Origin of the sequence: Phytohabitans aurantiacus (assembly GCF_027923225.1) — a bacterium.
GTDB lineage: Bacteria > Actinomycetota > Actinomycetes > Mycobacteriales > Micromonosporaceae > Phytohabitans > Phytohabitans aurantiacus.
On record NZ_BSDI01000044.1, the window covers coordinates 1 to 57,671 of the forward strand.

Consider the following 57,671-nt stretch of genomic DNA (forward strand, 5'->3'; position numbering starts at 1 on the left):
GGCGTGCGCGGCGCGCGGCGTGCGCGGCGCGCCGGGCGCGGGGCGCGCACGGCGCGGGGCGCGCGGGGCGCGGGGCGCGCACGGCGCGGGGCGCGCGGGGCGCGCGGCACGGCGCGGTGCGGGGCGGCGGGCGGGATCAGTCCGGGAGGAGGGGGACCGCCACGGGGTCGGGGCGGCCCAGCAGCGTGCCCCGGGTGACGGCTCGCGAGCCGAACCTGTCGCGTACGGCGTCGAGCGCGCCATCCAGCTCCGCACCGCTCCACCCGTCGAAGGGCAGCTCCAACTGCACCGTCCGCCCGTCGTCGAGGTTGCCCACCGCGACTCCGACCAGCGTCACCCCGCGCTGCGAGATCGCCGGCAGGCTCGCCGCGAGCAGCCCGCGCGCCGTCGCCAGTACCAGTGGCGTATGCGACGTGGGCCGGGGCAGGGTGTGCGACCGGGTGGCGCGGGTGAAGTCGGCGAATCGCAGCCGCAGGACGACGGTGCGCCCGACGCGGCTCGCCGCTCGCATGCGCCGGGTCACGCGGTCGACCAGCTCGGACAGTACCGCGTCGAGGTCTTCGGGCGTGCGCGGTCCGCGGCCGAGCGCGTGCTGGGCGCCCATCGAGCCGCGCCGGCGCCCGACCTGTACCGGCCGCGGGTCGCGCCCGACCGCCAGGGCGTACAGGTGCCGGCCGGCCCCTTGGCCGACCATGGAGATCAGCGCCGCCTCGCCGATGCGGGCCACGTGGCCGACCGTGACGATGCCGCGGGCGCGCAGCTTGCCGGAGGTGACCGGGCCGACGCCCCACAGCCGCTCGACGGGCAGCGGGTGCAGGAACGCCATCTCGCCGTCGGGCGGCACGCTGAGCAGCCCGTCGGGTTTGGCGACGCCGCTGGCCACCTTCGCCAGGAACTTCGTGCGCGCCACGCCCACGGTGATCGGCAGCCCGACGCGGGTGCGCACGTCGTCGCGCAGGCGCGCGGCGATGTCGAGGGGCGAGCCGCGTAGCCGCCGCAGGCCGCCCACGTCGAGAAACGCCTCGTCGATCGACAAGCCTTCGACAACCGGGGTGGTGTCGCGGAACACCTCGAAGACGGCCTTGCTCGCCGCCGAGTACGCGGACATGCGCGGCGGGACCACGACAGCCTCAGGGCACAGGCGGCGCGCGAGGTAGCCGCCCATCGCGGTGCGCACGCCGCGGGCCTTGGCCTCGTAGCTGGCCGCCAGCACGACGCCGCCCCCGACGATCACCGGCCGCCCGCGCAGGCCGGGGTCGTCGCGCTGCTCGACCGACGCGTAGAAGGCGTCCAGGTCGGCGTGCAGGATCGTGCCCTCCGCAGCCACTCAGGCATCGTCGCACAAATGTTCGAAAGAGTCAGCCCAAAGGCCGCTCCACCTGGGCGGCGAGCCGCTTCGGCGCCAGGAGGCAGTAGCTCTCGGTCAGCAGCTCGCCGACCTCTTCCCAGTCGACGCCGCCGTCGAGCACCATGCCGATGACGTCGTCGCCCCATCCGGGCCGGTAGAACGGGTGACCGCTCGACAGCAGGCCCTCGATCTCGTCGCCCGGAGACCGGAACGTCATCACGCACACCGGCTCGTCTGTAGCGGCCATCTGGTGGTCAGGGCCGGCGGTCAGCACGTGCGCGAACGTGCGCTTGCGGACGCGCCAGCGGATGCCCACCCACGCGGGCTCCTCGTAGGTCTCCGGCAGCCCGAGGCAGATCGGGCGGAGCCGGGCGAGCACCTCGGGCGGGACGTCACCAGGACCAGTCACGCGTGCGACGCTACGGCCACCCCCCGACACTCTTGTCAGACGATCAAATTCCAAGGGATATTGAGCTACCGCGGCGTCCGCCGCGCGTAAGACCGCTGCTCCCGCAGCCTCACCGTCCGCGGCCACACGACCCACCCGCACGTGGCAGCGAAAACCCTGATGCTGCTGCCTCCGAGCGCGTTTGAGGCGACAAAAACAGGGATTTTGGGTTCTACCAGACCCCTCTGGAAAAGATCATCTGGCTAGTATCGGGCTCGTGCTGGCACCAATCATCCGCCCCGCCATCGCCGAAGACGCCCCAGCGGTCGCCGACATCTGGCGCGAGGGCTGGCGCGACGGCCACCTCGGCCACGTTCCCGACGAGCTCGTCGCGGTGCGCACCCCGGAGACGTTCCAGACCCGCGCCGCCGAGCGGGTCGACGATACCTCGGTCGCGGTTGTCGACGGCGAGGTCGCGGGCTTCGTGATGGTGGTCGGCGACGAGGTCGAGCAGGTTTATGTCGCCTCCGCCAGCCGGGGCTCCGGGCTCGCCGCGGTGCTGCTCGCCGAGGCCGAGCGGCTCGTGGCCGCTGGCGGCCACCAGCGCGCCTGGCTCGCGGTCGCGCCCGGCAACGCCCGCGCGCGCCGCTTCTACGAGCGCTCCGGCTGGATCGACGAGGGCCCGTTCGAGTACAGGGCCAAGGTCGCCGGCGGCACCATCGCGGTGCCCTGCCAGCGGTACGTCAAGCCGCTCTGACCCGCGTCACGGCAGGCGGGCCGCGCCTCCGTAGCCGAGCGGGCGGGCCACGTTTTGCGCCTCGTCGGGCGACTCCGAGCGCCAGTCGGGCAGGAACACGACGCCCGGCTCGACCATCTCCATGCCGTCGAACCACGACTCGATCTCGGTGCGCTCCCGCACGTACACGTGCTCGTTGGCCTGGGCGTACGCCGCGACCAGCGTCGCGACCTGCGCGCGCAGCTCCTCGGGAGCGTGCTCGTCGGCGATGTGGGAGATGGCCAGGTAGCTGCCCGGCGCGAGCCGGTCGCGGTATGTGCGCACGAGCTCGGCCGGGTTGTCCTGCGGCCCGATGAACAGCAGCAGCCCCACCATGAGCAGCCCGACGGGCCGGGAGAAGTCGATCAGCTCGCGGGTCTCCGGTGCGTCGAGCACCGCCAAGGGGTCGCGCACGTCGGCCTGGATGATGGCGGTGTTGGGGTCGCCGGCGAGCAGGGTGCGGGCGTACTTGTACGCCACCGGCTCATAGTCCACATAGACCACTCGCGCGTCGGGCACCCGCTGCTGGGCGATCTCGTGCACGTTGCCGACGGTCGGGATGCCCGAACCGAGGTCGAGGAACTGGTCGATGCCCTGGTCCAACAGGTATCCGACGACGCGGCGCAGGAACGAGCGGTTGAGCTTCGCCACGTCGGGCACCCACGGCACCATGGCGCGCACCTGCTCCGCGAACGCCCGGTCGGCCTCGAAGTTGTGCGCCCCGCCCAGGAAGTAGTCATATGCCCGAGCGGCACTGGGGATGTCGAGCTGAAGTTCCTTGGGTCCGTACTCGGCCTCTGCGGTCACGCGCTCAATCTAACCGACCGTGGGGCGCGCCGAGGGACGCGCCCCACAATGGACTGGTTTAGAAGTTGGCCGTGTAGAGCAACCGGTTCGGCGAGCCTGAGCCGGGGCTCACGACCACGCCGGTGGTCGCGTTGTTGACGATCGCCGCGTGCACCTGGGCGGGTGTCGCCGAGGTGTTGTTCGCCAGGAACAGCGCCGCCGCCCCCGCCACGTGCGGGGTGGCCATCGAGGTGCCGCTGATGGTGTTGGTGGCGGTGTTGCTGGTGTTCCACGTCGACGGGATGTTGATGCCCGGCGCGAACACGTCGACGCACGTGCCGCGGTTGGCCCAGCTCGCCTTGCGGTCGCTGCTGTCGGTCGCCGATACCGTCAGTGCCTCGGCGACCCGTGCCGGCGACTGGGTGCAGGCGTCCAGCGCGAAGAGGCCCAGGAAGCCGTTGCCCGCCGCGATCGCGTAGCTGACGCCGCCCTCGGTGATCGACCGGCGTACCGCGTTGTCGAGCACGGTGTCCGCCCCGCCGCCGAGGCTCATGTTGGCGACGGCGGGCTTGACCGCGTTGGCGGTGACCCAGTCGATGCCGGCGACGACCTGCTCGGTGGTGCCGCTGCCCTCGCAGTCGAGCACCCGCACGGCGACCAGTTGCACGCCCTTCGCCACCCCGTACGCGGTGCCGCCGACGGTACCGGCGACATGCGTGCCGTGGCCGTGACAGTCGTCGGCGGCGCCGCCGTCGATGGCGTCGAAACCGCTCGTGGCCCGGCCGTTGAAGTCGTTGTGCGTGGTGCGGATGCCGGTGTCGATGATGTACGCGTGCACGTTCGAAGCCGTCGTGTTGTACGTGTACGCCGAGTTCACCGGCCGGTTCCGCTGATCGATGCGGTCCAGCCCGTACGACGGCGGGTTCGTCTGCGTGGCGCTCACCCGATGGATGACGTTGGGCTGCACGAACTTGACGGCCGGGTCGCCGGCGAGCGCCTTCGCCTGCGCCTCGGACATGGTCGCCGAGAAGCCACGCAACGCGTGCGAGAACGTCTTGCGTACCGTCGCCCGATGCTTGCCCGCGAGCGCCTTGGCCTGCGCGGGCACCGCCGCGCCGCCGTCCTTGAGCACCACGACGTAGCTGCCGGGCACCGCCTCCGCGCCCGGCGCGGCGAGGATCGTGCCGCCCGCCGGCGCGGCCTCGGCCGTCGCGGCCGGAGCCACCAGGATCGCCGCGCCCGCAAGGGCCGCGATTCTCACCATTGACGTTATTCGAGCCATCTGTCCCTCCCCAAACTGATGGCCGAGCCGCTCCTGTACTTATGGTCGTATGCGACTCGACCGAACAGACCAGCGTGTACCGGAAAGTAACAGCCCAGCCAGCTGCTGAAAAGGGGTCGTGTCAGAGGGGTGGTATACGTTGGCCGGGTCGAAAGGGGGGCGACATGACCCAGAAACGGGCACAGACGCAGACACTCGGCTCCGAGCGTGTGCTGGAGGAGTACAGGCGGGAGCTGACCGCCTACTGCTACCGGATGCTCGGCTCGGCGTTCGAAGCTGAAGACGCCGCTCAGGAGACTCTCGTCCGCGCCTGGAAGAGCCTCGACAAGTTCGAGGGCCGTGCGGCGCTGCGCTCCTGGCTGTACCGCATCGCGACCAACGTCTGCCTCGACATGCTCGGCAGCGCCCAGCGCCGCGCCCGCCCGATGGATATGGGCCCGGCGGGCTCGCAGGGCTCCCTGCCCGACGCACCGCTCGCCGAGACGGTCTGGGTCGGTCCGGCGCCCGACAGCCGCATGCTGCCCGAGTCCGCCGACCCCGCCGAGCTGGCCGTGGCCCGCGAGTCCATCCGCCTCGCGTTCGTGGCCGCGATGCAGCACCTGCCGCCGCGCCAGCGCGCGGTGCTGATCCTGCGCGAGGTGCTCGCCTGGTCGGCCAACGAGGTCGCCGAGCTGCTCGACACCAGCGTGCCCTCGGTCAACAGCGCGCTACAGCGGGCCCGCGCCACGATCTCCACGACCGACGTCAAGAGCGACACCCTCAAGCCGATGGACGACGAGCAGGCGGCGCTGCTCTCGCGCTACGTCGAGGCGTTCGAGCGATACGACATGGAGTCGCTGACCGCCCTTTTGCACCAGGACGCGACGCTGTCGATGCCGCCGCTGTCGCTCTGGTTCCGCGGCCACGCCGACATCAGCCACTGGATGCTCGGCCCCGGCAGCGCCTGCCGCGGCTCCCGCCTGGTGCCGACCGCGGCGAGCGGCCTGCCGGCGTTCGGGCAGTACAAGCCGGGCGGACCGGGCGGGTCATACGAGCCGTGGGCGCTGATCATGCTGGAGATCTCCGACGGGCGCATCCACGGTCTCAACTTCTACCTCGACACCGAGCACCTGTTCCCGCTCTTCGGCCTGCCCGCCAGCCTCGACTGACCCTTCTCGTGATCAGGGCGTCCCTGAAGTCGTTAGAGCGACTTGGGGGACGCCCCGATCACGGGCCGAGCACGTCGTTCAGGCCGGTCAGCGCGACCAGGTCCATCAAGCGGGGATGGGCGCTCAGCACGCGCAGGTCGCAGCCGAGCCGGCGCGCGGTCAGCCGCAGCCGTGCCAGGGCCTCGATCGTCACGGCGTCCGGCGCGCTGACCGCACCGACGTCGCAGAGCACCGTCTCCGCGCTCGTGTCGCGCACGAGCGCTGAGAGGCGCGCGCAGAGGGGCGGGATGTCCGCTCTGTCCACGACGGGCCCGATCGCGAAGACCGGCGGTGGTCGCTCCTGTGGTCCGGACACGTCGGCCTCCGTTCGCGATGGGTTCCAACGGTCAGACGCCTGATCGCGAAGGAACTCATCGGCGGCCGTCCCGGAAAATGTGAGCGGCCCGCCGATGAGTCCGCGGCCCCTCGGCGGTCTGACCCTCCGACGACAGCCGATCGAGAGGGACCGCCATGAACCAGGACGCCATCCGCAACGGGTTCGCCGGACCGGTGCACCTGCCGGGCGACCCGGGCTATGACACGCACCGCCAGCCCCTGTACCCGACGATCGACCCGCGGCCCGCCGCCGTCGTCGAAGCGAGCGGTCCCGCGGACGTCCGCGCCGCCGTGGTCGCGGCCCGGCGGCACGACCTGCCGCTGGCCGTGCAGGCGACCGGCCACGGCACGCACGTCGCCGCCGACGGCGCGCTGTTGCTCAAGACCTCCGGCATGGCGTCGGTGCTCGTCGACCCGGACCGCGGCGTCGCGCGGGTCGGTCCCGGCGCGCGGTGGGGCGCGGTCCTGGAAGCGGCCGCACCGTTCGGGCTGGCGCCGCTGTCCGGCTCGTCGCCGTCGGTCGGCGTCACCGGGTACACGTTGGGAGGCGGCCTGGGTTGGCTGGCGCGCCGGTACGGCTTCGCGGCCGACAGCGTGCTGCGCGCCGACGTGGTGACCGCCGACGGCCGGCTGCGCACGGTGAGCGCCGACCGCGACCCCGAGCTGTTCTGGGCGCTGCGCGGCGGCGGCGGAAACTTCGGCATCGTCACGTCGCTGGAGTTTCGCCTGTACCCGGTCGACCGCGTGCTCGCGGGCTTCGCCTACTTCCCCGCCGATCGGGCCGCCGAGACCCTCGCCTGGTATCGCGACTGGGCCGCCACCGCGCCCGACGAGCTGAGCACGGCCGCGCTGCTGCGCCGGATGCCGGACACCGACGACGTTCCCGCGGCGGTACGCGGCAAGCGCGTGGTGATGATAAAGGCCATGTACGCGGGCGATCCCGACCGCGGGCGGTGCCTGCTCAATCCACTGTGGTCGGTCGCTGGGCCGGCACTTGTCGACGAGCTGCGCCCGGTGCGGTACGCCGACGCCGCCATGGGCGGCACCCCCGCCCGGTACCTGGACATGTTCCGCGCACTGCCCGACGCGGCGCTCGAAGCCCTCGCCGGCGCGCACGCCGCGCCCGACTCGCCAATCTCCACTGTGGAGATTCGCCAGTGGGGCGGTGCGATGGCGAACGCCGGGCCGGACGCCGGACCGGCGGGTCACCGCGAGGCACGGTTTTCCGTGATCGTCGACGCGGTCGTGCCGGAGCTCGCGTCGGCGCTGCGCCCGCACGGCATGGGCGCCACGTTCCTGAACGTCCTCGCCGACCCCACCCGCACCGCCACCGCCTACACGGCCGAGAACCACCGGCGCCTGCGCGAGGCGAAGGCCGCCTACGACCCCGAAAACGTCTTCCGCGCGGGTCACAACATCCGCCCCTCCTCCGTGATCAGGGCGTCCCTCAAGTCGTCATAGCGACTTGAGGGACGCCCTGATCACGCGGTGCTGCCCGCGCGGGGCGCGCGCCGGTCCGGCTAGCACGCGTTCGACAGTGGACGGGATGGGACGCATCGACTTCCGTCACCTGACCAGTGCCAGGCGAACGGCGGCGTCGCTAGCCTCGCGAAATGAGGCTCGGAGTCGCCGCCTTCGCCGTCGTTGGTCTGATCGCCGCCGCCCTGCCGGTGTCACCCGCCGGTGCCGCGCCCGGCGACGCCACGCTCGTCCCGTTACAGGTCACCGGTCCGGCCAATCAGCGCCTTAACCTCGTAGTTCTCGGAGACGGATACACCGAGGCCGAGCTTCCAAAGTTCCGAGCCGATGTCGACCGGCACCTCAATGTGCTCTGGAGCATTGAACCGTTCCGCGGTTACCGCAATTACTTCAACGTCTACGTGATCGAGATCGAGTCGGGCGAGTCCGGCATCCGCTGCGACCCCGACGACGACCCGCCGAACCCCGACCGGATCACCCCGCTCGGCCTGCACTACGCCGACGGGTGCACCAACCCGCTCGCGCGCGGCATCACGTTCCAGAACTACGGGACGCAGGCCCTGGGCCGGTACCTGCAGCAGCTCGTCGCGCCCCTCGGCGTCACCGCCGCCAACCGGCAGGTGCTCGCGCTCGCCAACACCGACACGTACGGCGGCATCGGCGGCACCAACGCCACCACCTCGGGCGGCGCGCCACAGGGGCCGCTGATCACCCCGCACGAGCTGGGCCACTCGCTCGGGCAGCTCCAGGACGAGTACCCGTACAGCAACCGCCCCGACCCCGGCGGCCCGTATTGCACCACCAATTGCACCGAGCCTGCCTCGCGGCATCACACGCTTCTCACCGAGCAGCAGATGCGCGACCAGCAGGCGAAGTGGTGGCGCTGGCTCGGCGAGGAGAGCGAATCCGGCGGCACGATCGGCCGGTACGAGAGCGGCCTCTACACCAGCTCGGGCGTCTGGCGTCCCAGCGAGCACTCGATCATGCGCTGGATCGGCTTCCCGTTCGACCAGGTCGGCCGCGAGATCATGACGCAGCGGATCTCGGGCCGCCGCGACACCAACGCGATGGCCCTGTCGAGCACGCCCACCGACCAGCCCGCCGGCGCCACCGACGTGCTGTGGGTCGAGACGCAACACCCGACGTACCACCAGCTCGACGTCGCGTGGTCCCTCAACGGATCCACTCTGGACACGCACAACAGCCGCAACCTCGACCTCGCCGCGGCGGGCGCGCGACCCGGCGACACCGTGACCGTCACGGTCACCGACCCGACCCCGTTCGTCCGCGACCCCGCCATCCGCAACGGCCCCGCCCTGACCCAGCGCCGCACGTGGACGATAGGCGCGCCGTCCTCCGGGCCGCCGGTAACCCCCGGCTTCACCGGCAGCACACCCACCAACCGCGCCGTCGGGGGCCAGGACATCGTGTACGTCGAGACCACGCACCCCCGGGATCGGGTACTGGACGTCGAGTGGCGGTTGGACGGCCGGGTACTGCCGAACCCGCACAACAGCCGCAACCTCGATCTGGCCGCACTCGATCTCACACCCGGTTCCCACGAGCTGACCGCCACCGTCTCCGGTGTAGACAGTCGCACCTGGACAGTCGACAACGTGGCCGCCGCGGCACCCGCGACCCTGTCCGATCCACTGACGACACTGCCCGGCGACCCGACCCACCGCGTCTACTTCGAACAGTTCACGATGGGCCTCGACCCGACCGACGACCGGCCCGGATTCTCGGTCGGCGAGTTCCGCCTCGACCGCGACGGCTGGTTCAACTACTTCGGCTGGCCCGACGCCCCGCCCGGCACCCCGTTCCGGTTCACGCCGACCGGTACGACGATAAAGTCGCTGGTGTACGGCAACCTGGGCTCCGGCGGCCTCTCCAAGGCCGTATTCGAACCCACCGAGCCCGGCTACGGCACCCACACCGTCGAGCACCGCGCCACCGACGCGGCCGGCAACATCGGCACCGCCGCCTCGTTCCGCGCCACCGTGCTGCCCGGCTCCACCCCCGCCTGCACCAGGCGCGTCACCGGCGTCCACCGCGGCAACCTCACCGTGCGGTCCGGCGTCACCTGCCTCGACAACGCCCGCGTCACCGGCCACGTCGCGGTACGCCCCGGCGCGTCCCTGGTCGTGTCGGGCGGCTCGATCACCGGCGGCCTCACCACCGACCGCGCCGCGACCGTCCAGGTCTTCGGCACCACCCTGACCGGTCTCGCCTCCATCACCGGCACCACGGCGGACGTGACCGTGGCGGGCGCGACATTCAACGGCGCTGTGAACGTGAGCGGCAACCGCACCGGCACCCGCCCCGTCATCCTCGCCGGCAACGTCGTCCGCGGCATGCTCGCCTGCACCGCCAACAACGCCGTACAAGACTACGGCGCCCCCAACACACCCCGCCCCCCATGCACCCCCACCCCTTAACCCCTCCCCCTCTCCCCTTCCCGCCCCCGCCGCACTCTCCGCCCGCCACGGCGGTCTCCCCGCCCGCCACGCCGGTCTCCCCACCCGCCCCCGCACTCTCCGCCCGCCACGGCGGTCTCTCCGCCGATCAAGGGCAAACGCACGTGGTTCGATCTCTTTCTCGCGTGCATTCGGCCTTGATCCATGCACATGGCCTTGATCGGCGCCGCCGACGAGCCCCCCTGCCTGCGACGCGGAAACCCTCCCAGCGCCCCTCGAACACGGCGATCTTGCAGTTGTCATGTCCCAAACCGGGCAATCCGGCATGACAACTGCAAGATCGCGGTGCGGGAGTGCGCCGGGCCTCCGTCATGGAGTGGTTAGGATTTTGGACTCATGGAGTACGCCGCACCCGCTTTGATCAATCGGGCCGCCGTGGATGACAGCGACGCGCCGCTGCTCACCTACTGTGACGACGCGACCGGGGAGCGGGTCGAGCTTTCGGCGCACGCGCTGGCCGGCTGGGCGGCGCGCACGGCTCGGCTGCTGCACGAGGGCTGCGGTCTGGGCACGGGTAGCCGGGCGGCGGTGCTGCTACCGCCGCACTGGCAGACCGCCGCCGTGCTCCTGGGCGCCTGGTCTGCTGGGGTGTCGGTGTCGTTCCGGCTGTGGGCGACCGCGGGCCTGCCGGTGCTGGAGCCGCGGGCAAACGAGCCGATCGACGTCACGTTCGTCGCGCCGGACCGGGTCGACAACTGGCTGGACGACGTACCGGACGCGCCGCACCGGTTCGTCGCCGGGCTGGCCGCCGACCGCGAGCCACCCGCCGGGTACCGGAACTTCGTCGCCGAGGTCGGGCGATACCCGGAGGCCCCGACGGGGTACGCGCCGATCGGGCAGGGCGACGCCGCGACCAACGACGGCACCAGCTACCGCGACTGGGGCCGGCTCGCGCGGGAACTCGCGGAGGGCTACGACCTGCGAGCCGGTGATCGGCTACTGGTCGACGCCGCCGCGCACGAGCACCCGGTGAAGTGGCTGCTGACTCCCCTCGCCGCTGGCGCCTCGGTGGTGCTGTGCGCCCGTCTCGACCCGGCGACCGCCGTCGCGCGCGCCGAGGCCGAGCGCGCCAACCGGATCCTCTAGCGTGGCCGCACGGTACGCCGCGGTCGACGTGCACTATCCGGCCACCGGTGCGGACGCCGCGATGGTCGTCGCCGCCGACGCCGCGTTCGCCTCCATTGTGGACGAGTTCACCGCACACCTGCCGGACGTCCCGCCGTACCAACCGGGCGCCTTCTTCCTGCGCGAGCTGCCCGCGCTGCGCGCCGTGTTCGCGCGGGCCGGCGCCGTCGACCTGGTGGTGGTCGACGGCTATGTCGATCTGGACCCGGACGGCCGGCCCGGACTGGGCGCGCACCTGCACCGCGAGGTCGGCGTGCCCGTCGTGGGCGTGGCGAAGACCGCGTTTCACAGCGCCACGCACGCGATCGCGGTGCGGCGCGGCGGCACTCGCCCGCTGTACGTCACGGCCGCCGGCCTCGCGCTCGACGACGCGGCGGCGATGGTAGCGGCGATGGCCGGCCCGCACCGCCTCCCAGACGCCCTGCGCCGCGTCGACAAGCTGGCCCGCGCCCGGCCCTCCCCGTGATCAGGGCGTCCCTCAAGGCGTTAGGGCTACTTGAGGGACGCCCTGATCACGTTTACGGGGCCGAATAGGCCGGTTTGGCGTTGGCCGGGGTAGACGAAGTGAGTGGGGCTGACCTGGTCGAGGTACGGAGCGAGGGTGCCGTAGACGACCACCTCCAGCTCGTTGTCGCCCGCTCGGACCGCGCCGGCGAACCGGTACGGCCCGCAGAAGCGCGCGCCCAGCGGCTCCCCGTTGAGCGCCACCTCGGCCGTGCCGCGCACCCGCCCCAAGTCCACAGTGGCCGGGCCAGCGGAATCCACAGTGAACCGTTGCCGATAGCGCACGCCGCCACTGAATCCCGCCAACCCCTGCTCTTCCCAGTCTCCCAAGCCGATCAGCCCGTCGTCCACATCGAACACCACCGGTCCGGCGAGCGCCGCCCCGTGCGAGTACCCGGGCCGGGTGGTTACGCGGACTACGCAGGTGCGCGGTCCGGAGGGCGCGGCGCCGAGGTCGACGGCCAGCGCTCCCTCGCCGCGCGCCACCTCAGCGCCGTCGACCGAGACGTCCGCCTCTCCGTGTACGCCCAGCCGCATGGCCGTAGCGCCCGGTGGAATCGGAAACGAGAACCACTGCACCGCCTCGGCAGGCACGGCGAGCACGGTCGGCACGACCACGTCACCGGCTGCCGCTCCGCTCAGCCATGCCGTCTCGGGCAGCGGGTGCGGCCGGCGCCACAGGTGCAGGGCCGCCGGGTCGCCGTACTGCCGCCGGCGCACCAGCGTCTCGACCCGCACCCCGTCGCGTTCAGCGGTCCAGTGGCGGCCGGAGAACGCGACTCCGTCGACCAGTACCGCGCCCGCGCCGGACTCCTCGGTGAACTCGACGGCCACTTCGTTGCGGCCGGGACTCAACAAGTCGCCCAGGTCGTAGCGGCGCACGCGGGGTGTGGCCTGTTCGGCGTACGGCTCGAAGCCGCCCTGCCGGCCAACCTCCGCGCCGTTGAGCCGGATAACGAGCGCCTCGCGCGCCGCCACCTGGAGCCGCCCCGCCGTCCCTGCCGCCTCCGCCTCCGCCCGCAGTGTCACCGTCGTCCGCAGTGTCACCGTCGATCCCGGCCGCGGTGGACCACCCGCGTACATCCACTCTGGACGCTCGAAGGCGGTGGCGTCGCGCACGACAGCGATGTACGCGCGGAGGTCGAGATCCTCGTCAGGGGCGAGGTCGAGCGCCAGCGCGTGCCGCCCGGGCGCGAGCCGCACCGGTGCCAGGCCAAGGTATCCGCGGTCGTCGAACGCGAGCGCCGCCCCGCCGAGGGTGCCGGACTTGGCCGCCGCCGCGCCGACCGCGAGCCAGCCGTCGACGGGTTCGTCGAGGATCAGATCGCAGCGCACCCGCACCGGCTCGCCCGCCCGCGCCGCTCCCAGCGCGAGGAACTCCTCTGGCACGTGCCCCTTCGGGCCGAGCACCTCACGATGGATCGGGTCCTTGTGGATGCCGCGCGACGTGGAGTAGACAAGCACTTCCTCGCCGGCCGTCCGCATGAGCTCGCCTCGCGGCTCCGGCGCGGTGCCGGCGTCCGGCGAGGCGGAACCGCGCAGTGCGTGCGGGCCGAAGGTGGCGTGCGCCTCGCCCCACTCGGCGTCGCCGTCGAGCCGGTGCCGCACCGTCCACCGCTCCACTGTCCCGGCCGCACCGAAGTCGCCCCACGTATCGTCCATCGTAGACACCAGCGCCGATGTCCACAGCGGAGCGAGCTCCACAGTGGAGCGCTCAGACCCGGAGGCCGCATCGGCAGGCGCCAGCGTGCCCAAGACCGGCGCCGCGGAAAGGGCCGTCGCAGAAGCGGGCGCCGCGGACCCAGACGCAGCGGTCACACGGAAAGGCGCGGCAAGCGCGGAGGACAGCCGCGACGAGACCGGCTGCGCTGGCAGGTGTGCCGGTGGGAAGGCGATCAGGGCGGCTGGGCCGTGGTCGAAGGGGACGCGCACCTCGACCGTGCCGTCGACGACGGTGCACGGCAGGGCTCGCACGTCTCCGGTGAACGGGTCCGCCAGCACGGCGTGGGGTGGCACGTCCCTGACCCGCACGGTCACACTCTCGTGATAGCGGGCCGGGTCGAAGTCGTAGCGGGCGTCGAGCCAGCCCAGCGAGATGCCGCGCTCGTCGGGGCGACCCACGGACACGTCGCTCGCCCGGCTCGCGGCCGCGGTGATGAAGACGACGCGCGTGCCGTCGACGTCGCGCACCAATGACGGTACCGGCGCCGCCACGGGCGGTGCGGGCAGCAACGGGCCGACGGCGGCCGCGTCGTCGACAAGATGTGCCCTGCCGGCGGCGAAATGCGCGAGCAACCCCGCATGATCAGGGCGTCCCTCACGCTGTTCTAACAACTTGAGGGACGCCCTGATCACGCGAGGAGTGGGTGCGGTGCCCACCGCGATCAGGGTGCCGCCGGACGTGACGAACTCGTCGAGGCGTGCCGCGACGCGCTCGTCGATAACGGTGCACGCGGGCAGGATCACGGCGCGGTACGCCTCGTCGGCCACCTGTAAGCGGCCGTCGACCACGTCCGCGCGGGCCACGGAGTCGTCGTCGATGACGTCGGCTTCGCGGCAGAGGCGGTCGAGCGCGCCCGGCACCGTGTGGAACCACGTCAAGTCGCCCACCAGGTCCCGGTAGACCCGCTGGGCGCGCAGGGCGTCGTCGCTCACGTGGCCGTCGAGGCGGGTGCCGGCCTGCACGGTGGCGGTGGGCAGCAGCACGGCGATGTCGCAGGCGTGCCGGCCGAGCGAGAGGGCGGCGCACAGGCGGGTGACGGTGTCGGCGAAGAGGCGGTGGTGGTGCCAGTACGGCTGGCGCCAGTCGGTGGACGGCGGCGCCCACTCCCACCATCCGGCCTTGGTCGTGTAGTAGACGGCGTGCGGGTTGTAGAGGGTGGCGCCGGCGCGCAGCCACGGCAGCAGCCAGTCGAGCGTCTCTTCGAGCGTGCCACCCCAGCCGCTGGAGTGGAACGCCTCGATCCACGTGCGCGGATGTCCGTACAGATGGGACAGTGACGAGTGGACGCGCGCGTCGCCGTGATGGTCGGAGCCGGGTGCGCTGAACCAGCGGTGCGTGCGCGGATAGTCGGCGTAGAGCTGGACGCCCGCGACGGGATCGCCGGCGCGGGCCGGGTCCTGCTGGTCGCAGCCGGCAAGCAGGCCGTACCGCGTGTGCCAGTCGGCGAGCGGCCGGAAGAACGCCTCCTCGGCGAGCTCCGCTCGGGTGAGCTGGTAGTCGCGCCGGATCAGCGGATCGGAGTCGGTCCACAGTAGAGCCGGGTCCAGCTCGTAGCCTCGACGCGAGGCAAACTCCGACGCGAACGCCGCCGACCACGTGGGCAACGCGGGCAGCTCGTCCTGGAACGAGCCCGCGATGGCGCCACCGAGATGGTGGCCGAGGCGGCGGGCGAACTCGCCGTGCACCCGGTCCAGCAGCGTGGCGCAGGCTACTGTGGACAGATAGTCGAAGCCGCGGGTGCGCACCGATCCGTCCGGCGCGAGCCACTGGCCGGCGTACTCGGGATGCCCCTCGACGAGGCGCGCCTGGATGTCGGCGCCGGAGAAGCCGAGCTGGTCGTAGAACCACAGGCGGGCGCCGAGCCCGGCCGCGTCGTCGCACACGCCGTCGAGCAGCTCCCACCACTCGTCCGAGAAGAACGGCGGGTCGTCGGCGTCGGAGCCGAACATGGGGCCGGTCGGTGCCAGGTTGAGCACGACCAGGTTGTGCACGCCGCCGGCCACGAAGCGCTCCAGCTGCCAGCGCAGCCGCCGCCGGTCCAGCTTTGCGCCGCTCCACCACCAGATCGCGACCGGTGAGAACTCGCGCGGCGGCTCGCGCAGCACCGCGGCGAGCCGGGGTGGCAGGTTCACCCCTTGAGCCCGCTCGCGAAGCCCTTGATGACGTACCGCTGCAGCAGGAGGAAAACCAGCAGGATCGGGATCGCCCCGAGCACCAGGCCGGCGAAGACGAGCCCGTAGTCCGACACGTACTGCCCGACGAACGCGAAGATGCGCACCGGGATCGTCTCGTGGTCGGAGCCGCCGAGGTACAGCAACGGGGTGAAGAAGTCGTTCCAGATGAAGACCGCGTTGAGGATCAGCACGGTGCCGGTGATCGGGCGCAGCAACGGGAACACGATCCGGGTGTACGCCTGGAAGTGCGACGCGCCATCGACGAGCGCCGCGGTGGCGTAGTCGGCGGGCAGCGCCCGGATGAAGCCGGTGTAGAGGAAGATGGTGAACGGCAGCTGGATGCCCGTGTAAAACAGGATCATCGACTGGTAGGTGCCGATCAGCTCCAGCTTGGAGAAGAGATTGTAGAGCGGGATCATACCGAGCTGGAAGGGCAGCACGATGCCGAGCAGAAACAGGATGTAGAGCCCGTATCCGAGGCGGGTGGCGCGGCGTGCCAGGAAGTACGCGCCACAGGAGCCGATCGCGATGAGCAGCACCAGGCTCGCCACGGTGATGATCGTGCTGCTCAACAGCGCCGACCCGAGTGACGCCTCGGACCACGCCTCGGTGTAGTTGTCCACTGTGGGCGGGTTGGGCAGGCCGAGCGGAGAGCTGGCGATCTGGCCGGCGTCCTTCATCGACAGCACGATGAGGGCGTACACGGGGAACAGGAACGCCACGCCGGCCGCCACCATCAGCAGCTCCAGCGCGAACGTGCGCGGGCGGTACCGGTTCACGCCTGGTCCTCCCGGGCACGCAGGTAACGGATCTGGACGAGCGACACGGCCGCCACGAAGAGCGCCAGCACGAGCGCCACGGCGGTGCTGTACCCGTACCGCCCGAAGACGAACGCCTCCTTGTAGAGCACTGTGGACAGTGTCTCGGTGGCGTATCCGGGACCACCGGCGGTGGCCGCGAACACCTGGTCGAAGAGCTTGAGCCCGCCGATCGTGGAGAGCATCACGTTGATGGTGGTGGCGGGTGCGAGCAGCGGCCAGGTGACGTACCGGAACCGCTTGACCGGCCCGGCGCCGTCGATCGTGGCCGCCTCGCGCACGTCTTTGCTGATCCCCTCCAGGCCCGCCAGGAAGATCACCATCGAGTACCCGGCGTACTGCCACACCACCATCGCCGCGACCGACCACAGCGCGATCGACGGGTCGCCGAGCCAGTCCTGCCGCAGCGAGCCGAGCCCGACCGCGCCGAGCACCCCGTTGAGTCCGGCGTTCGGTGCGGGGTTGTAGACGTACTTCCACAGGAACGCCACCATGACCGGGCTGACCACGACCGGTGCGAAGAAGATGGCGCGCAGCAGCATCCGGCTCTTGATGCGGGCGTGTACGCCGAGCGCGAGCAGCAACCCGACCCCGTTCTGCACCACCACGATCGCGACGGTGAGCAGCAGCGTGTTGCGCAGCGAGCCGAGCGCCCGGTCGTCGTGCAGGAGGCTGTCGAAGTTGCGCAGCCCGACGAACGACCAGCCACCCAGCCCGCTCCAGTCGGTGAACGCGTACAGCACGCCGGACGCGCTCGGGTACAGCACGATGGCGCCGTAGCAGAGCAGCGCGGGCGCTACGAACAGCCAGGGCGGGCCGAGCCGGTTGCGCGGCCGGCGCCGCTTGGCCGGGCGCTCCTGCGGTGGTGTCGGGCTGGCTTCCAGTACCTGTGTGCTCATGAGCTCTTGCGGTACACCTCGTCCATCTTCTTGAGCCCGTCGTCAATCGTGATCTTCTTGGCGAGCAGGTCCTGGATAACCGTGAAGTGCGTCGGCTGTACCTCAGCGTTGGGCCAGCGCGACCCGACCGGCGCGACCCGACCGGAGTCGATCAGCGGCAGGAACGACTGCAGCGCGGGGTCGACCTTGGAGCTCGCGTCGCGCTTGAGCGGGATCGCGGCGACCACCTCGCACCAGGTGTTGATGTTTTCCTGCTTGCCGAGGAACTCGATGAACTTCAAGGCGGCGTCCTTGTTTTTGCTCTTGGCGTGCACGCCGACCCCGACGTTGGCCGCGCTCCACGTGTATACCCGCTCCGCGGTGTCGGCGCTCGGGAACGGGAACATGTCGATGTCGTCCTTGTTGGTCGCCGCGTCGCGGAACGCCGGCAGCAGCGGCGCCACCTGTACGGCCATCGCCGCCTGCCCGGTGCCGACCATCGCGGTCGACTGCTCCAGGGTGGTGCCGTTGGGGTTGTCGTTGAAGAAGCCCCGGTCGCGCAGGTCCATGTAGAGCGCCATCGACTCCTTCCACCCCGACCCGGCGAACGTGGCCTTGCCGGCGAGCATCTGGTCGTCGAAGTCGGGCGTGTCCCGGTAGACGTGCGAGGCCACCAGCGCGTACGTGATGAGCTGCGTGACCCACTGGGTCTGCGCGCCGAGCGCGAGCGGCACCTTGCCGGCCGCCTTGAGCTTCTCACAGACGCTGATCAGCTCGCCCCACGTCTTGGGGATCTGCACGCCGGCCGCCGCGAAAACGCTCTTGTTGTAGATCGTGCCGATCACCGTCAGGCCGGACGAGAACAGGTACACCTTGCCGTCGTGCTGGAACGAGGCCTTCAGGTTTTCCGGGATCGCGGAGGTCCACGCCTGGCCGCTCAGGTCGGCGAGCAGGCCGGCCTTGGCGATGTCGGTGGTCGACATCGCGCTGCCGCTGCCCGGGTACAGCGCGTGGACGTCGGGCGCGTTGCCGCCGCCGAGCTGCGCGCGCAGGGACGTCTGCACCTGGTCGGTCGGCGCGTACGAGGTCTTGAACGTGATCCCCGAGCCGCTGTCGGTGTATGCCTTGGTGAGGACGTCGAGCGGACCCTTCTCATCCGCGACGCCGACCAGGCTCAGCGAATTGGAGTCGCCGGACCCGCCACCGCACGCGCTGAGCAGCCCGGGCACGGCCACGCCGGCCGCCAGCCCGCCCATGATCCGCAGGAACTGCGCTCTGTTCAAACGACTGTCTATGTTCGAACGACTATTCATAGCTGTCATGCCGGCCCCTCGCCTATCGGGCAGTGTGTGTACAAGCTTTGTTAAAACTGCGAGAAATCTTGTTACGGCGAGGGTAGGACGGTGTGATCAGGGTGTCAAGCAACGGTTCAATCGGCCCGTCAACCACGCCTTTACTCCCACATTAGGGACAGAAAGGCGCGGTTGACGGGCACGTGAAAACAACGCACCTCGATGTTATGTACGCGAGCAGAGCGCTCCATGCTCGGGCACCGGCAGGGCCTCGCCGATCACGTCGTGGTTGACCCAGAACTCCACGACCCGGCCGGCGGCGAGCCGGATGATGTCGGTGCCCGTGAAGGTGGCCGCCTCGGTGACGCACGCCCAGCGGCCCGCGATCAGGTCGCCGCTGATGATCGGGCCGACCTGCACCGCGAGCCGCGCCTCGGGGAAGGCGGCTCGCAGCGCGGAGATCCAGGAGATCAGTGCCAGCCGGCCGCCGGGCCGGTCGGTGGCCCGGCCCAGAACCGGGATGTGCAGGGCCAGCGCCGGCGCCACCAGGCTCTCAGCCTGGGCGAGGTCACCGTTGCGCAGCGCCATCCACCGCTCCCAGAGCGCACCCCGGTTGTCGGCGGCGTACGACGAGTGGTGGTTGGGGTTGACGGTCATCGCGGCAGCTCCCTCACTGAGCTTGCTGGTTCGCTCGATCGCGCGGCGCTAAAGGGCGACGCCTTCCCTCGTCGCTTCGCTCCTCAGTCCAGGCGCCGCCGCGCCAGCTCACTCGCTCACCTGTTACGGACGCCTCTTATCGTTGTGGTGGCCGCGGACACCGTCCTGTCCGCGTTTTCGGAGAAGTCGAGGCGGATCGCGGGCGGGTGAGCGGCCTGCAGGCGGCCGGGATCGATCGGCCGGGAGGGGGCGATCTCGGGCGTGGTCGCCGCGCTGAGCACGCGGTCGAGCCGGAACTCCCGCTCGTCACCGCGCAACCGGCACCACCCCACCAGGTACCACAATTTGCCCTCGCCGAGCAGCGCCACCGGCTCGACGAGCCGCTGGGACGGCGTGCCGTGCTTGTCCACGTACTCGATGGACAGGACGGACCGGCTGACCACCGCGTCTTCGGCGACGCGCAGCACGTGGCGCGGCGGTCCGGGCTCTGTGCCCGGCGGCGCCGCGAGGTGGATGCGCGCGGCGACCTCGCGCGCGGTCTCGACATCGCGCCCCGCCATCGCGGCCAGGAGCTTGTGCAGCACCGAGCGGGCCGCGTCGACGAACGGCGTGCCCTCGAGCGCCCGCAGCGCGATCGCGGTGGCGACCGCCTCGCGCGGCGTGATGTTGACCGGCGGGAGCGTGTGCTGCTTGTCGACCACGTAGCCGCCGAGCCGGCCGGTCTCGGCGTAGATGGGCACGCCGGCCTGCTGCAGCGCGGCGATGTCGCGCCGGATCGTGCGCGCGTCGACCTCGAAGCGCGCCGCGAGCCAGTGCGCGCTGCGCGGGCGCGGCGACACCGCCCGCAACTCCTCCACCAGGGCGTACAGCCGATCGGTACGGTTCACGTGCAGACGCTACCCGCGCGCACCGACATTCTCGGCGAGACTAAGGATGATCTTCGATAGCGCGGGCGTCCCCGCGTCGATGCCGTCACTCAGCGCGCCCGCGCCACGCCGCGCGTCGCGTGCCGCCACGCCGTCGCCCAAAGCGTCATACGCCCGCGCGAGCATGTCCAGCGTGGCAGCCTTCGCGGATCGCACGTTCATCTCGTCATACGTGGCCAGGCAGCGCTTCAGCACGGGCACGGCGGCCGCGGCCCGCCCGTCGCCGATCCAGCTGACCGCCAGGTCTCGCGCCAGCCCGGTCGCCCACAGCCGGTCGCCCAGCTCGACGGCGAGGTCGTGGCTCTCCTCCAGCAGCCGCACCGCCTCCCGCCGCCGTCCCAGCCCGGCGGCCGCCGATGCCTGATGCCGCAGCGCCGCCAGCAGCACATACCGGTCACCGACGCCGCGCAGCCGCTCCACCGCCTCGGCCGCCGCCTGATAGCCCAGCAGCGCCTCTCCGCGCACCAGCCGCGTGACGGCGAGCGAGTTCAGCGCTCGGGCGACCACCAGCTCGGCAGCTCCCTGGGCGCGCGCCTCCGCGACGGCGGTCCGGTCGGCGTCGAGCGCCTCGTCGAGCCTGCCGAGGCCGCGCAGCGCCGCTGACAGCGCCGGTGAGGCGAGCACGGCGGCGATCGGGTCGGCCTCCGCGCGGAAGACCTCCACGGCGCGGCGGGCGGCGTGCGCCGAGTCGTCGTGCCGGCCCTGCAGCCCGTGCAGCACCGCCTCGTCGCTCAGCACGCAGGCCACGCCGTGCGGGTCGCCGAGCCGTTCGAACAGCCCCCGGCTGCGCGCGAAACCGGCGGCGGCCTCGGGCAGGTCGCCGCAGACCAGGCTGAGCACCGCGGCGAGAAACTCCGCGCGCGCCATGGCCCGGTCGTCGCCCAGCCGCTCGGCCGCCAGTCGGGCGCAGCGCTGCACGGCGCGCAGCTCCGCCCACCGGCCGCGCGCCCACAGATAAGGCGCGAGCCGCTCGGCGAGCGCGACGGCGCTGACGGGCTCGTCGGCCGCCACGTCGAGGGCGGCGGTGAGGAAGGCAAGTTCCCCGTCGAACCACTCGAAGGGTTCGAGCTCGCCGCCGGGCGCCCCCGCCGGCCGGTACCAGGTCAAGGTGCGTGGCAGGCGCGCGGCCGCGGCGTCCGCGCGGGCGACGGCCGCCGCCAGCAGCCGGCGCCGCGCCGCCGTGCGGGCCCGCGGATCGGCGGCGGCCAGCTCGTCGGCGTAGATCCGCAGCAGGTCGTGCATGCGGTAGCGCGGCTCGCCGTCGGCCGCGACCGGTTCGACCAGGCTCGCCTCGACCAGCTCGTCGAGGATCGCCTCCGCCTCCGCATGATCAGGGCGTCCCTGATGTCGCTCTAACGACGTGAGGGACGCCCTGATCACGGAGGGGTCCGGGTCTCCCGGCAGCAGCGCGGCCACCGCCCAGGCGGCGAAGCTCGCCGGCCCCACCAGGCCGAGCAGCGCGAACGCCGCCCGCGCCCGCGCCGACAGCGCCCGCACGCTGAGCGCCAGCGCCGCGCGCACCTGCTGGTCGCCGGCCGCGAGTTCGGTGAGGCGCCGGCGCTCGTCGTCGAGGCGGTCCGCCAGCGCGCGCAGCCGCCACGGCCGGGTGGCGAGCCGGGTACCGGCGATGCGCAGCGCCAAGGGCAGGTTGCCGCAGGCGGCGGCGATCCGGCCGGCCGACACCCGCTCCCCCGCCACGCGGTCGGCGCCCACGACGTACGCGAGGAGTTGGCCCGCCTCGGCGTCGGTGAGCGGTTCGACGGGGGCGTGCCGGGCGTCGATGAGGCCGCTGAGCCGCCACCGGCTGGTCACGAGCACCGCACTGCCGGGCGTACCGGGCACCAGCGACCGCACCTGCTCCGGGTCGGCGGCGTCGTCGAGCACGACCAGTACCCGCCGATCGGCGAGCCGCGCCCGGTACGCCGCCGTCAGCGCGGGCAGCCCTCGCGGGATCGCGGACTCCGGCGTGCCGAGCGAGCGCAGCAGGTCGGCGAGGACCGCGTCGGGGTCGCGCGGGGCGGCGGACGCGCCCGCGAGGTGGGCGTAGAGCTGCCCGTCCGGAAACGCCGGGCGTACCCGATGGGCGGCGACGACGGCGAGCGCGCTCTTGCCGACGCCTGGCTGGCCGGACAGCGCGACGACCGGCACGCCGCTCTCCGCGGTGAGCAGCGCGGCCACCTGGTCGAGCAGCTCGTCGCGGCCGGCGAAGCCGGGCAACGCGGGCGGGAGCTGGCAGACCGGCGCCCAGGCCCGCGAGGCGGCCGGCGCCACCGGCGCGGGGTCGTCGCCGCGCAGGATCGCGCGGTGCAGGTCGCGCAGCCGGCTGCCCGGCTCGACCCCCAGCTCGGCGACCAGCACATCGCGGGCGTTCTGGTACGCCGACAGCGCCTCCGCGCGCCGCCCGGCCCGGGCCAGCGCGACCATGAGCTGGCCGTGCACGCGCTCCCGCAGCGGGTGCTCGGCGACCAGGCCGTGCAGGCGCGACACCACCTCGGGCAGGCTCTCGCCGATCGTAAGCTCGGCGTCGACCTGGTCTTCGACCGCGTCGAGGCGTTCGGCCTCCCAGGTGCGGGCGATGCCCTCCAGCGCCGGCAGGTCGGCGAACGGCCGCCCGCGCCACTGGGCCAGCCCGAGCCGGAACCGGTCGACCGCGCCGGCCGCGTCACCCGCGGCGAGCGCCGCCCGGGCCGCGGCCACCTCGCGCCGGAACACCAGCAGGTCGAGCTGGTCGGCGTCGACCCGCAGCAGGTAGCCGCCGTCGCGGTGCTCGATGGACACATCGGACAGCCGGTCGCGCAGCCGCGACACGTAGGTCTGGAGGTTGGAGGCGTGCGAGGCGGGCACCCGGTCGGGCCAGAGCGCTTCGACCAGGCGCTCGACCGGCGCGACCCGGCCGGCGCGCACCAGCAGCACCGCGAGGAGGGTGCGTTCGTGCCGGCTGCGCAGTACGACCTCGGCGCCCTCGGCGTCCCGTACCAGCAGCGGTCCGAGTACGCCGAACCTCACGACAGGACACCGTACCGTGTCGCACCGTCTCATGTGGCCGCTGTGTGGCGGGCATGTGGCGGCTGGCCCCAAACTCCTATCGCTCGTGGCCGGGGGGCACGACACGCCGGGTATCCGGGAGGCATACGCCCGGATACCCGGCCGTTTTGTTTTGTCGACGGGAAGGACCTTTGATCCATGGGCGGCACGTACTACGGCTCGTCATCTGGCGGCCACGGACAGCAGCCTGAATATCCGCAGCAGCCTGGATATCAACAGCAGCCGGAGTACCCGCCGGCGACGGCGGCGTGGCCGCAGCCGCCGGCCCCCGGGCAGCCGCCCGCCTTCGGGCAGGGTTACGCCCAGCAGCCGCCTCAACCCACGTCGCCCGCCTACGCGCCGCAGGCCGACCCGATGCAGCAGCCGCCGTACGCGGCGCCGACGCCACCGCCTCGCAAGAGCGGCGGCGGCAAGGCCCTGCTCATCGTCGGCATCGCGGCCGGCGTCCTGCTGCTGCTCTGCGTCGGCGGTGGACTGATCGTCGCGCTGACCGCCGACGACCTCAAACTGCCCGACACCTCCACGACCGCGGACGCGGGTGCGGATCCCTCGGCCGAGGAGGACATCCAGGGCAACATCGGCAAGTACAAGAAGGGCGACTGCCTGACGATCAACGCGGACAACGACGTGCGCGCGGCCGAGTGCACCGCTGCGGGCGCGTACCAGGTGCTGCTGCGCAAGGACGGCACGACCGCCGAGAGCGCGTGCGCCGACACCGGCGCGACCGAGTCCCTGTACCAGGACGGCGCCATCGGCACCAAGGACGACTTCATCCTGTGTATCGCGCCAGTCAAGTAGAACGCGTTATAGTTTGGCGATGAAGTTCACGGTCGGGATCGCACTCAGTCCGCCGGAACAGATGGTCGAGTTGGCGCGCGAGGCAGAGGAGTGCGGATACTCCGCCATCGCGCTGCCCGACTCCATCTTCTACTCCGAGCAGGTCGCCGCCGCCTACCCGTACACGCCGGACGGGCGCCGCTTCTGGGATCAGGACACACCGTGGGTCGACCCGCTCGTGGCCGCCGCCGCGATGGGCGCCGCCACCAGCCGCATCCGCTTCTACACGCAGGTGCTGAAGCTGGGCCCGCGCAACCCCGTGCTGCTCGCGCGGCAGGTCGGCTCGGTCGCCACGCTGACGGGTAACCGCTTCGGGCTGGGCGTCGGGCTCGGCTGGACGCCGGAGGAGTTCGAGTGGTGCGGCGCGCCGTTCGCGCACCGCGGCGCCCGCGCCGACGAGGCCATCGAGGTGCTGCGGCTCATCCTGGGCGGCGGGATGGTCGACTACAACGGCCATCACTTCGCGTTCGGCAAGCTGCGGATGAGCCCCGCGCCGACCGCGCCGGTGCCGATCTACGTCGGCGGCCACACCGAGGCGGCACTGCGCCGCGCGGCGCGCACCGGCGATGGCTGGTCGTCCGCGATGATGCGCTTCAAGGAGCTTCAGGCGACGATCCAGCGCCTGCGCGAGCTTCGCGAGGAGTACGGCCGCACCGGCGACTTCGAGATCCAGGCGGTGTGCGTCGACCGGTTCGGCCTTGACGGGTACCGGCAGCAGGCCGAGGCGGGCGTCACCGACGCGATCGTGGTGCCGTGGCTGCTCTACGGAGCCGGCTTCGACGCCGACGTCCAGTCCAAAAAGGACGGCCTGCGCCGCTTCGCCGACGAGATCGTTTCTCAGCTCGCGTAGCTTCTCAGGTGGCGTAAGCCGCGAATCGCTCGTCGACCTGCTCGCCGCTGAGCCCGAAGTCAGCCAGCGCGTAACGGTGGCCGGGCCGGTTCTCGCTCTCGGCGAGCAGCCCGGCCATCGCGGCGCGTGCTCCCTCGCTCACCGTGGTGCCCAGCCGCTCGTAGATGCCCTCGACCGTCCCCAGTGGATCGGCGACGAACTCTTCGTAGTACACGTCGATGAAACGGTCCGGCGCGTGCCGGGCCCGCTCCGCGGCGAACCGCGCCAGCCCGCGCGCCCACAGGTCGAGCTGCGAGCGCCCGATCACCTCCGGCGTGAACGCCGTCGACCAGCCCTCCGACGCGCTGGCCGTCAGGCTGCACACCGAGGCGATCGCCGTGCGCGGCGTGCGGTGTGTCTGCACGACGAGCGCGTCCGGGTACACGGAGAGCAGGGCGTCGAGCGCGAACAGGTGACTGGGATTCTTGAGCACCCACCGGCGGCCCGCGTCGGGCAGCCCGATGAGCTGCAGGTTGCGCTTGTGCCGCCGGTACGCGGGTGTCCAGTCCTGATCGGCCAGCCAGCCGGAGTAGGACGGGATGTGCGCCAGGCACTCGAACGACACCGACATCATCGACTGGCGCAGCAGTTGCCAGCACTCCTCGACCTGGTCGGCCGAGATCTGGTGGATGCCCATGAACTCCGGGCGCTCCACGTTGTGCCGCCGCACCCCATCCTGGATGGCCGCGAAGATGGGGTCACTGTCCCAGGTATCGCGGGGCGGGCGCGGGCGCGGCACCTCGGTCAGCCACAGCTCCAGCCCCTGGTGCGCCGGATCGGCGGTGAGCAGCCGGTGCAGCGCGGTGGTGCCGGTACGCGGCAGCCCGGTCACGAACACCGGACGGGTGATCGCCACATCGGCGTGCTCGGGATGCTGGTGCCAGGCGGTCTCGCTGAGCAGGCGGGCGATCAGCGCGCCCCGCAGGAACCCGCGCATCGCCTTGCTGCCGGCGGGGGTGAGCGAGCTCTCGGCGGCGTACGAGTCCAGCAGCACCGTGAGGCCCTCGACGTGGTCACCGTCGCCGAAGTCGTCCAGCCCCGTGCGGCTCGTCGCCGACGCGTGCAGGTCGGCGACCGTGCCGACATCCGTCCGGTCCAATGAGCACCGTCCTCTGTGTTTTCAGTGGTGGAACTCGCCGCAGTTGACGTCGACGCACTGCCCCGTCACCGCGCGGGCCAGGTCGGACGCGAGAAACACCACGACGTCGGCGATCTCGTCGGGCTCCGGGAGCCGGCGCAGGTCGGTGGTCGCCGCCGTCTCCTCGTACACCTGCTCGGCCGGTACGCCGCGCTTGCTCGCCAGGTACGCGAAGTAGCCCTTGAGCGTGTCGGCCCAGATGTAGCTGGGCGCCACCGAGTTGACCCGGACACCCGCCGGACCGAGCTCGGTCGCGAGGCTCTGCGCGACGGCGAGCAGGCTGGCCTTGGCCATCTTGTACGGTCCGAAGGTGCGGCGGGAGTGCCGCAGCACCGCCGAGTTCACCATGACGACCGAGCCGCGCGCCTCGGTCAGCACCGGCTTGAGCATGCGGGTCAGGCGCAGCGCGGCGAACACGTTGGTCTCGAAGCTGAGCCGCAGCACGTCGAGGTCCACTTTGGTCAGGTCGCGCATGGGCGGCATCGCGAACGCGTTGTGCACCACGGCGTCCACCCGGCCGAACGCGTCGACCGCCGTGCTCACCAACCGTTCGGTGGCCGCCTCGTCGGTGACGTCGACCGGTACGGCCAGCGCACGGCGGCCCGCGGCGGTCACCTCCTTGGCCACGTCGTCCAGATAGGAGGCCGTGCGGGCGGCGAGCACGACGTCGGCCCCGGCGGCGGCCGCGCGCAACGCGATCGACCGTCCCAGCCCCGGCCCGACGCCGGACACGAGCACCACCCTGCCATCAAGGAGCGGCATCCCTCTCACCCCAGCATCCGTGTCGCCACCGCCGCCTGCCGCGCGGCGATCCGGGCCTTCCACGCGGCCGGCTCGATCCGTTGGTAGTACGGCAGTTCCTTGGGTAGGTCGTCGACCGGCACGATGTCGACGCGCGGGCCGTCGGCCGGTGTCATCTCGCGCGACAGCCGCTGCCACCGGATCTGCGTGTAGCCGCGCCGGTGCCCGGTGCGCTCCAGCCAGTTGGCCACACCGGGATCGCGCTCGCTGATGACGTACCGGATCAGCCCGTCAGGGTCGGTGACCGCCTGGTGTGCGGTGAGGCTGGTCTGGTGGTTGATGTAGTCCAGCGACAGGTACCAGAGGCTGCCGAGTTGGATGCCCTGGTACGGCGCGTCGGACGCGGGCACCGTCACCACCATCGCCTGGTCGTCGTCGAGGTCGTAGTGCCCCACCGACGAGTACTGCGTCGTGAGGCCGCCGGGCGTGAGCCGGGGCGCGGTGAGCGTGTTGACGGGGAGTCCAAGGTAGAACCGCTCGGGAAACGCGAGGAACGTCTTGAGCCGGCTGATGAGGATCTTTCCCGCGACCCCGTACCGCTTGGCCATCGCGTCCTGGGTCAGCGGTTTCGGCGCCTCACCGATCCGGTCGGCACGCTGGATGCGCAGCACCCCGCGCTGCTGCGTGGACCAGTCACTGTAGACCTCCCGCACCACGAGCATCGCGGACCCGGGCGCGAGCGGAAACGCGTTCGGCCCGCGCAGGCCGGGCCCGAAGCGAAGCGTGAACCGGCCGTCGGGCTCGATCTCGATGGCCCGATCGTCGAAGGCGGCCAGGCTGTCGGGCACGTCGACGGGCGAGTAGTCGCCGTTGAGCACCTGGAAGCTGAGGTCTGTGGTGGTGCCGCGCCGGCCGGTCACGACGTACTCGGCGTCGTCGCGCAACCACGCGTGGAAGTACAGCGTGTCGGGGTTGTCCAGCCCCATCTTCGTGTACGGGCCGGTGGACTGCACGAAGTACGGGAAGTCCCGCTCGTACGCCCACGCCATCTGGATCGCGGCCCGGATGCTGCCGGCGAGGTAGTCGTAGCCCTCGGCGAGGTCCTGGGGTGTCCGCACGTGTGGCGCGCCACTGATGATCCGCTCGGCCTCGGCGAGCGCGCCGGCGAAGGGCTGAGTCAGCACGCACCCATGCTAGAACGTGTTCTACATTTCCGGTAGCCTCGGTCCGTGCGGGCATACCGGATGGTGGATTGGGCGGCGGAGCCGCGGTCAGTGGAAGTCCCGGCTCCGTCACCCGGTCCGGGCGAGATCCTGGTGCGGGTGGCGGGATGCGGCCTGTGCCGCTCCGACCTGTCGATGCGGCAGTTGCCGCAGGCGATCGGCGCGCGGCTGGGCTGGCGGATGCCGTTCACGCTCGGCCACGAGACGGCCGGCTGGGTGGCGGGAGTGGGCGCCGGCGTGACCGGTGTGCGCGAGGGGGACGCCGTCGCGCTCGTCTCACCGACCTCCTGCGGTACCTGCGCGCACTGCCTTCGTGGCCAGGACAACTGCTGTCCCGCGGGCGCGACCGGCCGCGGATACGGGCGCGACGGCGGGCTCGCCGACTACGTACTGGTCGACAGCGTCCGCGCCCTGCTCCCGCTCGGCGACCTCGACCCGCGCACCGCCGGCCCGCTGACCGACGCCGGAGCGACGGCGTACCACGCGGTGCGCCGCGCTCTCCCCCGCATCGTGCCCGGCGGCACCGTCGCGGTGGTGGGTGCCGGCGGGCTCGGCGCGTTCGCGGTGCAGTTCCTGCGCGCGCTGACCGCCGCCCGCGTGGTGGCCGTCGACACCAACCCCGACCGCTTGGCGTACGCCACCGACTTCGGCGCCCACGACACACAGTCCGCTGTGGACGGTCTGCGTTCGCTCGACGCCGTACTGGACTTCGTCGGCACCGACGAGACGATCGCGGCCGGCGTGGCGGCGGTACGGGCGGGTGGCGCGTTCGGGCTCGTGGGGTCGGCGGGCGGGCGCCTGGAAAAGAGCTGGTTCGGTGCGCTGCCCCGCGACGGCGAGGTCTACACGTTCCAGGGGTCCACGATCGCCGACGCCCGAGACGTGGTGTCGTTGGCCGCGGCGGGCCAGGTACGCGTCGAGGTCGAGCAGTACCCCTTCGAAGAGGTCGCCGACGCGTACGCCGCGGTCGCCGCCGGCACCCTGAAGTCCCGCGCGGTGGTCCTGCTGTCCTAGGGCCTGTCTTCTGGCGCGGCTGGTTGAATGGCTGGGTGCGGGTTTGTGTCGTGGGAGCGGGAGCGGTCGGCGGGCTCATCGGTGGGCGGCTGAGCGCCAGTGGCATCACCACCTCGGCGCTGGCGCGGGGTGCCACACTGGACGCCCTGCGGTTCTACGGCTGGCGGGTCGAGACGGCGGATGGGCTGATCGGCGGGCCCGTCACGGCCAGTGACGACCCGGGCGATCTCGGGCCGCACGACGTGGTGCTGCTGACGGTCAAGGCGCACGCGCTGCCCGGCCTCGCACCCACGCTCGCGCCGCTGCTCGGGCCCGACACGGTGGTGGTGCCGGCGATCAACGGCGTGCCGTGGTGGTTCTTCGACGGGCTCGGCGGTCGGTACGACGGATTGCGCCTGAAGTCGGTGGACCCTGCCGGGGCGGTGGCCGCGTCGGTACCCACGATGCGGGTGATCGGCTGCGTCGTGCACCTCGCCGCGAGCGTCACGGCCCCCGGCCTGGCGCGCCACACCGCGGGCAACGGGCTCATCCTCGGCGCGCCGGCCGGCGGCTCCGACGTGCGGATCGCCCCGCTGGCCGAGGTGTTCGGCAAGGCGGGGTTCACGGTGACGATCTCGCCGCGGATCCAGAACGACATCTGGTACAAGTTGTGGGGCAACATGACCATGAACCCGATCTCGGCCCTCACCGGCGCCACCGCCGACCGGATCCTCGACGACGAACTGGTCAACGGCTTCGTGCGGGCGGTCATGGCCGAGGCGGCCGCGATCGGCGAGCGGATCGGGTGCCCCATCGCGCAGACCGCCGCCGACCGTAACGCGGTGACCCGCAAGCTGGGCGCCTTCAAGACCTCGATGCTGCAGGACGCCGAGGCCGGCCGGCCGATCGAGCTCGACGCGATGGTCACCGTCGTGCGAGAGATCGGCGCCGCCGTGGGCCTGCCAACCCCGAACGTCGACGCCCTGCTCGGCCTCACCCGGCTCGCCGCCCGCCAACGCGACCTGTACCCGTAATCGACCGCGGGTTCTTGGAGACGGGCCGTCCTGGCGGCAACTTAGGTCATACGTCATATGTGTGTCAAGTTATGTTCGTCGATGTTAACTCCGGCGCAAAAACTTCCGGAATCCCCTCGACTCACGCCGGAAGAACCGCTACAACTCGATCACCGTCGACACCGTGCCCGACCCTCGTGCACCTACCCACACCTGCTGTCGGACGCAGTGAACCTTTCCGAAATCTTTCAGAAAAGGAGCTCAAGGTGGCTGCTAACAGTCCCCCCGTCCACCGCGGCGGGACCCGGCGAAACCGGTCGCTCATCGTCAGAGCACTGGTAACCGGCGTGGTCGGTGTCATGGCGGTGACAACCGCCGCGGTGCTGATGCCGTCGGCGAACGCGGCGGAGAGCACGCTGGGCGCGGCGGCCGCGCAGTCGGGCCGGTACTTCGGCACCGCGATCGCGGCTGGCCGGCTCGGCAACTCGACGTACACCACGATCGCCGGGCGTGAGTTCAACATGGTGACGGCCGAGAACGAGATGAAGCCCGACGCCACCCAGCCCCAGCGCGGGCAGTTCAACTTCAGCTCCGGTGATCAGATCTACAACTGGGCCACACAACGCGGGATGAAGGTGCGCGGCCACACCCTGGCATGGCACGCACAGCAGCCGGGATGGATGCAGAGCCTGTCGGGCTCCACGCTGCGCCAGGCCATGATCGACCACATCAACGGCGTGATGGCGCACTACAGGGGCAAATTGGTCGCCTGGGACGTGGTGAACGAGGCGTTCAACGAGGACGGCAGCCGCCGCCCGTCGAACCTGCAAGGCACCGGCAACGACTGGATCGAGGTGGCGTTCCGCACCGCCCGCAACGCCGACCCGGCGGCAAAGCTCTGCTACAACGACTACAACATCGAAAACTGGTCGTACGGCAAGACCCAGGGCGTCTACCGCATGATCCAGGACTTCAAGTCCCGGGGAGTGCCGATCGACTGCGTCGGGCTGCAGACCCACTTCACCGGCGGCAGCTCGCTGCCGGGCAACTTCCAGACCACGCTGTCCAGCTTCGCCGCGCTCGGCGTGGACGTGGCCCTGACCGAGGTCGACGTCACCAACGCGTCCACGTCGCAGTACGCGGGGTTGACCCAGGCTTGCCTGAACGTGCCGCGCTGCGTCGGGATCACGGTGTGGGGCGTGCGTGACAGCGACTCGTGGCGGTCCGGCGAAAGCCCGCTGCTCTTCGACGGCAACGGAAACAAGAAGGCCGCCTACACATCGGTGCTCAACGCCCTCAACGCCGTCGCGCCGACCACCTCGCCGACCGTGAGCCCGACGGGGAGCACCTCGCCCAACCCGCCGGGTGGCTCCGGCACGATCGCCGGGGTGCAGTCCGGCCGGTGCATCGACGTGCCCAACGCTACGCAGACCAACGGCACGCGTGTACAGCTCTACGACTGCCACGGCCAGAGCAACCAGTCGTGGAGCTACACCTCAGGCAAGCAGCTGCGGGTGTACGGCAACAAGTGCCTGGACGCCAGCGGCGCCGCCACGGCCAACGGCACCGCGATCATCATCTGGGACTGCGGCAGCGGCGCCAACCAGCAGTGGAACGTCAACCCCAACGGCACCATCAGCGGCGTGCAGTCCGGCCGGTGCCTGGACGTGTGGGGCACCGGCAACGGGCAACAGGTCCAGCTGTACGACTGCCACGGGCAGACCAACCAGCAGTGGCGGACCAACTTCACGAGCGGCCCCACCACACCGCCCCCGTCCTCGCCACCGCCGTCCTCGCCGCCCCCATCCTCGCCGCCCCCGAGCGGCTGCGCTCTTCCCTCGACCTACCGCTGGTCGTCGACCGGCGCGCTGGCAAACCCGCAGAACGGGTGGCTGTCGCTCAAGGACTTCACCAACGTCGTCTACAACGGCAAGCACCTGGTCTACGGGTCGAACGTCTCGAGCGCGGGTTCGTATGGCTCGATGAACTTCGGCCTGTTTACGAACTGGTCCGACATGGCCTCGGCACCCCAGACCGCGATGGGTCAGGGCACGGTGGCACCCACGCTGTTGTACTTCGCCCCGAAGAACATCTGGGTGCTCGCCTACCAGTGGGGGCCGACGTCGTTCAGCTACAAGACGTCGAGCGACCCGACCAACGCCAACGGCTGGTCCGCGCCACAGACGCTGTCCACCGCCAGCCTTCCCGACGCCCCGTATGGCGTGATCGACCAGACCCTCATCGGCGACGACCAGAACATGTACCTGTTCTTCGCCGGTGACAACGGCAAGATCTACCGGTCGAGCATGCCGATCGGGAACTTCCCGGGCAGCTTCGGCTCGTCGTACACGACGATCATGACCGACACGGTCGCCAACCTGTTCGAGGGGGTCGAGGTCTACAAGGTCCAGGGCCAGAACCAGTACCTGATGATCGTCGAGGCGAGAGGGAGCCAGGAGCAGCGCTACTTCCGCTCCTTCACGTCCAACAGCCTGAGCGGGACGTGGACACCGCAGGCCGCCACCGAGAGCAACCCCTTCGCCGGCAAGGCCAACAGCGGCGCCACGTGGACCAACGACATCAGCCACGGTGACCTGGTCCGCAACAACCCCGACCAGACCAAGACCATCGACGCGTGCAACCTCCAGTTCCTGTACCAGGGCAAGAACCCCAGCGCGGGAGGCGATTACAACCGGCTGCCGTGGCGGCCGGGTGTCCTGACCCTGCAGCGCTAGGAGAAACGGGCTGCTGACTGAGGTGGTGTCCGACGCCGGCCGGTGTCGGACACCACCTTCCTGTTCGGGTACGTGAACTGCTGTTCTGGTTCTTGAAGTTTTGGCGGGCGGCGGTTTAGAGTCCGGGCGTGCGCGCACTCGTCTTTCGCGGTCCTGGTGACATCCGGGTCGAGCGGCGCCCTGACCCCGTCGCCGCGCCGGGCGAGCTGCTGATCCGGGTGCTCTCGACCGGGATCTGCGGCTCCGATCTGCACGGATACACCGGAGAAAACGGTCGCCGGCACCCCGGACAGGTGATGGGGCACGAGACCGTTGGCCGGGTCGTCGAGGGCGGGCTGCCGGAAGGCACGCTCGTGACCGTCAACCCGGTACTCGGATGTGGCCACTGCCCCGCCTGCGCCGCCGGCACCGCGCAGCTCTGCCCCACGCGCCGCGTCATCGGCGTGGATCCGGCGATCTCGTCGGCCTTCGCGGAGTTGATGACCGTGCCGGCGCCGAACGCCGTCGTCCTGCCCGACGGGGTTCCCGAAGAGCACGGCGCCCTGGTCGAACCGCTCGCCGTCGGCTACCACGCCGCCATGCGCGGCGGCGTGAGCCCGGACGACCGGGTCCTCGTCGCTGGCGGCGGCCCGATCGGCCAGGCGTGCGCGCTCGCCGCCCGCCGCCTCGGCGCCCACGAGGTACTTGTCAGCGAGCCGCATCCCGGCCGTCGAGCGCTGGTCGAGCGGCTCGGCTTCGAGGCGGTCGAGCCCAGCGCGCTCAGTAGCCGAAATGACCGCAGTAGCCGGCAGGACCGCACCGTCGTGCTGGACGCCGTCGGTTCCAGCGCCAGCCTGCGCGGCGCCTTCGAGGCGTCCACGCCCGGTGCCCGGGTGGTACTGGTCGGCATGAACGCGCCCGACGTCACCCTCGGCGCCTACGCGATCAGCACGTTCGAGCGCAGCGTCATCGGCAGCTTCTGCTATCCGGCGCGCGAGTTCGAGGAGACCGCCGCGTGGGTGGCGAGCGGGCCGCCCGAGCTGGCGCATCTGGTCGAGGGGCGGGTATCGCTCGACGAGGCACCGGCCGCGTTCGCGGGGCTGGCCGCCGGCACGCTCGACGCCAGCAAGGTACTGGTGAGTCTGGAGGGCTGACGATGGCCGTGCCGAGGATCCGGCAGCTGCGCGCGTACACGGTGCGGGGCGGGGGCGCCGACTATCACGACCAGGCGGCCGGGCACTGGATCGACGATCACATCGCCACGCCGATGGCCCGCTACCCGGAGTACCGCCACAGTAGACAGTCGTTCGGGCTGAACGCGTTGGGGACGCTGGTCGTCGAGGCCGAGGCGGATGACGGGAGCGTCGGGCTCGGCGTGACGGTGGGCGGCGAGCCCGGTGCCTGGATCGTCGAGAAGCACCTGGCCGGCCTCGTCGAGGGGCAGCGGGTCACCGACCTGGAGAAGATCTGGGACCAGCTGTACCTGTCCACTCTCCACTATGGACGCAAGGGTCTGGTGCTCAACACGGTCAGCGGGATCGACCTGGCGCTGTGGGATCTGCTCGGCCAGGTACGGCAGGAGCCGGTGTACCACCTGCTCGGCGGCGCCGTCCGCGACGAACTTGTCTTCTACGCCACCGGCCCGCGCCCAGACCTGGCCCAGAAGATGGGCTTCATCGGCGGCAAGCTGCCATTGAGGCACGGCCCCGCGGAAGGCGAGGAGGGCCTGCGCGCCAACCTCGACGCGCTCGCCGCGATGCGCCAGCGGGTCGGCGACGACTTCTGGCTCATGTGGGACTGCTGGATGTCGCTCGACCTCGACTACGCGACCCGGCTGGCGCACGCCGCCGACGAGTACGGGCTGCGCTGGATCGAGGAGCCGCTCCTGCCCGACGACTACTGGGGCCACGCCGACCTGCGCCGCCGCATGCCGGCCCGGATGCTGCTGACCGCGGGCGAGCACGAGGCCACCCGGTGGGGCTTCCGGCTGCTGCTGGAGACGGGCCAGGTCGACATCGTCCAGCCCGACGTGGGCTGGTGCGGCGGCATCACCGAGCTGCGGCGGATCGCCGCGCTCGCCGACAGCCACGGCAAGGCCGTCGTGCCGCACGGTTCCAGCGTGTACTCGTACCACTTCGTGCTCAGCCGGCCGAACAGCCCGTTCGCGGAGTTCCTGATGATGCACCCGGACGCCACCGAGGTGGTGCCGATGCTGCACCCGCTGCTGCTCGACGAGCCGGTGCCAGAGGGCGGCCGCCTGCGCGTGCCCGACCGCCCCGGCTTCGGCGTACGCCTCAACCGCGAGCTCGACCTGTCCCGCCCGCACACCCATTAGGAGGAGCACTGTGCTCAATGGACGGACGGCACTGGTCACCGGTGCGTCGCGGGGGATCGGGCGCGGCGTGGCCCTCGGGCTCGCGGCGGCCGGCGCCGATGTCGCGGTCAACTACCACCGGCCGGCGGAGGCCGAGTTCGGTCGCGACAACGCCGCCGACGCGGCCGGCGTGGTCGCCGAGATCGAGGCGTTGGGCCGGCGGGGGCTCGCCGTCGAGGCCGACGTCGCCGATGGCGCGGCCGTGCGCCAGATGGTCGACACGGTCGTCAAGGAGCTCGGCGGGTTGGACGTACTGGTCAACAGCGCCGGCATCTGCCCGTTCCACGACTTCCTCACGATGCCCGAGGAGCTGTGGGACAGGGTGCACGGCGTCAACCTCAAGGGGGCGTTCCTGTGCTCGCAGGCGGCCGCCCGGGTGATGGTCGAGCAGGGGCGCGGCGGCCGGATCATCGGCATCAGCTCGATCAGCGCGCTGGTCGGCGGCGGCATGCAGACCCACTACACGCCCACCAAGGCGGGAATGCACTCGCTGATGCAGTCGATGGCGATACCGCTGGGGCCGCACGGCATCACCTGCAACTCGGTACTGCCCGGCGCGATCGCCACCGACATCAACAAGGACGACTGGAGTGACCCGGACAAGCGCGCGTACCTGGACGGGCGCATCCCGCTCGGGCGCTTCGGCGAGCCCGACGACATCGCCGGACCGGTCGTCTTTCTCGCCTCCGACGCGGCCCGCTACGTCACCGGCTCGGCACTCTTAGTGGACGGCGGCCTATTCGTCAACCTCCAGTAGCGAACCGTGCGAGACTACGGCGTGACCGCCGAACCGATCGCCGAGGCCCGCCGCTGGTGTGGCGAGTGCGACCGCCGCACGCGGCTCACCGCCGACGGCCGTCGCTGCGACCGGTGCAACCCCCTGGCCGGCCGCGACGAAGACCCGTATCGGCGGCGCGCCTGGTGCGGCGAGTGCGACCAGAACGATCGGATGATCCGCGACACGTCCGGCGCCCGCAAGTGCCGGCGCTGTCACCCGCTCGGGCGGCCACCGGCACAGTGGCCGATGCACGACGTGCCGGTCGGCTACACCGAGCAGCTCATGGCCTGCGAGTGGCTCTGCTACATCTCCCCCACGCTGCGCCGGGTCGGCGGCGACCGGCTGCGGCTGCTGCTCCAGCGCTGGTTCGACACCGGGTGGACCCCGCGCGACGTGGTATACGCGCTCGACCACCTGCCGACCGGCGAGGCTCAACCGGGCGACGTACCCACCGCCACCTCCGATCCGAAGATCACCGAGGCGTACGTCAAGCGCCGGCTGCGCGGCTGGCTCGACGAGGAGCAGAACCCGCTTCCCGCGATCAACCAGCAGATCTCCGGCAACCGCGAGCGCCTGGTCGCGGCCCAGCTCGCGGCGCGGGAGGCGTGGCAGCGGCGGGCGCGGCTGGCAGTACCCCCGCAGCGCTCGGCGGCGGCCGCGCAGGCGCGTGCGATCGCGCGCGACGCGGCCGCGCGTGGCCGGCGCCGCCGCCAGGAGGCCGACGAACGCGAACGCGAGCGGCGCCACGCCGAGCTGGCCAGCCAGCGGGAGGCGGCGGCGCACTGGCAGGCGCTGCTCGGCGATGCCGCGCCGCCACCGGCGCCCGAGCCCGCCAACCAGCGGCTGCGCGCGGCGCTCTCCGGCCCGACGCAGGTCATCAGCCTCCAGACGCTGTGGGAAGTGGCCCGTGCCAATCGCGGCGAATAAGCAGCGCTGAGCAGAAATCGTGTGAACCGGTTGGCCCCCACCGACGTATAGGTCGAAGTTGGCCGCTTCTCGCGCGGGAGGAGCCTGGGCCATGAATGACGCCGTCAACGACGTCGACCGGCGCGGTCAGGCATACGCCTTGCTCGGCGCCGTGCAGGCCACGGTGGTCGCCACGATGACCGTGGTCGCTCTTCCGTTGCCCGCGATCGGCCGCGAGCTGGGGCTCGACCCGGCCGCCGCGGCGCTCGTGGGTGTCGCGTACGCGCTCGCGTTCGGCGTGCTGCTGCCGGTGGGCGGCCGCCTGGTCGACCGGTTCGGGGCGCGGCCGCTGCTGGTGGTGGGGCTCGCGGCGTTCGCGGGCGCCTCGATCGCGGCGGCGCTCGCCGCCGGCTTCGCGACCCTGACCATCGCGCGGCTCGGGCAGGGCGCGGGTGCCGCGCTCATCGCCCCGGCGGCGCTGGCAGCGGTACGCCTGCGCACCGCCCGCGGCGCGCAGCCGAAGGTGGCCGCCGCGTGGGGCGGCCTGTCGGTGCTGGGCGCCATCGCCGGCGCCCTGCTCCCCGGCGCCGTGGACGACTGGGTCTCGTGGCGCTGGTGCTTCGCGCCGGCGGTACTGGTCTCGGCCGCCGCCCTGCACCTGGCGCCGCGACTCGTCTCGGACCCGCAGCGCGGGCGGGGGCGTGGCCGGGCGCCGCGGCCGGTGGCGTACCTGGCCGATCGCCGCCGGGTCCTGGGATTGCTGGCGATCGGACTCTGCGCCACCGGCGCGGCACTCGCCGGCCTGCTGCTCGTGGCGGCGCTGCCCGCGGACCGCCTCGTCCCGGCGCTCCTGCCGGGCGTCGCGGCGCTCGTACTCGCCGGCTACCTCGCCCGCCGCCCCCTGGCCGCGCGGGTGCCGGCCCGCCGCGATGCCGCGCCCGCACTGCTGACGGCGGGACTCGCGTCCGGCGCCGCCGGGCTGCTCCTGCTCTCGCGCGTCGGCCCCGACACCGGGTACGTGACGGTGGTGCTGCCCGGGCTCGTGCTGCTCGGTGCCGGGCTGGCGCTGGTGTTCGCGGCGGGCACCGTGCTCGCGCTGGCCGGGGTACCGGTGCACCGCTCCGGGCTGGCCGGCGGCGCGTTCAACGGCGCCCTGGCGCTGGGCGTGATCGCGGGGCTCGCGTTCGCGGGCGGCGCCTCGGGCACGGCGGCCGCCACAGCGGGCGTCGGTGCCGCGTTCGCGCTGCTGGCGATGCTCACCCCGCTGGCGGCCCCGCCGCGCGTGCGGATCGCCCGATTCGACGTGGCCCTGAACCACAACTCCCGCGACGTCTGGCCCCTCCACACCCGGCCCTGACCAGGGGTTACACCGGGAGGGTGATGAAGCGGCGGCCGGCCGTGTTGACCACCTCTACCGCGGCCACGTTGTCCGGGGCCACCGCCGCGCTGCCGTCCAGCGTGGTGCCGCCGCTCTCGCCGGCCTTCGACACGATCCAGCCAGCGGCGATCTCCCGCGAGCCGTCCTTGCCCACCACGATCAGCCGGCAGTTCTCCCCAGCGGGGATGCCGTTGACCGCGGCGTTGACCCGCACCCAGCCGGCGGCCGGTACGACGCGGGCGGTCAGGCGCACCCCGCTCGACGGGTCCTCGACCGTGCCGGCGCGGGTGCCCGGTACAGCAGACGTCACCGACACCGACGGCGCCGACGGTGTGGTCTGGGCACTCGGCGCCGGGGCCGTATTGCGGCCCACCGCGACCCCGGCGCCGAGCGCCCCAGCTAGTGCGACCGCCGCCGCGGCGACCGCCGGCACCCAACGGCGCCGGCTGCTCCGCGTGGCCTCGCCGCGCACCTGGCGCAGCGTCCGCTGGAGCACCAGGTCGGCGTCCGGCGGGCCCTGCAGCAGGGCCTCCGACGGGATGTCGTTGAGCAAATCCTTCACCGCCTCCAGCTCCGCCAGGTCGGCCCGGCACTCCGGGCACTCGGCGAGGTGGGCGTCGACAGCGTGCCGCTCGTCGGGGTCGAGCGTCTCCAGCACGTACGCGCCAAGCTGCGGCGCCTCGTGGGAACCAGCGCTCATCACGCCACCCCTTTCAGGGCGGCGGAGCGCCCGAGCAGCAGTTCTCGCAGGTTCTTCATCGCGTTGTGGGACCGGGACTTGACGGTGCCCGGCGGGATGCCGAGATGTTCCGCGGTCTCCGCGACGCTGCGCCCCTCGAAGTAGATCTCCACGAGCACGCTGCGGTGCTCCTCGGAGAGGCGTTCCAGGGCGTCCATCGCCACCACGGAGTCGACCACCCGATCGGCGTGGTCACGCTCGACCGGCACCGTGGCCGGCGACTCGGCGACCTCCGTCGGCCTGATCGACTTCGCGCGCATCTTGTCGGTCATGACGTTGCGCGCCACCGTGAACAGCCAGCCCCGGATCGAGCCGGTCTGCTCCGACAGCGTCGCGGCGTGCCGCCAGGCCCGGATGAGGGTCTCCTGCAGCACGTCTTCGGCCAGCGCACGGTCACCGGTCACCCGGCTCGCGTACGCCAGCAGCGCCTTGCCATGCTGCTCGTACAGCGACCTCACCAGCGCCTCGTCGCTGGAAGCCATCCGCCCGCCCCTCTCCCCGCGGTCACTGGCACTACGACGGGACCGCGCGATCGGTTCACTAACAATCCTCGCCGGTGTTCAGGCATTTCACGATGCGGGTCATCAGCTTCTCCGACATGAGGTTGACCAGGAACGCGTGGTCGGTCACCGGGTTGCCCCGCTGGTCCGGAAACCCGTCGATCGCGAACCGGTCGCCGTCCGGCCGCGAGTACGCCACCACCAGCCGCAGCCGCGGCACCGCGAATGTCCCGGATGGACACCCCTGCTGTCCGGGAAACACCAGGTGGGCGCGGTGGTCCGGGCTGTCGACGCGCCGCCCGTCCCAGCAGCTCGGAAAGTCGAACACGCGCAGCACCCGCGCCCCTCGGGGGCACAGCGGGTAGCGGGTGCCGAGCGAGCCGCCGCCCGCGCAGGTCCAGGTGGGCCGGGCCAGCCCGGTGTCGTGGGTGGCGGCGCGGGCGTCGCCGGTGGTCGCCCTCATGAGCCGCGGCATCGCCACGACCTCGCTATTCGGGTCCGGGTACGCCGTCAGCGTCACCGACAGCGGCACCTCGATCTCGCCGTGGCCGGTATCGGCGCGAACGCCCTTCCTCAAGACCGGCCAGTAGTACGTGGACTTGTCGCCGTTGGTGCAGGTCGTATCCGCGGCGGCGAGGGTCGCGTCGGTCGAGTCGAGCCCGGTCGAGAGGTTGCCGACGTAGTCGTGCACGTGATGCGGCGGGCCGGGCACGCCGGGCGCGACGACGTAGTTGGCGGTGTTGCGGTGGCCTTCGAGGTTGCGCCCGCAGGACCAGGTGAAGACGTTGGGGCCGAGCGTCGGCTCGCTGCCCGACGCGGTGACCTTCGCGTAGTAAGGATCATCGGCGCGCTCGTCCGTCGACTGTGAACCGCACGCCTGCAGCGCGAACGCGAGAACCAGAAATACCGTGAACCGGCCGGCACGGCTGGCCGTATTGGAGGCAACCACATCAATCACCGTAGAGCCAGCGCCGGTCCTGGCGACAATTGCCTGCCCGCCTGGCGATCGCAACGCGGGGTGAGTCCAATGAGTACCCGTCCGCTGATCGTCCTCATCGTCGCCGCCGCGCTGGCGGGGTGCGGGGCGCCAGCGGCACGCTCTGTCCCTGACGTCACGGGGCCTGCCACCGGCCCTGCCTCCGGGGCCGGTGGTTCGGCGCCTCTGGTGCTGCGGGTGGCCGAGCTCGACGGGTTCTCGCCCATCGTGATCAGCGGTGACGGGCGCACGGTGTACCGGTTCGACCGCGACTCGACCGATCCTCCGGCCAGCGAGTGCTGGACCATGTGCCTGAAGACCTGGGAGCCGGTGCTGGCGCCGGACGGTTTCCGGGTCGAGACGGGCATCGAGCCGCAGATGGTCGGCACCGTGACCCGGCTGGACGGCGGTAAGCAGCTGACCCTGGACGGCTGGCCGATGTACCACTTCCGCAAGGACGTGCGGCTCGGCCAGACCGCCGGACACGGCGCGGGCAACGTCTGGTTCGCGATCGGGCCGCGCGGCGGGAAAGCCGAGCAGGCGGCCGCACCGGCGAAACCGGGCACCTCCGGCCGGCCGCAGGTCCTGCGGGTGGCGTACCTGGACCGCTTCTCCCCCGTCGTGATCAACGGCACCGGCCGCACGGTGTACCGGTACGACCGGGACCGCACGAACCCGCCGAAGAGCGCGTGCACCGGCGAGTGCCTGGAACGCTGGGAGCCGGTACTGGCACCGGACGGCGTGCAGATCGACGCCACCCTCGACGCCAGCCTCGTCGGCGTGATCACCCGGCCGGGCGGCGCCCAGCAGCTCACGCTCGACAGCCGCCCCCTGTACTACTTCCGCACCGACCGGAAGCTCGGCCAGACCGCCGGCCACGGCGTGGGCGACGACTGGTTCGCGGTCTCCCCCGACGGATCCCGCGCCAAACGCGTCGCGTCTTAGACGATCTATTCCAAGGGGAATGCGGCCTCACCCTCCGCACCCAGTCACGCCCAAGATCCCGACAAAATCCCTGATTTTGTCGCATCCGCAGCGCTCGGAGGCAGCAACATCAGGGATTTCGCCGCCACGTCCGGGCGCGGGTCGTGTAGCCGCGGACGGCGAGGCCGCGGGAGCGGCGGTCCTACGCGCGGCGGACGTCGCGGTAGCTCAATATCCCTTCGAATAGATCGTCAGGGGCGCATGCCGAACAAGAAGCGGGTCACCGCGGTGCGCCGCACGAGCAGGTCGTACGCCGCCAGCGTGAGCGCGAGCGACGCCGCCACGAGCGCGAGGTACTTCACCAAGATCGACGCGTCCCACCGCACCACCTGATAGGCGACCGCCACGACGATCGGCTGGTGCAGGATGTAGAGCGGCAGCACGGCCGCGCCGAGATAGGCGTACGCGCGGGCCTTGCGACTCGGCGGTCTGGTGGCTCGCGCCGGGTCGGGCGCGGGCCGGCGGCGACGGTCGAGCAGGCCGAGGATGCCGGTCACCCAGCACCACCCGGCCACCCCGAAGAACGCGCGAGCGGTCATCGCCAGCGGCGTCAGCTCCGTGAACGGCTCGTCGACGGCCAGGAACAGCGGCATGCCGGCCGCGAACGCCGCGACGCCCACGACAGCGGCGATCACCGCGTCGCGGCGCATGGCCTCGCGGTATCGCCCGTCGGCCGCCATGACGAAGCCGAACAGGAAGAACAGCAGGTACGCCCAGCGACTCCAGCCGGCGAACGCCTCCTCCAGCCCGACCAGCGCACAGATGACCGCGATCGGCAGTGCCGGCAGCAGCACCAGGCCGCGGTGCCGCGTGACCGCCGCCGCGATCCCGTCACCGGTCGACGCGGCGCGACCGGCCAGCAGCCGCACCACCGCCGCCAGCATGAGCGAGAACGCCAGCAGCAGCACCACGAACCACAGGTGCCCGGTCTCGAAGTGCTCGCCGCCGAGGATGAACGGGAAGTCGGCCAGGTCGAGGTGCACGTCGAAGAAGCTCAGCAGGAAGCGCGGGTACGACTCGTCGTAACCGGGATCGGCGGCGCGCAGCCGCAGCCACTGCGGTATCGGGATGATCGTCAGCGTCGCGAACACCAGCGGCACGCCCAGCCGGAGCAGCCGCTCGACCGCGAACCCGCCCGGACCGCGCTTGCGCATCGAATGCCACGAGCCGAGCCCCGCGATCAGGAACAGGATCGGCATCGCCCACACCACCGCGAACCCCGCCATGATCATGATGGCGCTCGTGGTCTCGGGGTTCTTGACGTAGTAGTCGTCTTCGGTGTCGAAGACCAGCGCCGAGTGGAAGAAGACCAGCCCCACCACGACCAGCGCGCGGATCGCGTCGAGCTCAGGGCGCCGCTCGGCCGCCACCGGACGCGCCACTGCCCGTGCACTCGCTGGCTGTTCGCTGGCCATACCGACCCCCGCTGGTCGTCCCGACGCATCGATCCTGTCACCCCGACGGGCCGTCGCGCTGCCCCCTAACCGGCCGGAGGTATGACCGCCGTCGATCTCGGGTACACCGGACGCATGAGGCGCTTGTGGTGGATCGTGGCTGGCGTGGCGGTCGCGGTGGTGGCCGCGGCGACCGTGCTCGTGGCGCTGGTCGAGGCCGCCCGCGACGGCGACGACGTGGTGCTGTCCGCGCCACGCGGCGACCGGGACTCGGCGACGTTCGAGCTGGTGAGCGGGGCGACCGTCGTGCTGGTTCGCTCGGCCGACCTGGGCGGCGACCTGTACCGGATCTCGGCTTCCCACCCCGACTCCCCGGACCGGCCGGACGTGATCGGCGAGGACGGCGTGGTCCGGCTGGCGCTGCCGGGCGGTACGTCCTCGGTCGACGTGCGGCTCAGCGCGGCGGTCGCCTGGCACGTGCGCATCGCGGCAGGCGCCGCCGACCAGCGGCTCGACCTCGGCGCCGGCCCGGTATCGGCCGTGGACCTGGCCGGCGGCGCCAACGCCATCGACCTCGTGCTGCCGTCCGCGGCCGGCACCCTTCCGGTACGGGTCACCGGCGGCGCCGGTCAGGTGAGCGTGCGGACGGCCGGTGGCGCCCCGGCCCGGGTACGGGTCGGCAGCGGCGCCGCTCAGGTCACTGTGGACGGTCAGGGCCACACCGGCGTGGCGGGCGGCACCGTCTTCGAACCGCCGCAGTGGGCCGCCGCCCGCGACCGGTACGACATCGACGTGGCGGCGGGAGTGTCGACGCTGACGGTGGCACGGCGCTGACTCAGCGGCCCAGCGCGCGTGCCGCCTGTTCGAGCATCCCTACGAACTGGGTGATGGCGGGCTGGTTGGGGTGCCCCGGTGGCAGCGCCCTCAGCGCCGCGTGCGCCAGCTGGCGCGCTTCGTCGAACGCGCTGAGCGTCTTCGTCGCCACGCAGTACTGCCACAACGCCTGCGCGGCGCTGATGGCGATCGGCGGGAACCGCGGGTCGCTGGGCTCCGCGAGCGCGATCGCGGAGCGCGCGTGCTTGACGGCTTCGAAGATGACCGCTGAATCTTTGCGAGCGTCGTAGAGCAGCACGAGCGCGTTGACGAGGTTGCCGATGGTGCCGGCTCGCTCGGTGTCGTCGCCCTCGGCTGTGCTGGCGGCCGTGCGGCCGGCCACGACGGCTTCGACCAGCACCGACACGTCGCCGCCGCGCTGGTACAGGTCGATGAGCGTGGTGGCGAGCGCACCCGACGCGCGGGACCGGCCGGCACCGCTCGCCTCGGCGGCGGCGACCGCGGATCGGCCGGCCCGCGCCGCCTCGGCCAGCTTCGCCTCGTCACCGGTGCGGGCGGCGGCGGTGCGCAGCAGTACACAGAGGATCGCGTGGGCGTGGGCCGCCGAAGCCTGGTCGTCGGCGCTCGCCTCGACCGCGAGCCGCGCGGTGTCGATGGCGAGGGCCAGCACCGCCGGGTCGTCTGTGGACTGTGCCTGGAGTCGCAGCTGCTCGGCGGTGCCCAGCGGGTCGAACGGGTCGACGGTGACCGGTGTCGCCCTTTCCGAACGCGCTGGCTGGCGCTGCTTGGGCGGGCGTGGATTGCGCTCGGACTCCTCGACGACCATCCGCATGAACTGCCCGGACGGGTGCCCGCTGGTGGCGAGCTTGTCGGCCCACCGGCGGGCACCGGCGACGTCGCCCTCGGCGAGCATCGTCGTGACTAGATTGGACATCGAGTCGGCGACGCCGGCCTCGGCGCCCAGCAGGTAGTACCGCCGGGCCCCGGCGTCGTCGCCGCGAAGCCGCAGCAGGTTGCCGAGGCTGTTGTACGTGTCGACGTTGCCCCGGTCGGCGGCCGCCCGCCACCACCGCTCGGCCTCGTCGACCCGGCCGTCTTCCTTGTTGAGCACACCGAGGTTGTGCATCGCGCCCGCGTTGCCCGCGTCGGCCGCGCGCTGGAAACAGCCGTATGCCCGGTCGCGCCGGCCCAGTTCCAGGAAGAACGCGCCGATGTCGGAGAGCACGCTCATGTCGGTGGTGCCGGACGCGGCCGTCAGATGCTCTATGGCGCGGGCGTTGTCGCCACTCCGCATGGCCTGAATGGCGAGGCGCACCTGGTCCACAGAGGACTGGTCGCCGGGGTTCTTCTCTTTGCGGAACCGACCGAACACCCCGGGACCACCTTCCGCATCCGTGACGGTACGGATGCTAACAGTGGTTGGCAATACGTGGCTCACATGTTCATCACCGTCGGACAGGCAAGGAGCCGCGCGTCAAAGTGGATCACCTGGTTGAGCGTGAGATCCAGCAGCGTGACGGGGTGCGGCACGGCACCGCCGACGGCGCTTGTCACCAGGCTGGCCGCGATGCCAGCGAGCAGGAACGCGACCGCGACGAGCGCGACTGCCAGGGGCGGGATAACGCGGTGGACGAGCATGAGAGGCTCCCTTCAGGCCACTGTGGCCGGTCGACTCTCAGGATGCCGCCACCGCGCTCGTGGCCGGATCGGCTGCTCGGTCTGGTGTGGACTGGATGGTCGGGCTCGGCGTGCGACTGGTGCGGAACGCCCACAGCAACAGGATCGCGCCCGCGAGTGCGATCACTGCCCCGCTAAGCGCCGTGACGTGCATGGCATCCACGAACGCCCGGTTCGCGGCGGCCGCCAGATCGGGCTGCCCGAGCGCACCGGCCACGTACCGGGTGTGCTCCGCGGACGACTCGGCGGCGGTCCGCGTCTCGGGTGGCAGGCCGCCGAGGGCGGGTGCGATCCGGTCCCGGTACGTGGTGGTGAGGACGGTACCGAGCACCGCGATGCCGAGCACGCTGCCGACCTGCCGCACGGTGTTGTTGACGGCCGAGCCGGCGCCCATCCGGTCCATCGGCAGCACCGCGATCACGGCGGCCACGGTCGGTGCGATCACGGCGCCCATGGCCACCCCACTGATCGCGCCCACGGTGCAGAACCACACCAGCGGGGTGTCCACCTCGAACGTGAGGTTCGCGGCGAACGACGCGGCCACCACCAGCAGCGCGGTACCCGAAACGGCGGCCACCCCGAATCGCTTGACCAGGCGCGGGCCGAGCCCCGAACCGACCACGACACCGATCGCCCCGGGCACGAACGCCAGTCCGGTGTCCAATGCGGACATCCCGCGGGCGCCCTGCAGGTAGAAGTTGCCGTAGAACATCTGCCCGGTGATGCCGAAGAACAGGGCGGCGAGCGCCAGGTTGCCGGCGGCGAACCGGCCGTTCCTGAACAGTCGCGGGTCGAAGCTCGGGTCCGGCGACCGCCACTCCACCCTCACGAACAGCGCGATCAGGACCAGCCCGGCGGCGATCGGCGCCCACACCTCGACGCGCGCCCAGTCGGCGTCCTGCCCACCCTCGATCAGCCCGTACGCGAGGGCCGCCAGGCCGGCCGTGGACAGGACGAGTCCCAGCGGATCGGGCCGGCGTCGCCGCTCGGCGCGCGGGTTTGGCGAGTACACGATGATGCCGACCAAGGCGACCGCGACGATGGGCAGGTTGACCAGGAAGACCGACCCCCACCAGAAGTGGTCGACCAGCACGCCGCCGAGCAGCGGACCGAGCGCGACGCCGAGGCCGCTCGACGCCGACCAGGCGGCGATCGCGCCGGCCCGCCGTTCCGGCGGGAACGTCACGCCGATGATGGCCATCGACGTCGGCATGATCATCGCGCCACCGAGGCCCATCAGGCCGCGGGCCAGGATCAGGCTCGTCGCGTCGCCGGCCCAGGCCGCCCAGACGGACGCCGCGCCGAACGCCGCCAGGCCGGCGACCAGGATCGTGCGATGCCCGTACCGGTCGCCGAGCGCGCCGGCGGCGAACAGCGCGGTGGCGAACAGCAGCGCGTACGAGCCGACCGCCCACTGCAGCTCGCCCGGCGTGGCGCCGAGGCCGCGCTGCGGGTCGGCCAGGTGTTCGAGAGCGATGCCGAGGATCGTCGTGTCGATCCAGATCAGCACCGCGGAGAGGACGAGAACGGACAGCACACGGCGTTGGCGACTGTGGGATAATGACAGGTCCCTGACGGTCATGCGGTAACCGTGGCACGATCGTCAGGTACCTGTCAATAGTACGGTGGGCAGAATGGGATCCGTGACCGACGACAAGGAATGCTCGACCTTTCTGGTCCGCCACGCCTGGCTGAGCATGCGCGGCGTGGTGGCCGAGGCGCTGGACGAGCACGGGCTGTCGGTCGCGCAGTTCGCGTCGCTGATGATCCTCGCGGAGCAGCCCGGCGCGTCCGTCGCCGATGTGGCGCGCCGGGTGTCGACCGCCCGGCAGTCCGCGAACGAGATGCTCGGCGGCCTGGAGCGCGCCGGGCTCATCGAGCGCCGCCCGCATCCACAGGACCGCCGCGCGCAGCAGATCTTCCTCACCGACGCCGGCCACGCCCGGTACGACGCGGCGCGTCCGGCGGTCAAGGCGGTGGAAGACCGGCTCTCCGAGGGCTTCACGGCAGGCGAGCTGGCCGTGGTCAACGCGTGGTTGAGCCGGATGACCGCCGTGGGCGCTTCGCCCGGACGCGAGGAGCTGCCGACGCTCTGAGGGCGTCGACGTGTGCCGCCACGCCGTCGAGCAGGCGCTGGAGCCCGTACTCGAAGACCGCGTCGAGGTCGTAGTCGAACTGGTGGCCGGAGACCTCCGCGAACGCCGGGAACCGGCCGGTGGCGACCACCGCGGCGATGGCCCGGCGCTGCGTCTCGATCCATTCGTCACTGGTCAGGCCGGTGTCCTGCTCGGCCCGCACCTCGGACTGGATGTTGAGCGCGGTGCCCCGCACGTGCCCGAACAGGGTCAGGTGGATGTGCATCGTGTCGCTCACGTCGAGCCCTAGCTCGCGCAGTGTGGCGAGGCTGAAGTCGGCGTAGGCGAGCACGTTCGGCAGGAGTTGCGGGCGCGTCATCGACAGCGCCTCGGCCGCCCACGGATGGCGGCGAAAGACCGTCCACATCAGACGTGCGGCGCGCTCCAGCGCCGCCCGCCAGTGCGGCGGCCGCGCCGGCAGCGGGCTCTCTCCGTGTACCGCGTCCACCATCGCGAGTACCAGCTCCTCCTTGCTCGCGACGTACCGGTACAGGGTCATCGTGGCCACGTCGAGGTCGGCGGCGATCCGGCGCATCGACAGCATCGCCAGCCCTTCGGCGTCGGCGAGCGCGACAGCGGTGCGGACGATCCGGTCGCGGCTGAGCTCCGGCTCGCGCCGCTCGCCTTTCTGATGTGGATGCCGGACTGTCGTGCCGGCGCCCGGCCTCGTGTCCACCAGCCCGGCTTCCCGTAGCGCGGCGATCGCCCGGGTCGCGGTGGCCATCGCCACTCCCCAGTCGCGAACGATCTGCCGCGTCGACGGCACCCGGTCACCCGGACGCAACCGGCCGGAGTCGATGCGGTCGCGGATGTCGGCGACGATCCGCTGGTACGGCTGCTCCATCCCGCCTCCCCAGAAGTGCACTAGTGCATGTGTACATCGTACGCACACCAACCCTACCGTTGCCGCATGACGAACATCCTGATCTCCGGAGCCGGCGTCGCCGGGCTCGCCCTGGCACACTGGTCGCGCCGCTACGGATTCACACCAACCATTGTGGAGCGGGCGCCCGCCCTGCGCTCCGGCGGGCAGGCCATCGACGTCCGCGGCACCGCCCGCGAAGTGGTGAGCCGGATGGGTCTCATGGACGCCGTACGCGCGCACCACACCGGCACCCACGGCATCGCGTACGTCGACGCGACCGGCCGCCGGCGCGCCACCATGAGCGGCGACGCCATGGGTGACTCCGGCGGCGTGATCGCCGAAATCGAGATCCTGCGCGGCGACCTGGTGCGGCTGCTCCAAGAGGCGGCCGGCGACATCGAGTACATCTACGGCGACATGATCACCGGCTTGAGCGAGGGCGCCGACGGTGTCAAGGCCACGTTCCGGCACGCGCCGGCGCGCACCTTCGACCTGGTGGTCGGCGCCGACGGGGTGCGCTCGGGTGTGCGGGCGCTGGCGTTCGGCGACGAGTCGCGGTTCGTGCGCGACCTCGGGTACTACATGTCGTACTTCCCCGCGCAGACCCGCCTCGACCTGGCCGGCTGGGAACTCATGCACAACCTCCCGGCCGGCAACGGTTTCGGCGGTCGCGCCTGCCTGCTGTACCCGATCCGCGACAGCGGCGAAGTGCGCGCGCTGCTGGCGTTCGCGGCGGCGCCCATGCCCGGCGAGGTCCGTGACGTGGCCGCGCAGAAGCGGCTCCTCGCGCGCGTCTTCGCCGGCGAGGGCTGGGAACTGCCCGGGCTGCTGGAGCAGTTGCGCGACACCGACGACCTGTACCTCAGCCGGGTCGGCGAGGTGCGCGTCGACCACTGGTCCAGCGGGCGGTCGGTGCTGCTCGGCGACGCCGCGTACGGCGGGTCGCTCGGCATGGGTACCAGCATGGCGCTCGTCGGCGCGTACGTCCTCGCCGGCGAACTGGCCACCGCCGGCGGCGACCACCGGACGGCACTCACGCGCTACGAGGCGGAAATGCGCGAGTACGTCCGGATCAACCAGAAGCGGCCGCCGGGCGGCGCCCGCGGGTTCCTGCCGCGGACCCGGCGCGGCATCTGGCTCCGCGACCAAGTCGTGCGGGCGATGCAGCACCTTCCGGGCGGTTCGGCGATGGCCGGAAACATCCAGAAGTCGGCCAACGCCATCACCCTGAAGGGGTACGAGCAAATTTGATCACGATTTCGTCGAACTCCTGACCGGCGCATTCCGTTCATCGAGGTAGGCGCCGGTGGGGGGAGCCATCGTGACGTACAGGTTCGCGGAAGAGTCGGGCACCGTCCGGGCGTGGGGTGCCGCGCCCGTGGTCGGTGCCGGCATCGCGGCCGCGCTGCTGGTCATCCTGATCGGATACCTGATCTCCCGAGGTGTACGCCGCCGCACGCCCGCGATCGCCGGCCGCCCGCCGTACCGTGGTCCGACACCCGCGCAGCGCGGCTCCCGGCCGGCTGGCGGCTCGCGTCCACGCGGTCCCGTGTACGGCACAGCGCCCGCGCCGCTCTCCTCATCCATGCCGCGCTCCTCAGCCCCTCCGCGTTCCCCTTCCCCTCCGCGTTCCCCTTCCCCTCAGCGCTCGTCAGCTCCTTCGGGTTCCTTTGCTCCTCCCCCGCCCCCGTCGCGTTTGGTTCAGGCTCCTGATTACGGCGCTCCGGCGGGTGCGTCGCCGCGCTCGTCGGCTTCGCGGTCGGGCCGCGCGCCCGGGTACGGTGCGGCGGCGCCTGATGCGAGGCCGGGGCAGGACGGCGGGCCCAGCCAGTGGTTCGGCCCGGGCGGAGGGCCCGCATCCCGTTCGTTCAATGGCGCGCCCGCGCCGGATCCGCGCTCAGGGCGCGACGACGCACTCGGCCAGCGCACAGGTTTCGACGGCGCGTCTGGACAGCGCCCGGACTTCGACGGCGCGGCTGGACCGCACTCGGGCCTTAATGGGGCGGCTGGACCGCGTTCGGGCCGCGAGTTTGGCGCTGCTGGCGCCGCTTCGCCAGGGTCGCGCTCGGACCGGGACTACGCGGCGGGCCAGGCGGCAAGCGATGACCCGCGCACCGCGGGATACCAGCCTCCGGTCCCCGCGTCCCGATACCGCGCCCAGGTCGACGCCGCCGTCGAACGCGGCCGGGCCCGCACCGCCGAACGCACCGTCGGCGAACGCACGCAGGACCTCCTGGCCCGGCAGCTCGCGCTCATCAGCGAACTGGAAGCCACGGAAACCGACCCCGAACGCCTCGACGCGCTGTTCCGCCTTGACCACCTGACCGTCCAATTGCGACGACAAGACGCCAGCCTCCGCGCCCTGCGCGGCGAGGAACCCGTCCGCTGGTGGAATCAGCCGGCACCACTGTCCGATGTGGCCATAGCGGCGGCGTCCGAAGTGGAGCAATATCGGCGGATCGAGGTACTGTGCCTGCCGACCGTAGAGGTCGCACCGTGGGCCGTCGTCGACGTCGTCCACCTGCTGGCCGAGCTGCTCGACAACGCGACAATGTTCTCTCCGGCCGGCTCACCCGTCCACGTGGTGGGCGGCACCCTGCGAGACGGCCGCATCCTCGTCGACATCCACGACGGCGGCCCCGGCATGGAGCCCGAGGTTCTCGACCAACTCAACGCCCGCCTGAACGGCCAAGCCGGTCTGGACGCCGGCGAAACGACAACCTCCGGCCTCATGGTCGTCGAACGGCTGGCCCGGCGGCTCCGCGCGAGAGTGGCACTGTTCCCGTGGGGCGACGCGGGCATGACGTCGCGCGTCATCCTGCCGGGCAAGCTCGTCCGCCCAGTCGTAGCCGCCAACCCCCGCCTGAAAACCCTCCCCCGCGGCCGCTAACCCACCCTCCTCCCCATCCATCAAGAAGCCCTGGCCCTCCTTCAGGTGGCTGAAGGAGCGGCAACCCAGCCCGCGCCCGTCCTCTCGGCGGCGCCGCCACCCACCCGTGACAGCATGTCGCCACGCCGTGCACACCTCCCGCCGACCGATCAAGGGCAAACGCACGCGGTTGGATCTCTTTCTCCGCGCACGTCCGCCCCCAGCCCAGCCCGGCACGGCGTGTCGCCACGCCCCCTCCGCCGATCAAGGCCGAATGCACGCGGTTGGATCTCATTTCCACGCACGTCCGCCCCCAGACCAGCCCAGCACGGCGTGTCGCCACGCCCCACACGCCGATCAAGGGCAAACGCACGCGGTTGGATCTCTTTTCGCGTGCATTCGCCCTTGATCCATGCGATTGCCCTTGATCGGCGCGCAGGGGGCGCGCCCGCCCTCAGCGGGCCCCTTTCGGGTCAGGACGAACGCACGCGGTTGGATCTCTTTTTCGCGTGCATTCGGCCTTGATCCATGCGGTTGCCCTTGATCGGCGCGCAGGAGCGCGCGCGCCCTCAGCGGGCCCCTTTCGGGTCAGGACGAACGCACGCGGTTCGATCTCCTTTCCGCGTGCATTCGCCCTTGATCCATGCGAATGCCCCTGATCGGCCGTTGGGAATTAGCGATCGGCATCGGGGCAAGAGCCGAACATCACGGTCGGCCAGGCGCCAACGGCGCCCGGCGACCCGGATTGCCCTATCCGCGCTGCCGCAGGTCGGGCTGCGAACGTCCTCGCCAAGCACGTCCCTGACGCCTCGGCGGAGCGAAGTCATCGCCACGATGCACAGCCGGCGGCGATGCCGGACCGGCGAACTGGTTGTGTAGTCGCGGAGGGTGAGGCCGCGGGAGCAACGGGCATGGACCGCGACGGGCATCGCGGTAGCTCAAAACCCGATCCTGAACTTGATCCTCAAGGCCGCCTGCCAAATTTTCGCGGACCGGCGTGTCGCGCCCGGCGTGGCGCTTTTTGGGGCAGCGATCTTCGCACGGACGTACGAGAATCAATGTGTGCGAGAAGCGTTGGAGCAGCTCAGGAGCGTGGCTGGCCGGTGCGCCGGCGCTCCGGTGTGGTCGCTGCACGATGCCGATCTCGTCGACGCTGTGCACGCCATCCACGACGCCGAGCAGATGCTCGCCGCCGCCAAGCTCCACCTTGTCCGGGAGATCGACGGCCGAAACCTGCCCATCGCTCAGGAAGCAAGCAGCACTTCCGTCTGGTTGCGTGGACGCCTGCACATCAGCATCCACACGGCCGGGCGGATGGTCGACCTGGCGCGGGCGTTGGACCAGCGCCCGTCGCTGGATGCCGCGTTGTCCACCGCGGCGGTCAATGTCGAGCAGGCTCAGATCGTGGCCAAGACAGTCCACGACCTCACCGACGAGGCATCCGCCGACGTGGTCGACCTCGCCGAGAAGACCCTGATCGAGCAGCATGCCGACCAAGAGCCAGCCGTCTTGAGGAGACTCGCCGACCGGATTCTTGCCTACGTGGCCCCGGATCTGGCTGACGACGCGGATCGCCGGGCTGCCGAGCGCGACGAGAAGCGCGCCCAGCAGACGCGGGCGTTCGCACTGACCAACAACGGTGACGGCCGGTTCCGCCTCGCCGGATGGCTCGACGCCGAAACCGCCGCCATCGTCAACGCCGCGTTGGATCCACTGTGTAAGCCGGATCACGAGCGGACGCCCGCCCAGCGGCGCGCGGACGCGCTCGTCGAGGTGTGCCAGCTAGCGCTGCGCACCGAGCAGCTGCCGGACAACGGCGGCGACCGGCCGCAGGTCGTGGTCACAGTCCCGTACGACGTGGTTCGCAAGGAACTCCGAGACGGGCAGCTCGATTCCGGCGAAAGGCTCACCGCCGAGCAGGTGCGACGGCTGGCTTGCGACGCCCAGATCCTTCCCGTCGTGCTCGGCGGAGACGGGCAGATCCTCGACGTCGGGCAGCTACGGCGACTGTTTACCGGGCCGTTGCGGCGCGCGCTCGTGGCCCGCGATGGCGGGTGCGCGTTTCCTGGTTGTGATCGGCCACCGCGGTGGTGTGACGCGCACCATATCAAGGCGTGGGGTGCCGGCGGAGACACTGCTCTCGACAACGGTGTCCTGCTGTGTGGCTACCACCATCGGCTCATCCACCGCGGCGAGTGGGAAGTCCGTATGGGCGCGGATGGGAAACCGGAGTTCATACCTCCGTACTATGTGGATCCCGAGCGCAGGCCCCGGCGCAACATCTATCACCGGCGGCCATAGGAGCGCGTCGCGCTGGGTGTCGTTGTTGGTTTTCCGCTGTTCACGTCGCTCGCGCTGACCATGCTGCTCGGCGAGCCGGTCACACCGGCCTCGATCCCGGCGGCGCTGGCGGTGCTGGCCTGCGTCGTGCTGATCCAGCGCACGCGTTCACGGGATGAGGACCGCCGCGAGATCGAGTACGGGCGTAGCAGGCGTTTGGACCCCCGAAACGGCGGGCACCGTCAATACATCAGCAAACCGAGACCGGGGAGGGGGATCGGATGATCGACGCACGCGTGACGCTGCCCCGTGAGCGGTGGACGGTGCCGGTGGCGCGCCACCTGGCGCGGGTACTGCTCGACGGCGCCCGCGTCACCGGCGACGCCCGCGACGACATCGAGATCGCCGTGAGCGAGGCGTGCGGCAACGCGGTGCGCCACGCGCGCCCCGCTGACCGGTACCACTTGCGGCTGCACGTGGGCGGCGGCGCCTGCATGGTCGAGGTGGCCGACGAGGGCCCCGGCTTTACGCCTCCCGCGAGCCCGGCGTCGACGGGCGCCAGCTCTGGACGCGGGCTCGCGATCATCAGGCGGCTCGCCGACGAGCTGGAGGTGCGGCGCCGCCGGCCAGGCACCTTGGTGCGTTTCCGCAAACGCCTTGCCTAAGATGAAGGCGCTGAGGGAGGAGGGGCATGAGCCACACCGCCATCACAGAAGCGGAGCAGCCCCTCCCCGCCCGCGCATGAACGATCGCGGTTCGGCACTGGTCACGGGCGCCTCGCGGGGGTTGGGCGCGGTCATCGCGCGGCGGCTCGCCGCCGACGGGTGGCCGGTCGCCGTCAACTACCACGCCAATGCCGAGACCGCCGCGCGGCTCGTCGCGGAGATCCGCGACGCGGGCGGCACGGCCGAGGCGTACCGCGCGGACGTCACCGACGAGGCGGGCGTCGCCGACCTGGTGGCACGAGTGGGCGCCGACCTGGGCGATGTCGAGGTGCTGGTGCCCAACGCCACCGGGCCGCAGCCGCTGGTGCCGGTCGAGGAGCTGACCTGGGAGGACCACCTCGACCAGCTCAGGTTCTTCGTGAAGAGCCCGACGCTGCTGGTGCGGGCGGTGCTGCCGGGCATGAAGGCGCGCGGCCGGGGCCGGGTGATCCAGATCGGCTCCGACATCGTGGAGCGCGCGCTGCCGAACTGCTCGGCGTACCTGGCCGCCAAGGCGGCGCAGCTCGGCCTCACCCGGAGCTGGTCGCGCGAGCTGGGCCGGCACAACATCACGGTCAACCTGGTCGCGCCGGGCTGGATACCGGTCGAGCGGCATGCGGGTGCGACGGAGGAGTCGCTCCGGCGGTACGCCGATGACGTGGCGCTGCGCCGTATCGGCACACCTGACGATATCGCCGCGATGGTGTGCTTCCTCGCGTCGGACGCGGCGGGGTTCATAACGGGCGAACGGGTCGCCGTCAACGGCGGTCACACCCTCGGTTGAGCGAACCTCCCCAGGCATGGGCGCCACCGCCGGCGGGTATGGGAAGAGTGTCATTCCCCCATGCGAAGGAGGCCGGTCGTGGGTATCGGCACGAGCATCTTCCTGATCGCGGTCGGCGCGATCCTGACGTTCGCACTCGAGACCAGCGTGGCCGGCATAGACCTCGACGTCGTCGGCTGGATCCTCATGGCGGCCGGGGTTCTCGGCCTCATCATGACCACGCTGATCTGGGGTCGGCGCCGCACGCCGGTGACCGAGGAACCCGTCGAGTACCGGCGGGTCGAGGAGCGCCGCGACGTCCGCCCGCCGCTGTAACCGGCATTGACCTGCGGATATTCGACGCAGGTCGACGTCGAGCCGCGCGCCGCCTGGCCGGTCCACATCGGATCGGCCAGGACGGCCGCAACACGGCCGCTAGGTGTGTTGGGGTGGTGTGCGGCAGACTGTGCCGTTGTGGAGGCGCTCCAACTACTGGGTGGCCGGTACCGGCTGCACGAGAAGGTCGGCGAGGGCGGTATGTCCGTCGTCTGGCGGGCTACCGATGAGGTGCTCCGCCGGCCGGTCGCCGTCAAGGTACTGGCCGGCCGGTTCGTGACCGACGCCGCCGCCCGCCTGCGCATCCAAGCGGAGGCCCGGGCCGCGGCGCGCCTCACCCATCCATGTGTCGCGAGCGTCTACGACTACGGAGAGTCGCACTCCGAGAGCGGCCATCTCGTGCCGTTCGTGGTGATGGAGCTGCTCAGCGGCCCGACCCTCAGCCGGCGGCTGGCCGACGGTCCGCTGCCGCCCGCCGACGCGCTGAAGGTCTGCGCCGAGGTCGCCAGCGGGCTGGCCGCCGCGCACGCCGCCGGGCTCGTGCACCGCGACGTCAAACCGGCCAACGTGATGCTGACGCCGGCCGGCGCGAAGGTCGTCGACTTCGGCATCGCGGCCGCCGCCGGACCGCGCGACGACGTGGACCCTTACAGCGACCTTTTTGGTACGCCGGCGTACCTCGCGCCCGAACGGCTGGTCGGCGGCGACGTGGTGCCCGCCTCGGACGTGTACGCGCTGGGCCTGCTGCTGCACGGCGCCCTGCTGGGGCGGCTGCCGTGGGAAGCCGAGACCACCACCCAGATGCTGGCCGCCCACGTGTACGTCGAGCCGGCACCACTGCCGCCGATCCAGGGCGTACCGGCGGCCGTGGTCGAGCTGGCGCGGCGCTGCCTGGCGAAGAACCCCGCCGACCGGCCCACCGCGAGCGACGTCGCCAGCGAGTTGGCCGCCGCCGCGTCGACCGCCGCGACCGCTGGCTTGTCGACGCCCGCCGAGACTCCCGAGCCGGCTGCCGTCTCCGCTACGGGTGCGGCACTGGCAGTGCGCTCGGCCGGCACCGGGTCGCTCGTCGACCCCGGTTCGGAGGCGACCACCGCGGAGGTGCGGGCGGGGCGGAGCGGGCGGCGCCGGGTCCTGCTGTTCGCGACCGCTGGCGCCGTGGCGATCCTGGCCGTCACCGCCGTGATGCTGATCATCGAGCCGACCGTCAAGGACGCGTCGGTCGCCGAGGCCGACGTGACCCACAGCGCCCCGGCCGGCGGCAGCGCTGGCGACGCCAAGGACCCCTCGGCCGCCCCGACGACGCCGGCCCCCGCGACGGCCGGTCGCGGGCCGGCCAGTACCGCCACCGCCGCGCCGAAACCCACCAAGACGGGCGCCACGGCCTCGCCGCGCACGACCGCGCCCACCCGGCCCGTCGAGACGGCTACGGCCACGGCCAACCCGGTGGCGGCCAAGCAGCGCACGCTGACGTCCGCGGGCGGCACGGTGCTCGCCGAATGCGTCGGCTCCACGGCCGAGGTGCTGACTTGGGAGCCAGCCGACGGATACACGGTGAAGCGGGTCGCACCGGGGCCGGCGGAGACGGTGGGGGTCGTGTTCGCCGGTTCACCGAACGTACGCATGCGCATCCGCTGCAACTCCAATGGCGTGCCGCATCTGGTTTGAGCGATCTAACAGCACTGTTATATCGTCGTCGGGTGGATCTCTACGCGGCAGTCGCACCCCATGATCACGGCATGCTCGACGTTGGTGACGGCCACCGCGTGTACTGGGAGGTCCGCGGCAACCCGAACGGCAAGCCCGCCGTGGCGGCGCATGGCGGGCCCGGCTCCGGGTGCGGACCCTTCTGGCAGCGGTTATTCGACCCCGAGGCGTACCGCGTGGTGCTCTTCGACCAGCGCGGCTGCGGCCGCAGTACCCCGGACGCCGGTGACTGGACCGTCGACCTGTCCACGAACACCACCCACCACCTGCTCGCCGACATGGAACGCCTGCGCGAGCACCTGGGCATCGACCGCTGGCTCGTCATCGGCGGCTCGTGGGGCTCGGTGCTCGGGCTCGCGTACGCGCAGCGGCATCCGGACCGCGTCACCGAGGCGATCCTGTTCAGCATCCCCACCCGCCCTCGACGGGCCAACGAGTGGATCACGCGATCGATGGGCCGCGTCTTCCCCGCCGAATGGGCGCGGTTCCGCGACGGCGTACCAGAAGAAGACCGCGACGGCGACCTCGCCGGCGCCTACGCCCGGCTGCTCGCGGACCCCGATCCGGAGGTTCGGGAGCGGGCCGCGGTGACCTGGTGCGAGTGGGAGGACACGCACGTGGCCACCGGCCGCGACCCGAAGCCCGACCCGCGCTACCAGGATCCGGCGTTCCGGATGACGTTCGCGCGGCTGGTGACCCACTACTGGAGCAACGGCTGCTGGCT

The 57,671-nt window shown here is 71.7% G+C and carries 53 protein-coding genes (1 of these 53 running past the window's edge); 27 read left to right on the plus strand and 26 right to left on the minus strand.

Annotation, left to right across the window (positions count from 1 at the left end):
• Positions 1-136: 136 nt before the first annotated feature.
• Both dinB and QMG73_RS33250 read right to left on the minus strand, forming a co-directional pair.
• Positions 137-1,327, minus strand: a complete 1,191-nt coding sequence (gene dinB, locus QMG73_RS33245; RefSeq protein ID WP_281902364.1) for a DNA polymerase IV — start codon at positions 1,325-1,327, stop codon at positions 137-139.
• A gap of 31 nt (positions 1,328-1,358) precedes the next feature.
• Positions 1,359-1,757 (minus strand): MmcQ/YjbR family DNA-binding protein, encoded by a 399-nt coding sequence (locus QMG73_RS33250; protein WP_281902365.1) that lies wholly within the window; start codon positions 1,755-1,757, stop codon positions 1,359-1,361.
• Positions 1,758-2,013: 256 nt separating this feature from the next.
• On the opposite strand from QMG73_RS33250, the gene QMG73_RS33255 reads away from it, so the two are divergent.
• Positions 2,014-2,493 (plus strand): GNAT family N-acetyltransferase, encoded by a 480-nt coding sequence (locus QMG73_RS33255; RefSeq protein ID WP_281902366.1) that lies wholly within the window; start codon positions 2,014-2,016, stop codon positions 2,491-2,493.
• 6 nt (positions 2,494-2,499) lie between these two features.
• Here QMG73_RS33255 and QMG73_RS33260 read toward each other — a convergent pair whose 3' ends face one another.
• Together QMG73_RS33260 and QMG73_RS33265 are read right to left on the minus strand one after the other, a co-directional pair.
• Positions 2,500-3,318, minus strand: a complete 819-nt coding sequence (locus QMG73_RS33260) for an SAM-dependent methyltransferase (RefSeq protein ID WP_281902367.1) — start codon at positions 3,316-3,318, stop codon at positions 2,500-2,502.
• A gap of 58 nt (positions 3,319-3,376) precedes the next feature.
• Positions 3,377-4,561 carry a S8 family peptidase gene (locus tag QMG73_RS33265; RefSeq protein ID WP_281902369.1) on the minus strand — a complete coding sequence of 395 codons (1,185 nt, stop codon included), beginning with the start codon at positions 4,559-4,561 and terminating at the stop codon, positions 3,377-3,379.
• 182 nt (positions 4,562-4,743) lie between these two features.
• Here QMG73_RS33265 and QMG73_RS33270 point away from each other — a divergent pair, with 182 nt between their 5' ends.
• Positions 4,744-5,727, plus strand: a complete 984-nt coding sequence (locus tag QMG73_RS33270; protein WP_281902371.1) for a sigma-70 family RNA polymerase sigma factor — start codon at positions 4,744-4,746, stop codon at positions 5,725-5,727.
• A 58-nt stretch (positions 5,728-5,785) separates the two neighbouring features.
• Here QMG73_RS33270 and QMG73_RS33275 read toward each other — a convergent pair whose 3' ends face one another.
• A complete protein-coding gene (locus QMG73_RS33275; protein WP_281902373.1) occupies positions 5,786-6,082 on the minus strand; it encodes an STAS domain-containing protein in 297 nt (98 codons plus the stop codon).
• Positions 6,083-6,237: 155 nt separating this feature from the next.
• On the opposite strand from QMG73_RS33275, the gene QMG73_RS33280 reads away from it, so the two are divergent.
• From QMG73_RS33280 to QMG73_RS33295, 4 genes are all read left to right on the plus strand, one after another.
• Positions 6,238-7,563 (plus strand): FAD-binding oxidoreductase, encoded by a 1,326-nt coding sequence (locus QMG73_RS33280; RefSeq protein ID WP_281902375.1) that lies wholly within the window; start codon positions 6,238-6,240, stop codon positions 7,561-7,563.
• Between the two features lie 152 nt (positions 7,564-7,715).
• Positions 7,716-10,019 (plus strand): M64 family metallopeptidase, encoded by a 2,304-nt coding sequence (locus QMG73_RS33285; protein ID WP_281902377.1) that lies wholly within the window; start codon positions 7,716-7,718, stop codon positions 10,017-10,019.
• A 375-nt stretch (positions 10,020-10,394) separates the two neighbouring features.
• Positions 10,395-11,144, plus strand: coding sequence for a TIGR03089 family protein (locus tag QMG73_RS33290; RefSeq protein WP_281902379.1), 750 nt, complete (start codon positions 10,395-10,397; stop codon positions 11,142-11,144).
• Position 11,145: 1 nt separating this feature from the next.
• Positions 11,146-11,649, plus strand: a complete 504-nt coding sequence (locus QMG73_RS33295; RefSeq protein ID WP_281902381.1) for an endonuclease V — start codon at positions 11,146-11,148, stop codon at positions 11,647-11,649.
• Between the two features lie 26 nt (positions 11,650-11,675).
• On the opposite strand, the gene QMG73_RS33300 is transcribed toward QMG73_RS33295, so the two are convergent.
• The 7 genes from QMG73_RS33300 to QMG73_RS33330 form a co-directional block, all read right to left on the minus strand.
• Positions 11,676-15,542 carry a hypothetical protein gene (locus tag QMG73_RS33300; protein WP_281902382.1) on the minus strand — a complete coding sequence of 1,289 codons (3,867 nt, stop codon included), beginning with the start codon at positions 15,540-15,542 and terminating at the stop codon, positions 11,676-11,678.
• The gene (locus QMG73_RS33305) at positions 15,539-16,363 is read right to left on the minus strand and encodes a carbohydrate ABC transporter permease (RefSeq protein ID WP_281902384.1); all 825 of its coding nucleotides are present in this window, start codon (positions 16,361-16,363) and stop codon (positions 15,539-15,541) included. Before QMG73_RS33305 ends, QMG73_RS33300 begins: the two co-directional genes overlap by 4 nt.
• Positions 16,360-17,301 (minus strand): carbohydrate ABC transporter permease, encoded by a 942-nt coding sequence (locus QMG73_RS33310; RefSeq protein ID WP_281902385.1) that lies wholly within the window; start codon positions 17,299-17,301, stop codon positions 16,360-16,362. The genes QMG73_RS33305 and QMG73_RS33310 overlap by 4 nt, the downstream gene beginning before the upstream one ends.
• Positions 17,298-18,563 (minus strand): ABC transporter substrate-binding protein, encoded by a 1,266-nt coding sequence (locus QMG73_RS33315; protein ID WP_281902386.1) that lies wholly within the window; start codon positions 18,561-18,563, stop codon positions 17,298-17,300. The genes QMG73_RS33310 and QMG73_RS33315 overlap by 4 nt, the downstream gene beginning before the upstream one ends.
• Positions 18,564-18,797: 234 nt before the next feature.
• Positions 18,798-19,229 carry a nuclear transport factor 2 family protein gene (locus QMG73_RS33320; RefSeq protein WP_281902388.1) on the minus strand — a complete coding sequence of 144 codons (432 nt, stop codon included), beginning with the start codon at positions 19,227-19,229 and terminating at the stop codon, positions 18,798-18,800.
• A 116-nt stretch (positions 19,230-19,345) separates the two neighbouring features.
• Entirely contained in the window at positions 19,346-20,116 is a 771-nt protein-coding gene (locus QMG73_RS33325; RefSeq protein WP_281902389.1) for a helix-turn-helix transcriptional regulator, read from the minus strand.
• A gap of 9 nt (positions 20,117-20,125) precedes the next feature.
• Positions 20,126-23,161 carry an AfsR/SARP family transcriptional regulator gene (locus tag QMG73_RS33330; RefSeq protein WP_281902392.1) on the minus strand — a complete coding sequence of 1,012 codons (3,036 nt, stop codon included), beginning with the start codon at positions 23,159-23,161 and terminating at the stop codon, positions 20,126-20,128.
• 177 nt (positions 23,162-23,338) lie between these two features.
• On the opposite strand from QMG73_RS33330, the gene QMG73_RS33335 reads away from it, so the two are divergent.
• Complete coding sequence (locus tag QMG73_RS33335) at positions 23,339-23,998, plus strand: LppU/SCO3897 family protein (protein ID WP_281902395.1); 660 nt, start codon at positions 23,339-23,341, stop codon at positions 23,996-23,998.
• 19 nt (positions 23,999-24,017) lie between these two features.
• Positions 24,018-24,887: a TIGR03619 family F420-dependent LLM class oxidoreductase gene (locus tag QMG73_RS33340; RefSeq protein WP_281902399.1), complete on the plus strand. Its 870-nt coding sequence runs from the start codon at positions 24,018-24,020 to the stop codon at positions 24,885-24,887.
• Between the two features lie 4 nt (positions 24,888-24,891).
• Here QMG73_RS33340 and QMG73_RS33345 read toward each other — a convergent pair whose 3' ends face one another.
• Genes QMG73_RS33345 through QMG73_RS33355 form a run of 3 tightly spaced genes read right to left on the minus strand, consistent with a single transcriptional unit; the run spans position 24,892 to position 27,989 of the window.
• The gene (locus QMG73_RS33345; protein ID WP_281902402.1) at positions 24,892-26,025 is read right to left on the minus strand and encodes a sulfotransferase family protein; all 1,134 of its coding nucleotides are present in this window, start codon (positions 26,023-26,025) and stop codon (positions 24,892-24,894) included.
• Positions 26,026-26,046: 21 nt separating this feature from the next.
• Positions 26,047-26,826 carry an SDR family oxidoreductase gene (locus QMG73_RS33350; RefSeq protein ID WP_281902405.1) on the minus strand — a complete coding sequence of 260 codons (780 nt, stop codon included), beginning with the start codon at positions 26,824-26,826 and terminating at the stop codon, positions 26,047-26,049.
• 5 nt (positions 26,827-26,831) lie between these two features.
• The gene (locus QMG73_RS33355) at positions 26,832-27,989 is read right to left on the minus strand and encodes a hypothetical protein (protein WP_281902408.1); all 1,158 of its coding nucleotides are present in this window, start codon (positions 27,987-27,989) and stop codon (positions 26,832-26,834) included.
• Between the two features lie 45 nt (positions 27,990-28,034).
• Here QMG73_RS33355 and QMG73_RS33360 point away from each other — a divergent pair, with 45 nt between their 5' ends.
• From QMG73_RS33360 to QMG73_RS33395, 8 genes are all read left to right on the plus strand, one after another.
• Positions 28,035-29,042, plus strand: coding sequence for an alcohol dehydrogenase catalytic domain-containing protein (locus QMG73_RS33360; RefSeq protein ID WP_281902410.1), 1,008 nt, complete (start codon positions 28,035-28,037; stop codon positions 29,040-29,042).
• A 35-nt stretch (positions 29,043-29,077) separates the two neighbouring features.
• Positions 29,078-30,055, plus strand: a complete 978-nt coding sequence (locus QMG73_RS33365) for a 2-dehydropantoate 2-reductase (RefSeq protein ID WP_281902411.1) — start codon at positions 29,078-29,080, stop codon at positions 30,053-30,055.
• Positions 30,056-30,393: 338 nt separating this feature from the next.
• On the plus strand, positions 30,394-32,769 hold the full coding sequence (locus tag QMG73_RS33370) for a non-reducing end alpha-L-arabinofuranosidase family hydrolase (RefSeq protein ID WP_281902482.1): 2,376 nt from the start codon (positions 30,394-30,396) through the stop codon (positions 32,767-32,769).
• 128 nt (positions 32,770-32,897) lie between these two features.
• On the plus strand, positions 32,898-33,902 hold the full coding sequence (locus tag QMG73_RS33375) for a zinc-dependent alcohol dehydrogenase (RefSeq protein WP_281902413.1): 1,005 nt from the start codon (positions 32,898-32,900) through the stop codon (positions 33,900-33,902).
• A gap of 2 nt (positions 33,903-33,904) precedes the next feature.
• Entirely contained in the window at positions 33,905-35,083 is a 1,179-nt protein-coding gene (rhmD, locus tag QMG73_RS33380; RefSeq protein ID WP_281902417.1) for an L-rhamnonate dehydratase, read from the plus strand.
• A 10-nt stretch (positions 35,084-35,093) separates the two neighbouring features.
• Positions 35,094-35,879, plus strand: a complete 786-nt coding sequence (locus QMG73_RS33385; protein ID WP_281902419.1) for an SDR family NAD(P)-dependent oxidoreductase — start codon at positions 35,094-35,096, stop codon at positions 35,877-35,879.
• A gap of 6 nt (positions 35,880-35,885) precedes the next feature.
• Positions 35,886-36,827, plus strand: coding sequence for a hypothetical protein (locus QMG73_RS33390; RefSeq protein ID WP_281902420.1), 942 nt, complete (start codon positions 35,886-35,888; stop codon positions 36,825-36,827).
• A gap of 91 nt (positions 36,828-36,918) precedes the next feature.
• Positions 36,919-38,163 (plus strand): MFS transporter, encoded by a 1,245-nt coding sequence (locus tag QMG73_RS33395; RefSeq protein ID WP_281902421.1) that lies wholly within the window; start codon positions 36,919-36,921, stop codon positions 38,161-38,163.
• Positions 38,164-38,170: 7 nt separating this feature from the next.
• Here the strand turns inward: QMG73_RS33395 and QMG73_RS33400 are convergent, their stop codons facing one another.
• From QMG73_RS33400 to QMG73_RS33410, 3 genes are read right to left on the minus strand one after another with little or no spacing between them, the layout of a single operon-like run.
• Positions 38,171-38,884, minus strand: coding sequence for an anti-sigma factor family protein (locus tag QMG73_RS33400; RefSeq protein WP_281902424.1), 714 nt, complete (start codon positions 38,882-38,884; stop codon positions 38,171-38,173).
• Positions 38,884-39,405 carry a sigma-70 family RNA polymerase sigma factor gene (locus QMG73_RS33405; RefSeq protein ID WP_281902425.1) on the minus strand — a complete coding sequence of 174 codons (522 nt, stop codon included), beginning with the start codon at positions 39,403-39,405 and terminating at the stop codon, positions 38,884-38,886. Before QMG73_RS33405 ends, QMG73_RS33400 begins: the two co-directional genes overlap by 1 nt.
• A gap of 58 nt (positions 39,406-39,463) precedes the next feature.
• Positions 39,464-40,372: a DUF1996 domain-containing protein gene (locus tag QMG73_RS33410; RefSeq protein WP_281902426.1), complete on the minus strand. Its 909-nt coding sequence runs from the start codon at positions 40,370-40,372 to the stop codon at positions 39,464-39,466.
• A gap of 78 nt (positions 40,373-40,450) precedes the next feature.
• Between QMG73_RS33410 and QMG73_RS33415 the strand changes: the two genes are divergently transcribed.
• Positions 40,451-41,344, plus strand: a complete 894-nt coding sequence (locus QMG73_RS33415; protein ID WP_281902429.1) for a hypothetical protein — start codon at positions 40,451-40,453, stop codon at positions 41,342-41,344.
• Positions 41,345-41,574: 230 nt separating this feature from the next.
• Here QMG73_RS33415 and QMG73_RS33420 read toward each other — a convergent pair whose 3' ends face one another.
• Entirely contained in the window at positions 41,575-42,765 is a 1,191-nt protein-coding gene (locus QMG73_RS33420) for an acyltransferase family protein (RefSeq protein WP_281902432.1), read from the minus strand.
• A gap of 147 nt (positions 42,766-42,912) precedes the next feature.
• On the opposite strand from QMG73_RS33420, the gene QMG73_RS33425 reads away from it, so the two are divergent.
• Positions 42,913-43,611: a hypothetical protein gene (locus tag QMG73_RS33425; RefSeq protein WP_281902436.1), complete on the plus strand. Its 699-nt coding sequence runs from the start codon at positions 42,913-42,915 to the stop codon at positions 43,609-43,611.
• Between the two features lies 1 nt (position 43,612).
• Here QMG73_RS33425 and QMG73_RS33430 read toward each other — a convergent pair whose 3' ends face one another.
• The 3 genes from QMG73_RS33430 to QMG73_RS33440 all read right to left on the minus strand — a co-directional run bounded on the left by QMG73_RS33430 (position 43,613) and on the right by QMG73_RS33440 (position 46,825).
• Positions 43,613-44,983: a tetratricopeptide repeat protein gene (locus QMG73_RS33430; protein WP_281902439.1), complete on the minus strand. Its 1,371-nt coding sequence runs from the start codon at positions 44,981-44,983 to the stop codon at positions 43,613-43,615.
• Between the two features lie 62 nt (positions 44,984-45,045).
• The gene (locus QMG73_RS33435; protein WP_281902441.1) at positions 45,046-45,249 is read right to left on the minus strand and encodes a hypothetical protein; all 204 of its coding nucleotides are present in this window, start codon (positions 45,247-45,249) and stop codon (positions 45,046-45,048) included.
• Positions 45,250-45,286: 37 nt separating this feature from the next.
• The gene (locus QMG73_RS33440; protein ID WP_281902442.1) at positions 45,287-46,825 is read right to left on the minus strand and encodes an MFS transporter; all 1,539 of its coding nucleotides are present in this window, start codon (positions 46,823-46,825) and stop codon (positions 45,287-45,289) included.
• Positions 46,826-46,922: 97 nt separating this feature from the next.
• Between QMG73_RS33440 and QMG73_RS33445 the strand changes: the two genes are divergently transcribed.
• The gene (locus QMG73_RS33445; protein ID WP_281902444.1) at positions 46,923-47,384 is read left to right on the plus strand and encodes a MarR family winged helix-turn-helix transcriptional regulator; all 462 of its coding nucleotides are present in this window, start codon (positions 46,923-46,925) and stop codon (positions 47,382-47,384) included.
• Here the strand turns inward: QMG73_RS33445 and QMG73_RS33450 are convergent.
• Positions 47,314-48,267, minus strand: a complete 954-nt coding sequence (locus tag QMG73_RS33450) for a TetR/AcrR family transcriptional regulator C-terminal domain-containing protein (RefSeq protein WP_281902446.1) — start codon at positions 48,265-48,267, stop codon at positions 47,314-47,316. The genes QMG73_RS33445 and QMG73_RS33450 overlap by 71 nt on opposite strands.
• Positions 48,268-48,333: 66 nt before the next feature.
• On the opposite strand from QMG73_RS33450, the gene QMG73_RS33455 reads away from it, so the two are divergent.
• On the plus strand, positions 48,334-49,539 hold the full coding sequence (locus tag QMG73_RS33455; protein WP_281902449.1) for an FAD-dependent monooxygenase: 1,206 nt from the start codon (positions 48,334-48,336) through the stop codon (positions 49,537-49,539).
• Here QMG73_RS33455 and QMG73_RS33460 read toward each other — a convergent pair whose 3' ends face one another.
• Both QMG73_RS33460 and QMG73_RS33465 read right to left on the minus strand, forming a co-directional pair.
• The gene (locus tag QMG73_RS33460) at positions 49,540-49,875 is read right to left on the minus strand and encodes a hypothetical protein (RefSeq protein ID WP_281902451.1); all 336 of its coding nucleotides are present in this window, start codon (positions 49,873-49,875) and stop codon (positions 49,540-49,542) included.
• 310 nt (positions 49,876-50,185) lie between these two features.
• A complete protein-coding gene (locus QMG73_RS33465) occupies positions 50,186-50,632 on the minus strand; it encodes a hypothetical protein (protein WP_281902453.1) in 447 nt (148 codons plus the stop codon).
• On the opposite strand from QMG73_RS33465, the gene QMG73_RS33470 reads away from it, so the two are divergent.
• The gene (locus QMG73_RS33470) at positions 50,621-51,178 is read left to right on the plus strand and encodes an ATP-binding protein (RefSeq protein WP_281902455.1); all 558 of its coding nucleotides are present in this window, start codon (positions 50,621-50,623) and stop codon (positions 51,176-51,178) included. The two genes, QMG73_RS33465 and QMG73_RS33470, sit on opposite strands and share 12 nt — an antisense overlap.
• Positions 51,179-52,219: 1,041 nt before the next feature.
• Positions 52,220-53,458: an HNH endonuclease signature motif containing protein gene (locus QMG73_RS33475; protein ID WP_281902457.1), complete on the plus strand. Its 1,239-nt coding sequence runs from the start codon at positions 52,220-52,222 to the stop codon at positions 53,456-53,458.
• On the opposite strand, the gene QMG73_RS33480 is transcribed toward QMG73_RS33475, so the two are convergent.
• On the minus strand, positions 53,443-53,601 hold the full coding sequence (locus QMG73_RS33480) for a hypothetical protein (protein WP_281902459.1): 159 nt from the start codon (positions 53,599-53,601) through the stop codon (positions 53,443-53,445). The genes QMG73_RS33475 and QMG73_RS33480 overlap by 16 nt on opposite strands.
• Before the next feature lie 117 nt (positions 53,602-53,718).
• On the opposite strand from QMG73_RS33480, the gene QMG73_RS33485 reads away from it, so the two are divergent.
• From QMG73_RS33485 to pip, 5 genes are all read left to right on the plus strand, one after another.
• Entirely contained in the window at positions 53,719-54,102 is a 384-nt protein-coding gene (locus QMG73_RS33485) for an ATP-binding protein (RefSeq protein WP_281902461.1), read from the plus strand.
• A 76-nt stretch (positions 54,103-54,178) separates the two neighbouring features.
• Positions 54,179-54,925: an SDR family oxidoreductase gene (locus QMG73_RS33490; RefSeq protein ID WP_281902463.1), complete on the plus strand. Its 747-nt coding sequence runs from the start codon at positions 54,179-54,181 to the stop codon at positions 54,923-54,925.
• A gap of 78 nt (positions 54,926-55,003) precedes the next feature.
• A complete protein-coding gene (locus QMG73_RS33495) occupies positions 55,004-55,240 on the plus strand; it encodes a DUF6458 family protein (RefSeq protein ID WP_281902464.1) in 237 nt (78 codons plus the stop codon).
• Between the two features lie 138 nt (positions 55,241-55,378).
• Positions 55,379-56,908: a serine/threonine-protein kinase gene (locus QMG73_RS33500; protein WP_281902466.1), complete on the plus strand. Its 1,530-nt coding sequence runs from the start codon at positions 55,379-55,381 to the stop codon at positions 56,906-56,908.
• A gap of 32 nt (positions 56,909-56,940) precedes the next feature.
• Positions 56,941-57,671, plus strand: partial view of a prolyl aminopeptidase gene (gene pip, locus QMG73_RS33505; RefSeq protein ID WP_281902468.1) — the 5' portion only. The gene runs 226 nt beyond the window's last position; the window shows 731 of its 957 coding nt (coding positions 1-731); the start codon lies at positions 56,941-56,943; its stop codon lies off the right edge, out of view.

What these genes read in the sequence shown, in the direction of transcription:
- QMG73_RS33455 (WP_281902449.1), top strand. Translation starts at nt 48,334, where the DNA reads ATGACGAACATCCTGATCTCCGGAGCCGGCGTCGCCGGGCTCGCCCTG.
- QMG73_RS33310 (WP_281902385.1), bottom strand. Translation starts at nt 17,301, where the DNA reads ATGAGCACACAGGTACTGGAAGCCAGCCCGACACCACCGCAGGAGCGC.
- QMG73_RS33400 (WP_281902424.1), bottom strand. Translation starts at nt 38,884, where the DNA reads ATGAGCGCTGGTTCCCACGAGGCGCCGCAGCTTGGCGCGTACGTGCTG.
- QMG73_RS33395 (WP_281902421.1), top strand. Translation starts at nt 36,919, where the DNA reads ATGAATGACGCCGTCAACGACGTCGACCGGCGCGGTCAGGCATACGCC.
- QMG73_RS33285 (WP_281902377.1), top strand. Translation starts at nt 7,716, where the DNA reads ATGAGGCTCGGAGTCGCCGCCTTCGCCGTCGTTGGTCTGATCGCCGCC.
- QMG73_RS33460 (WP_281902451.1), bottom strand. Translation starts at nt 49,875, where the DNA reads ATGGATGAGGAGAGCGGCGCGGGCGCTGTGCCGTACACGGGACCGCGT.
- QMG73_RS33320 (WP_281902388.1), bottom strand. Translation starts at nt 19,229, where the DNA reads ATGACCGTCAACCCCAACCACCACTCGTCGTACGCCGCCGACAACCGG.
- QMG73_RS33450 (WP_281902446.1), bottom strand. Translation starts at nt 48,267, where the DNA reads ATGGAGCAGCCGTACCAGCGGATCGTCGCCGACATCCGCGACCGCATC.
- QMG73_RS33425 (WP_281902436.1), top strand. Translation starts at nt 42,913, where the DNA reads ATGAGGCGCTTGTGGTGGATCGTGGCTGGCGTGGCGGTCGCGGTGGTG.
- QMG73_RS33485 (WP_281902461.1), top strand. Translation starts at nt 53,719, where the DNA reads ATGATCGACGCACGCGTGACGCTGCCCCGTGAGCGGTGGACGGTGCCG.
- QMG73_RS33370 (WP_281902482.1), top strand. Translation starts at nt 30,394, where the DNA reads ATGGCGGTGACAACCGCCGCGGTGCTGATGCCGTCGGCGAACGCGGCG.
- QMG73_RS33415 (WP_281902429.1), top strand. Translation starts at nt 40,451, where the DNA reads ATGAGTACCCGTCCGCTGATCGTCCTCATCGTCGCCGCCGCGCTGGCG.
- QMG73_RS33340 (WP_281902399.1), top strand. Translation starts at nt 24,018, where the DNA reads ATGAAGTTCACGGTCGGGATCGCACTCAGTCCGCCGGAACAGATGGTC.
- rhmD (WP_281902417.1), top strand. Translation starts at nt 33,905, where the DNA reads ATGGCCGTGCCGAGGATCCGGCAGCTGCGCGCGTACACGGTGCGGGGC.
- QMG73_RS33280 (WP_281902375.1), top strand. Translation starts at nt 6,238, where the DNA reads ATGAACCAGGACGCCATCCGCAACGGGTTCGCCGGACCGGTGCACCTG.
- QMG73_RS33290 (WP_281902379.1), top strand. Translation starts at nt 10,395, where the DNA reads ATGGAGTACGCCGCACCCGCTTTGATCAATCGGGCCGCCGTGGATGAC.
- QMG73_RS33405 (WP_281902425.1), bottom strand. Translation starts at nt 39,405, where the DNA reads ATGGCTTCCAGCGACGAGGCGCTGGTGAGGTCGCTGTACGAGCAGCAT.
- QMG73_RS33270 (WP_281902371.1), top strand. Translation starts at nt 4,744, where the DNA reads ATGACCCAGAAACGGGCACAGACGCAGACACTCGGCTCCGAGCGTGTG.
- QMG73_RS33490 (WP_281902463.1), top strand. Translation starts at nt 54,179, where the DNA reads ATGAACGATCGCGGTTCGGCACTGGTCACGGGCGCCTCGCGGGGGTTG.
- QMG73_RS33335 (WP_281902395.1), top strand. Translation starts at nt 23,339, where the DNA reads ATGGGCGGCACGTACTACGGCTCGTCATCTGGCGGCCACGGACAGCAG.
- QMG73_RS33435 (WP_281902441.1), bottom strand. Translation starts at nt 45,249, where the DNA reads ATGCTCGTCCACCGCGTTATCCCGCCCCTGGCAGTCGCGCTCGTCGCG.
- QMG73_RS33350 (WP_281902405.1), bottom strand. Translation starts at nt 26,826, where the DNA reads ATGCCGCTCCTTGATGGCAGGGTGGTGCTCGTGTCCGGCGTCGGGCCG.
- QMG73_RS33265 (WP_281902369.1), bottom strand. Translation starts at nt 4,561, where the DNA reads ATGGTGAGAATCGCGGCCCTTGCGGGCGCGGCGATCCTGGTGGCTCCG.
- QMG73_RS33445 (WP_281902444.1), top strand. Translation starts at nt 46,923, where the DNA reads ATGGGATCCGTGACCGACGACAAGGAATGCTCGACCTTTCTGGTCCGC.